This is a genomic window from Bacteroidota bacterium (genome assembly GCA_019637975.1).
Classification (GTDB): domain Bacteria; phylum Bacteroidota; class Ignavibacteria; order UBA10030; family UBA6906; genus CAADGV01.
The window spans coordinates 1-57671 of the sequence record JAHBUR010000003.1 but is presented as its reverse complement, the minus strand read 5'-3'; the positions used below and the strand labels follow the sequence as shown (position 1 = coordinate 57671).

Sequence of the window (57671 nt, the reverse complement as noted above, 5' to 3'; positions counted from 1 at the left end):
GAAACGCATGATCGTTGAAGCGAAGGAAATATAGAGAATGGGTTTCTGCATTGCAACTCAGACATGAAATCTCTAAGTTGAATTCCAACATTCGCAAAATCCCAACGAAGGAGTTCCCGTCGCTTGAAGAAAACCACATATCCGCCTGTCCCTGTGCGTGAAATCGCACAGTTCATCGCTATTGTGCGGCGACTGCGTGATGAATGTCCCTGGGACAGGCAACAGACCCACCAATCAATCCGGCACAGTTTGATTGAAGAGACTTATGAAGTGATTGAAGCACTTGACGAGAACAATCTCGACGAGTTGAAGATCGAATTAGGTGATTTGTTGCTGCACATTGTTATGCATGCAACCATTGCCGAGCAGGGGAAGGAATTCTCCCTGAAAGACGTGCTTGAGAAGATCAGCGACAAACTCGTTCGCCGACATCCCCACGTTTTTGGAACAAGACAGGCCCTCGACGCCCGTGAAGTTAAGCGAAACTGGGAGCGGCTGAAAATGGCCGAAGGAAGATCATCATTGCTTGATGGCGTCCCGAAAAGTCTCCCCGCACTGCAACGGGCACTTCGCGTGCAAGAACGGGCTGCAAAAGTAGGATTTGATTGGAAGAATGAACACGACGTATGGGCAAAGGTTCGGGAAGAGGGAGAAGAATTGCAGGAAGCGCTTAAGAGGAGAAAACGTAAGAAGCAGGAAGAAGAGTTTGGGGACTATCTCTTCGCTCTCGTCAACTATGCCCGCTTTGTCGGCATTGAGCCGGAGACTGCGTTGCGTCTCACGGTTGAGAAGTTTACAAAACGCTTTCAGTATATCGAGCGCGAGTTGAAACGTATGAAAAAGGACATCCATGACTCGACTCTTGAGGAGATGGATGGCCTTTGGAATGAAGCCAAAAGAAAAAAACTCAGCAGCCGAACCTCGTCTCGAAAAACCCGCTAACGTTACACCCGCTTCTCTCCATTCTGATATTTATCGTAGGCATCGATAATATCCTTGACGAGACGATGGCGGACGACATCATTTCTATCGAAGTACACGAACCCGATGCCCCCTACCCCTCGCAGAACCTCCTGAATCTGTACGAGCCCGGAGGCGGATTTTGCCGGAAGGTCAATCTGGGTCACGTCGCCGGTAATAATGGCGCGTGAATTCGGCCCGAGGCGCGTCAGGAACATTTTCATTTGCATCGCCGAGGCGTTTTGTGCTTCGTCGAGAATAACAAACGCATTGTTAAGTGTCCGGCCCCGCATGTACGCAAGCGGCGCAATTTCAATGACTCGCTTCTCAAGATAGGTCCTCAGCTTCTCGCCGGGGATCATGTCGTCAAGAGCATCGTACAACGGGCGGAGATACGGATCAATTTTCTCCTTAAGATCGCCGGGGAGAAAGCCAAGACTTTCACCCGCTTCAACCGCCGGTCTCGTCAAAACAATCTTGGTAATCTCATTATTCTTGAGGCTCGCCACGGCAAGCGCCACTCCGAGATAGGTCTTTCCTGTACCGGCCGGCCCTACCGCGAAGACAATATCGTTCTTTCTCATGGATTTGAGATAGTCGCGCTGGCCCGGTGTTTTTGCGCGGATGATCTGATTGTTTGTGTAGAGAACAACGGAATCAAGCTCTTCCCGACTGAAGGTCGACACAATATTCTTGGGCAGGGCGGGCTCTCCGTTCGCTGTAACAAGATCCACAACTGTTTCAACATCGCTTGTCGAAAGAGTGCTGTTTCGGTTCAGCAAGAAGATCAATTCCTTGAGCACTTTCTCGACTTGCTCGACTTCTTCCTGGCTTCCCCGGACAGTCACCGATTCACCTCGAATGTGAATCGCGGCATCGAACCGGTTTTCCAGAATTCGAAGATTTGCATCATGAAGGCCAAGCAGGCCCAGAGTATCAACGCCTTCAAGACGTATTTTCTTTTCTACCAAACTAATACCTCGGCAGTGTTCAACATCATGGCACTCTCATCAAATACAAAACCCCCTTCCCCGCTTGACGAGGGAAAGAGGGCTGAGTGTACATCCTTATGCAGGAATGTTCTTAAGCTCCCTCTTGCCGTTTCTTTGCATAGTACCGGTTTGCCGCTGCTTTCTCGTTTGCATCGAGGGCGCTGCCGCCAGGAACCGAGAATCTCTGGTTCGGATAAATCAGGTCGGGATTCTTGATTTTGTCGGTGTTTGCCTGCCAGATTTTCGGCCACAACCATGCATTGTTATAGATATCGCGCTTCTTCGCGATGTTCCACAGATTATCATTCCTGACAACTGTGTACTCACCGCGGCCATAGCCCGCAATCGTGCGTTGCAGACTTGCAATTGACTGATCCAGTGCATCAAGCCTATCGGAAAACTCGGGGATCAGCGAGAGCTTATTGGTGCGGAATTGTTTCGCCTGCGCGGCAAGGGCATCTACTTCGCTTTTTCGGGCAAAGAGATCCGCATCCGAGAGGCGCATCAATTCGGCAGCTTTTTGCTCCGCCGCTTCAATCTCTGCTCGATAGGCGGCAGCCTGCGTCGCGTTCGAGCCGACAAGTGCATACAATTCGTCCATACACTTGTTAATATCACCTGTCAATTTTGTTGATTGACTCTGCAAATCACCCACTTCATTTGTCAACTGTTGAAGTTTGGTCTGCAACTCATTGCGCAATTGCGTATACCTGTTGACTTCCTGTTCCCATTCGCTCTTGGAAAGTTCCTGTGCAAATGAAGCGCCTGCGAAGACGACAACGAGAACAAGGATTGCATACATTCTAATTGTTTTCATGGTCAGTTCTCCTTATTTCCAGTTCGCGAGACGTTGCTTGACGATCTCCTGATCGTCGTTGCATTTCTTCAGTTTTGCATTGGCATCGGCAATCTCCCGCTGGAGATTGGATTTCGTCTGTTCCTTGGATGCCACTTCCCGTTGCAGCGCAGCATACTCTTCTTTCAGACTATTCAGTTGCCTCATCTGTTCGGCATCGGCTTTCCCTGAGCAGCCGGCGACAAACAATGAGGAGGCAAAAAGGAAAGCAACCAACAGAGCAGAAAGACCGACTCTCTTTTCCTTCATGATATACCTCCAGTGTATTATTTAGGGATAAGGTGCAGCAGTTAAACTCTCGAACCAAAAATAACTAAATTGGCCAATGATGTCAACAGTATTCGGGAAGCGTAAGCCCTGTTTTTTCATCACAAAAGGCCGCGTTCTGCAAAGCTTGTGTACGCGATACCCGCAACAATAACGTGATCGTGAAGAGGAATGCCAACAATTTTGCCCGCCTCGGCCAACTGCCGGGTAATGCTCAAATCCTCCGGGCTTGGTTCACTGTTTCCGCTCGGATGATTGTGCACCACGATGACCGCCGCTGCCCGCCAATCAATCGCCAGCTTGAACACTTCACGCGGATGAACAAGGCTTGCGTTGAGCGTTCCAACTGTCAGTTCCTTATCATGCATCAATCCATTTTTTGAATCCAGAAGCAACACCCAGAATGATTCGTTCTTCCTGTCCCTGAGCCGGGGAATCATAAATCTGGCAACATCTTCGGGTGAATGAACAACAAGGCGTTCCGCTCCGTTCATGCCCTGCACTCTTCTTCCAATCTCAAACGCGGCAACCAATTCCACTGCCTTCGCTTCGCCGATTCCCTTCAATCGCATCAGTTCTTGCGGTGTTTTTCCTGCAATATTTTGCAGATTCTTCTCCTGAACGAGCATGGAACGGGCAAGATCGACTGCTGTAGCTTTCCCTGAGCCGACACGAATCAGAATGGCAAGCAGTTCTGCATCACTTAGCGCATGCGCTCCGCGCTGCAGGAGTTTCTCACGCGGCCTCTCGGCTTCAGGCCAGTCCTTGATTTTTGTGTGGTGAGGAGATGGTTCGTGGCCCATAAGTGCAGTCACTCGACTTCCAGTTCGGCAACCCGCTGGATTGTTTCATTTGTATACTGCAAGATATGCAGACAGGAATTCACGCGCCGAGGCGCGAGAGATATCTTCGCATGAAGAGCAGGATATGATCTGACCTGAGCAAGGGCATCGCGCAACTGCTCCCGCGTTGACGAACCCTCGTCCAGCGCCGAGAGCACGAGACGTGTCACATCATACCCGTAGAAGTCATTCCGGCCCGGCATTCTGCCAAACATGTTTGAGAATCTGTACGTGAAGTCCCGAACACGCATATCCCTTGTATCGGTATATGAATCGGACTCGAACAGGACACTTCTCACATACCGCTTGTTTGCATTGAGTTCGGCAATACTGTTCCACTCGCCCGAACCCAACAACGTTGTCTCAATACCGAAATACGCAAGCTGCGAGGAAATCACGCCGATTTCCACCGGTGAACCAATCGGACAGTACAGGCCCTCAATCGTCGTGACAATCCGTTGCAAGCTGTCGATTCTCGGATCGCTCACAACAAAATGGATCTCATTCTCAGCCAAGATCGAACGGGCTTCGGGCCCGAGCAGTGAAACGGCATTGGTGACGCTGCGTCGTACTATCAGGCTATCCAGTATTTTTGCAGATACGCCGAGTTTGCTCAACTTGCCAACATCCTTTTGTGTGAGCTTCTCAAAATTCAGATACGGCTCCTGGGCAAACGTGTTCGCTTTCCTTCGAACACCGAGTAGTTGCTGCGTCAGGTCGGCAGCGCCTCTGTCATACCATTCCGTGGTGATGATCGTGGCACCCAACTGTTCCGCTTCGCGGGCAAACGCTTCCGCCAGACTCTTGCTTGGCTGCTCTCTCGACGCCAATACTGCAAGTCGTTTGAACTGTAGCGTTTTCACTGCATACCGGGCCATTGCTTTGGCTCGAGTATCAAAATCGGGGTTCGCTTGAAAAACAAAGAAACCGGATTCGGCAATGCCATTAGCGTTTGCTGTTGGAGTGATGGTGGGAATCCGGAATTCGTTGGCCAATCTTCTCACCGCAATGGCTTCCGAGGAGAATGCCGGACCGATTACGCCAAGTAGAGAGCCGTCGGTGACCAGTTCTTTGAACAGCGCTGCCGCTGTTGCGGGGTCACTTTCGGTGTCGCGAACATCAAGCGTCACCTTCCGTGCATGATGTCCCCGTGCGTATTCCTGCATTGCAAAAGAAATGCCATCCAGCAATCCTGTTCCCACTTCCTTTTCCCGGGTTGACTGGGTACTTCTTTTCATGAGCGGGAGAAGAACTCCAATCCGGATTTCTCTCGGAGCTTCAAGCAATTGTCGAAGTTCGTTGAGGCGCGCCGGGAACACAGGAGGTTGGCCGGATTTTTCTATCTGAATCAGTGTAGCGGTTGCTTCCGCGTATCTGCGTTCATGAAGCTGTTTTTTCGCCAATCCCAGCAACAGAAACTCTCGCTCGCTGCCGCCGGGCGTTGCAGCGAGAACTTGCTGCAATTCTTGCAGGGAAATATATTCATCAATTGTTGAGTCAATCGTGGCCATCAACAATCTGTACAACTGAAGCTGACTCGGGCGAGTAGCAATTGTTCGCCAACACGCAACGAACTCCCTCAGCGCATTGGTGTACGATTGCTTTTTCAGTTGCACAAGTCCCATGGTGTATTCAGCGTCACCCTTATAGGAACTCGATGGAAATTGTGTGAGGAGTTTCTGCAGCGTTGCTTCCGCGTCATTGTATTGCCCGCCATACAGGTCAGCTTTTGCTTTCATTACAATGGCTGCGGTGGTACGATGATGAACAGGTGAACGGTCGGCAAGGCGCTCGAACGCGGCTGATGCTTGAACATATTCTCCGGTCGTAAAAAGGGCAAGCGCAGCCCTGAACTGTTGCTCCGCCTCCTGCGAACGCTCAATTGCTGGCTGACTTTCCGCGGAGGCACACAGCACAATGATCAGAATGAATATGTCCGGAATTCTGCGACGAAAGATGTTCAATCGGTATAAAACAGAAATCATGTGATTGATGTGTTTCAGATGACCCGGTGTGATTCTCGCGATTGTGACGGGATGTTTGCCTCAAGCGCTCGAGGGCCGGGCAAAGCAGCCTTGCCAATTAGTCGGGTTGGCCTGGATGGATCGGCGCATGAACCGCTTCATTGACTCGTCGCCGACCGATGATGCAAGATGCAATGATGACGCTTGCACACATGAAGTAACACAAAAAAGGATTCGGATTCAAACGGAAGCAGACACAAGGGCCAATGATCTATCCCCCGCGTTGCATTGCCTTCACCCCGATGAACGATGAAAGAAAGAAGATCGCCAGTGAAACAAGCCCGATCAGGATGAACGACCAGTGCATCCAATGTGGAGTGAGGATGCCGGCGAACTCCGGCCGATGAAAATACCTGTTGAAGGGAACTACGAGTAATGTCGACACGAATGTAAGATACACCATACTGCCGAGGAACGTAAGCGATGCACCCTGTGATGACGCAATGCGCATCGGATTCTTCTCCTTGAACACCGCGAAGTACCCCCCTGCGGCGACGTTGATGCCGACAAGTGTCAAGACCACGAAGAAGATCATGATTGCAGCAACAGTGGTAAGGTAGATGCTTTGCGAAAAAAGGAAAACCGAGCTGATCGTCAGCGTTTCCGCGAGCAACACTACAACGCCCATCGACCCCAGAACTTTGTACCAATAGAGTCTGTTCATAACAATCGGGGCCGATCTGACAACCCAGAAAGCATCGCCCTCCAAACTCACTAAGGGAAAAATGAACCTGAGACAAATCGAAGCCACCAGAAATCCATTAAACAGGAAGACAATAAGAAATGCGTTCGTCTCCATTCCGGGGCTGTCAAACCGGATGTTCATCGTTGCAACAGACACGACAAACATCAGCAGCAGAACGAACATCAGCACGAGATGCAGCCATTGACTTGGCTCCCGGAAGAACAGCCAGAAGTCCCTCCGCATCAAGGCGTCGAGCTTTGGAGAAAACAGGTTTTTGCTGTCAAGTTTGGACAGACCCGACGACCTTGTCGCGGAACTGTATTTTACCGCCTGCAAATTCGAAACTGCAAGCCAGCTTTCGTAGTAGAATTTTCTCGCCATTAATCCGGCAATAGCAATCAAACCCAGCATCGTCAGCACAAGGAGGGCGAGGTACGGCAAGGCCCGTGCCGGATCGCCGTTGATTGACCAATACAGAAACTCTGCAACCCAATGATTCGGCATGAACTTTACAAACGGCGGATCGAGATAGCCGAGATAGTCGTTTACATTCGGCCACAGCTTCATCACATCTTCAACCAACGCCATCGGGTTGGTGACACGAAAGTACGCGTACACGGAAGTCGCATATGCGCCAACAAGCAGCATGAGCAGCAGTCGAAACCCGATGCGCGCCCCGATTCGTATCAAAAGCATCAATGCGGTGACAGCGAGTATTCCCGATATCAACATGAACGGGAGCATGACAAGGAAGATCACAACAAAATAGAAATACCACGGCATGTCGAAATACGAGCCGTAGCCTAACAGAACGGCGAGCCCTATCAGCGTCAGTGTGCTTGAGCTGTAGAAGAAATTATCAACGAACTTGATAAGAAAGATTTTTGCATGAGAGATTGGCAAGGACATCAGAAATCCGACTTCTTGCGAGCGGTACAAGGTGCCGAACGAGACTATCATGTTTCCGACATTTACGGTCACGAAGAAGACATACAGCAGCATCGAAAGAAACCTGTGGAACAGAAACAGCCCGATATGTGCCTGCGACATCGCGTAGTCTGTTACACTCCGGGATATGAAAAAGACGGCAAGGGTGAAGCCGCCAAAGACGAGAAGGGATGCAAGGTTCTGAGCGAGACTTTGCCAACGGAACTCAAAGGCATGTTTCAGGAGGCTCTGCGCCCGTGTGTTCAAAACAACCAGAAGTTCCCGCATAACTACTTCGTCAACTCAAGAAACATTTCTTCGAGATCGCCGTTCCGTTGAGCCTGTGTTTCTTCATAAATGATCTTGCCGTTCTTTATGATGGCGATCTTGTCGCACAATTCCTCGACGACTTCAAGCAGATGAGTGGACATGAATACTGTCAGGCCTTCTTGCGTTTTCTGTTTCAAGACATCTTTTACCAATCGGGCGCTGCGCGGATCCAACCCGACAATCGGTTCGTCGATAATCAGGACAGGCGGATTGTGAATCAGTGCTGCCGAAAGCACAATACGTTGCTTCATTCCCTGCGAGTATTCTTCAGCCCGCTTGTCCATAAACGAGCCGATCTCGAAGTAGTCTTTCACCTCGTCAACTTTCGCCTTCACCGATTCGTGCGGCATCCCGAACAGCCCCCCGACAAAATGCAGGAACTCCCTTCCCGAAAGCTTGTCATACAGAAACGGCTGATCCGGTACGTACCCGAAACTTCGCTTCGCCTCGAGCGGAGTCCAGTGAACATCATGGCCATTGATAAAACAATGACCCGACGTCGGCTCATACAAACCTGTGAGCATCTTGATGGTAGTGGTTTTCCCAGCTCCGTTTGGACCGAGAAATCCGAACAGTTGTCCGGACTCAATGCTCAAGCTCAGATTATCGACCGCCGTGAAAGGCCCGAACTTTTTCGTGATGTGCTGAATCTCTATCATCGCCATAGATACTCGCGCCGACTCGCCGTTAGGAAATTTGTAGAAATTACATCAGGCTGCGGATGGACGTTCGACACTTTCTCCCGGCCATTACCCGTTGTAACAAGCACATTCGCGTATTCGGGCGAGATTCTGTAGCGAACTCGTTAAACATCAAACGCCGCCGACTTACAGGAGGCGAATAGTGTGCCGTAATACCTCTTCCTCATCCCTACTTCAACAAGCCGGCGTTGAGTTTTTTCTGTGTCGATTTTGCAAGATTGAAGATAGCCGAACAAATCTCACTCACGAATTTGGGGTCAAGCCCAAGTTCCGCCCCGGCAGCAAGCTGTTTGGCAAGAATCTCCTTTTCACGCGCAGCATCGTGAATGTGCCGCCCTCTCTTTTTTTTGAGAATTCCCACCTGTTCTACGAATCTCTGCCGCTCGGCAATCAACAGCAGGATGTTATGATCAAGCAGGTCGATGTCATCCCTTAATGCCTGCAGAGTGGTTTTGCTTCTCAAGATCTGTTGGCGGGTAAGATGGTCAAGCAACGTAAGGGCTACCATGGATTCGGCAACCGGTACTACGCGGGGACAGATGCACGGATCGTGGCGGCCTTCAACTGATATCGTTGCCGGTCTTCCCTTTAGCGTGACTGTTCGCTGTTTCTTGAGGATGGATGATGGAGGTTTGACGGCGATTCGCAGGATAATGTCTTCGCCGTTGGAGATGCCGCCGGAGATGCCGCCTGCGTTGTTTGTTCTCGTGCGTACACGACGCAGCTTCTTGTCGAAAAACATCGGGTCGTTGTTTTGACTTCCCTTCAATCGGGCCGCGGCAAAACCGTTTCCTACTTCGACGCCCTTGATCGCGCCAATGGACATAAGCGCTTTTGCGAGATCTGCTTCGAGCTTATCGAACACCGGCTCGCCAAGCCCGACGGGAACATTCTTCACAATAACTTCAACAACCCCGCCAACCGAGTCGCCTTCTTTTTTTGCCTGCAAGATTGTGCTCTCCATTTTTCTTGCGGCTTCAGGATCAGCGGCACGAAGCGGATTCCTCTCGATGAAATTGGGATTGACCTTTCGGCCGCTTATGCCCGCAACTTCCTTCGTGTATGCAAGAATGTGTATGCCGCGTTTCGCAAGCAGAGATTTGGCGACAGCTCCCGCAGCGACACGCGATGCTGTTTCTCTTCCTGATGAACGCCCGCCACCGCGATAGTCGCTGATTCCGTATTTGGCGAGATACGTGTATCCTGCGTGACCGGGACGAAACAACTCCTTGATCTTTTCATACGGCTTTGACTGCTGGTCTCTGTTCCAGATGATCATGCAGATCGGCATGCCGGTGGTTTTCCCCTCGAACACGCCGCTGAGAATCTCTACTGCATCAGGTTCATTACGCGCAGTTGTGACCTTGCTTTGTCCGGGACGGCGGCGGTCGAGTTCCTGCTGAATGAAATCCGTATCAATCGGTAACCCAGGCCGGACGCCATCCATAACAACCCCGATGGCACGGCCGTGACTTTCGCCGAAGGTTGTGATTCTGAACTGTAAGCCGAATGTATTTCCTGCCATGTTCTTCTATGCGTATAGCTTGTCGAATTCTGTCCAGAATTGCGGGAAGGATTTCTTCACGCAAGCCGGATTTTCTATTTTTACTCCATCTATTTTCAATCCGATAAGGGCAAATGCCATCACCAAACGATGGTCATCATATGTATCGAGCAAAGCACCGGACAATGTCGTCGGATTGATTTCCATCCAATCGTCATGCACAGCAATATCAGCACCGAGCTTTTTCAGTTCAGTCTCCATCGCCTGAAGCCTGTCGGATTCTTTGTGACGAAGATGGGAGATGTTTCTGATGCGCGTCGCCCCTTTGGCAAACAACGCCGTCACAACAACCGTGGGGACAGCATCGGGCATCGTATTCATACTAACATCAACACCCTGAAGCCGGCCGTTGCTTTTGAGTCGGATACCCCTTGCCTCGTGTTCGATTGTACACCCCATCTGCTGCAATATATCAGCAAATGTCGCATCCGCCTGCAATGAATCACGTCCAACGCCGTCTACGAATATTTCTCCCCCACACAGTGCGCCTGCCGCCAGGAAGTACGTTGCGCTCGAGGCATCCGCTTCGACTGTAAATGACGTCGGGAGATATCGCTGTCTTGCCCGGATTCGAAAAACCTTGCCAACGAGTTCCTCGACGTCGAGTCCGAACTCGCGCATAACCTGCATCGTGAGTTGGACATACGAAACAGAAGAAATCTCCCCCGCCACTTCGATTTCGACGTCGCGGGTAGCGTACGGCGCCACCATCAGCAGCGACGACAGAAACTGCGAACTTTTTGATGCGTCCAGCTTTGTTCTACCACCGACGAACGAGCCGCCACGCACTACGTAGCGTGCCTGATGGGCGGAGAACTCGACAACCGCGCCCAGTGTCGCAAGCGATTTTCTCAAATCATCTATCGGCCGTTCAGCCATCCGATCATTTGCTTGAAGAACTGTTTCCCCTTGTGCAAGGGCTGCCAACGAGAGCAGAAACCGGAGCGTCGTTCCCGCATTGCCGACAGGAATCGGGAATTTTGGAGAATACACCTTCCCCCCGGTACCTTCGACAATGAGTGCATCACTGTTCTTCCGAACAAGAACGCCAAGTTGATTCAGCCCGTTTTGCATCAGCGCTGTATCGTCGCTGTCCGATGCGTTGATGATTGCAGATTCGCCTTTCGCCAACGCAGCACAGATGAGCGCCCTGTTGGTCAGGCTTTTCGAGCCGGGCACGAGAATACTGGCATTCACCGGCTTGTTCAACGGATGGATTTCTCGAATCATCTACACAACGTAATCGACTACGGTTTTTCCAATCTGCACTTTGCGAAGAAACTCAACCACTTTGACATGCGACGGATGTGTTTGATATGCAACGAGCTCGTCCCTGTTTTGGAAAGACGAATTCAGCACCAAATCGTATGACGAGTCGGATTGCAGTATATCAATCCCGACTTCAAAATTTTCGATAGCAGGTATCTGTGCCGGCAGCGAGTCAAGAAGTTCCTTTGCCTTACGGAGATTCTCTTCTTTGCTCGCCCCTTCAGCAGTTTCCTTGAACTTCCACATGACAATATGTTTCAGCATTCTCTCTGCCTCATTCAAGAATTTGCCTCATGGTTGAGATCCCGGGCTTCACGCCCGCGTACAACTTAAACTGCAACGCCGCCTGGTTGAAGTACATCTCTGTCCCCTGAATAATCTTCGCGCCTGCACTTTTTGCATCCCGCAACAATTTCGTCATTGGAGGATTGTATACTGCATCGAACACAATTGTTTTCCTCAGAATGGTTTTCGGAAGAGGCGACACATTCACATACGGCGTCATACCCACCGGTGTGGCGTTGACAATGATGTCGTATTCCAGACCTTTTCGGCCAGCGCGAAGAAGTTCAGTTTTCGAAATGAAGTTGACGTTGAATTCTGAAGCAAGCCTCCGTCCTGTTGTTTCAGTTCTGTTGGTGAAGAACACTGTCGCACCGCGCTGTTTCGCTTCAAACGCAATCGCGCGAGCGGCTCCGCCGGCACCGGCAATCAGCATTGCCTTTCCTTTAACCTTCACGACTTTTTCTATGGCGTCAAGCGCACCCGGAGCGTCTGTGTTTGTTCCATACAACTTGCCTGATGTCCGAATAACGGTGTTCACGGCGCCGATGGCTGTCGCCGTCGGATCGGTTCGATCAAGGTACTTCATGATTGCTTGCTTGTGGGGAATCGTGACACTGAACCCGTTCAACTTCGGGGCTATGTGATTTATGAACGATTTCAGATTCTTCACCGGAAATCTGCAATACACCGCATCCTTCTTTTCAGCTTGAAATAGAGGATTGTGCAGGTAAACACCTTTGCTTTGCTTCAGCGGATTGCCGACTACACCGAAGACTTTTGTCTTGCCGGAAATACGCTCAGATCGATACAGGTTTTTCAACTCGGCAGCGGGAATTTGTCCGGAAGCAGCTTTCAGACCAACGCCGGCCGATGCGTACGTCGCCCACGCTCCGAATTTTTTGTAGAGAATTCTCGTTGGCTCGCCGAATTCTCCCATCGCAATTGCAACAGCTTTCTGTCTGTCTCGTTCAGCAAGTTGAAGAAATTCAATGGCATATCGCATATCAGCGGAATCTTCTGCTGTGTAGGCGAACTTCAACACCTGCGCGCGTGCCGACCTCATCCGTTTGTATAAACTTGCAATATCGAACTTGAATTTGCCGCTGGAATGATTGGATAGAATGAGACGGCGTCCGTCGCCGAGGAGCTTGCGAATAGCTGCCGCGCCTGCATGCAACTCAATATCAACATACGCCGCTCCAAGTTCGGCCGCCGCGTCAAGAAGTTCCATGCGTTCTGATTCCGTTCCGCGAAACTTGCCTCCCTCCCATTCAGGCCGGCACGCGATAATGACAGGCTTGTCGGTCGCTCCCATCAGCATTCCGAGAGGCGGCTCTTGGATCATATCCAGACGCAATTCAAACATGTCTGCATACGGAGACGAAGCGGCAATTTGAGCAAGTGCATCCTTCATACCGGGTCCGGTGATCGAAACGATAATCATGATCGAACCCGCGTGTGTTCCTTCAACAAGCTCCGAACAAGCGAAATCGGCACATCTACACCAATCGCACAGCGTCCGATTCGGGAGAGAAGCACGTACTTTGCACTATTGCCAACGGATTTCTTATCTGCGGACAATGCGGAGAAAAACTTCGGTGTGTTGCAAAGTGGCGGCATTCGTGTCGGCAAGCCAAGAGTTTTCAAAAGCGAGATGAGTCTGTCGAGTTCACGTGAGCGCAGTAATCCCACCCGGTGGGCGACAGTCGATTCGGCGACAAGGCCGAGAGCAACTGCTTCTCCATGATTGATGGAATAGCTTGTCGAAGATTCGATCGCGTGGCCAATTGTGTGGCCGAGATTGAGCGCCTTTCTCAATCCGGATTCGAACTCATCCGCCTCGACGACTGCTGCTTTCAGCGCAACACATCGCGAGATGATTGTTGTCAGAAGTTTGGGGTTTGATTTCGCCATGCGGGCGGCATTTCGTTCAAGAAACTCAAACAATCGTCTGTCAAGAGCCGCGGCTATCTTTACCACTTCCGCAAGTCCGCTGCGGAACTCGCGTTGCGGCAGCGTTTTCAACACATCGGGGTCAATGAAAACCGCCAACGGCTGATGAAATGCCCCGATCAGGTTCTTTCCGCGAGGATGATTAATGCCGACCTTCCCGCCCACGCTGCTGTCGACTTGTGCGAGCAGCGTCGTCGGTACGTGAATGTATGCCACACCTCTCAGCACGGTTGCCGCAACATAGCCCGCGACATCTCCAACCACGCCTCCGCCAAGTGCAACGACGAGGCTGTCCCGGCGAATATCAGCGGCAAGCAGTTGTGTGTGCAGAGCATGGACGGTACGCAGATGTTTTGACTTCTCCCCTGCAGGAAAACTCAGCAGCAGCGTCTCAAGCCCCGCCTCATATGACTTTCTCTGAATCGTTCTTCCCCATAACTTCTCAACATGGGAGTCAGTTATGAGAAAGACTTTCGACTCAGGACGTAGACGCAGAATGAACGCGGCGAGGCTCTCAAGCGCCCCGGGCTGCACTTCGATCCCGTACGAACGGTCGATGACAGGTGGGAGATGTACTTTCACAACCGGCATGATAACACTCTGATGAACTATTTGATAATATATCCAACGGGAAGGAGAATAGAAAACTCCGGCAAGTATGTTTGAACGAACCTGAAACTTCCTTATCTTTTGTCATTCAACAATCTGGAATTTCCCCTCATTGGAAAAACAGTACGTCCGTTCTCTTTTCGATTCTATTGCCTATCGCTACGATCTTCTCAACCACCTGTTAAGCGGCGGCATTGATTTTTATTGGCGGCGCAGAGCGGTAGAGTATCTCGCGGACATTCGGCCTAAAAGAATTCTCGACGTTGCCACGGGAACGGCCGATTTCGCCATTGCTGCGCTTCGACTGGAACCACGGGAAGTGATCGGTGTTGATATTGCTGAAGAGATGCTGAAGATCGGAAGGGCGAAGCTGCAGAAGCGAAAACTTGATTCGACGATCATGCTGCAAGCCGGCGAAGCGGAGAATCTTCAGTTTGAGACCAGTTCGTTTGATGCAGCCATTGTTGCATTCGGTGCACGCAACTTCGAACATCTTGAACAAGGCCTGGCAGAGATGAACCGCATCCTTAGGCCCGGAGGGAAGATCGTTGTGCTGGAGTTTTCACGACCGGGAATGTTTCCGTTCAAGCAACTCTATTTTTTCTATTTCAAGTCAGTTCTTCCGCTTGTTGGCAAGTTTGTATCCCGGCATCGAGACGCATACACCTATCTCCCCGACTCGGTGATGAAGTTCCCCGAAGGGGATGACTTTCTCAACATATTGAGGAATGTAGGATTTGCAGATCTGAAGGAGGAGAGACTGACATTCGGTATTGTGACGATTTATTGCGGTATGAAGAAATAGATCTATGAATTGAATAATATTTCAATCAACAACGTGACTTATGGCGGATAGAGTAATCAAAGTCGGACACAGTCCCGACCCCGACGATGCCTTCATGTTTTACGGACTTGCCAGCGGTAAAGTCAAACTTGACGGCATCGTCATCGAACATCTCCTCGAAGATATCCAATCGTTGAACGAACGGGCAATGAAAGCAGAGCTTGAAGTTACCGCGATCTCGGCTCATGCATTTCCTTACGTTGCCGACAAATACTGGATCATGAAAACCGGCGCCAGCATGGGCGAAGGATACGGCCCGGTGATCATCTCCCGTAAATACAAGTCCCTGCATGACTTAAAAGGGAAGACAGTCGGCACGCCCGGCCCGCTCACAACGGCCACGCTGTTGTTCAAAACATTCACGGAAGGAATCAACAATCTTGATATGCCGTTCGACAAGATCATGGAAGAAGTCGATAGCGGCAATGTTGACGCCGGCCTGCTCATTCACGAGGGGCAGATTACATACCAGTCGTTGGGCTACAACAAGGTTCTCGACTTTGGAGAGTTTTGGGAGAAAGAAACCAACGGACTTCCACTTCCCCTCGGACTTGATGTCGTGCGGAAGGATTTGGGTGAAGCGATGGCAAGGAAACTCTCTGAGGGATTGAAGGCCAGCATTGCGTACGGCTACAATCATCAGAACGAATCAATTCCCTACGCCATGCAATGGGGACGCGGGATTGACTACGCACTCGGGGAGAAGTTTGTGAAGATGTATGTGAGCGACGTGACGATTGATATGGGCGAGAAGGGGAAGCAAGCCCTTGAGTTGTTGTTCAAAAAGGGATTTGAGAGGGGTTTGATTCCGGATATGCCGGAGGTTGTGCTGTATTAGGGTTTCAACAACTCCCGCAGAAAAAAAATGATAGAGACATTCAATTGAACATCTCTACCGTTTTCATCAGGGTACGAACCCGTTACGCGGCCCCGCGGACGCCCATCTGTCGATCCATCATCAAAAGCATTGCTTTGTTGTCTCCGATCATCTTCAGCTGCTCGACAATCATCGATGCCGTTTGTTCTTCTTCCACCTGTTCCGTGATGAACCATTGCAGCTCGATCTGGCTGGCATAGTCGTTCTCCTTCAAAGCCGCCTCGTAGAGCTTGTGAATCAGTCCGGTAACCTTCTGTTCATGCTCGTAAACAACATCAAACACTTCGACAATATTCTTGAACATCGCTTTCGGTTCTGCAATTGCTTGCAGCGTTGCATTACTTCCGCGATGATGCACGTAGTCGAACAGCTTCATCCCGTGCCCCAGTTCCTCCTGCGCTTGGGCGCGAAGCCATTTGCCGAAGCCCGGAAAGTTCGACGCATTACAGTACGAGGACATTGATAGGTACAGGTATGCCGCCTCAAGTTCATTCTTGATCTGGGTATCGAACGCGTTGAGGATTGTCTTGCTGAGCATGATGCTTCTCCTGGGTTGATTGATGATATGAGTTGTCAATGAACTGAGTTTCTGTAACCGGCCTTTACACTTCCGCGAACTTCTTCAACTCTTCGGCTGATGCTTTTTCCACATCGGCATGCAGGCTGTTGCCGTGAGCGTCCATCGTAACGATCGCCGGAAAATCCTTCACAGTAATGTGCCACATCGCCTCGGGCACGCCGAATTCCTCAAGGAAGTCGACGCCCCGGACTTCGGTGATGCATTTCGTATAGAATTGCGCCGCCCCGCCGATGGCATTCAGATACACGGCGCCGAACTCCTTCATAGCCGCAAGCGTCTTCGCCCCCATTCCTCCCTTGCCGATCACAGCACGTATTCCGAATTTCTTTATGATATTGCCTTGATATGGCTCTTCGCGAATGCTTGTTGTAGGCCCGGCAGCTCCCATCACCCATTTGCCGTTTTCTTTCAGAGCCACAGGTCCGCAATGGTACAGCGCGGCTCCGTCAAGTTCTACCGGCGAGTCATGCGTCATCAAGTGATGATGAATCATGTCGCGGCCCATATGCATCTCGCCGTTCAGCAGCACAACATCACCGACCTTGAGCGAGCGTACTTGCGCTTCGGAGAGGGGGGTTGTCAGTGATACCTCACGCCCTGTGATAGGCAATCCCTCATGCTTGGCCATTTTGACGGAAGGTGTTTCGTCTTTGTACAGCCATCGCTTGATGGCGCCCGTGCTTCCGTCAAGCACAACACCGAGCCTGCGGAACGCCCAGCAATCGTACGCCACGCTGACGAAAAAGCTGGCCGGAAGCCTGTTGTATGCGCCTATCTTGCAGCCAATCAGCGTCGCTTGTCCGCCGAAACCCATCGTCCCGATGCCCAGTTTGTTGGCGTCTTCAAGGATTCTGGCCTCAAGCTTCGCCAAGTCAGGATTCGAATTCACATCATCCAGCGAACGGAAGAGTTGCTTCTTCGCCAGCGCATAGCCCGATGTTCTATCGCCTCCGATACCAACACCGATTGCGCCAACACTGCAACCCTGTCCTTGTGCCTGAAAGACTGCGTGCATAATGGCTTTGCGCACTCCTTCGAGACTCCGGTCTGCACGACCGAGATTCGGCAATTCTGCCGGGAGCGAATACTGGATATTCTTGTTCTCGCATCCGCCGCCTTTCAGCAGAAGACGAACATCGACTTCATCTCTCTCCCACTGCTCGAAGTGAACGACGGGCGTACCTTCACCGAGGTTGTTGCCGCTGTTTTTTCCAGTCAGCGAATTCACGGAATTGGGGCGGAGCTTGCCGTTCTTCGTTGCGTCGGCAATTGCTTCCAAAATCTTCCGCTTCATGGTAATCTGATTTGCGTCGACCGGGCAATGAATCTCAAATGTCAACATGCCCGTATCCTGGCAAATAGGGGCAACGTCTGAGCACGCCATATCAACGTTGATGGCAATAGTCTGCAACGCAAGACCAGATTGCGAGTCAGGTTTCTCGGTTTCCATCGTGCGCGCCAGCGCCCTACGGACATCCGGCGGCAGGTTGGTGGATGTCTCAATAATTAGTTTATAGATGCTATCCTTAAAGTGTTCCATAATTCACCTTGTCTGTCTTATTCGATTGAAAATGAGTGAGTATTTGTCAGGCGTATACCGGACGGTGTGCGTATGGAATCGGGTCGGGAATCCCGGCAAGTTGAAATCCCCGCAGCCGTAACGCACAACTGTCGCACACGCCGCAGGCAACCTCCTCGTTCAGATAACACGACCATGTCAGATGCAGCGGAGCACCTAATGCAATTCCCTGCAAGACAATTTCCATCTTGGAGAGATGAATAATCGGCGTACTGATCGTTATGTTGGTAGATGGCTTTGTGCCGGCCTCGATGACGTTTTCGAATGCGTCATAGAACTCCCGCCGGCAATCAGGATAACCCGAGGAATCCTCCTGCACAGCTCCGACAAAAATCGAAGGAGACCCCAACACTTCGGCCCAACTTACAGCAACGGCCAGCATGTTGGCATTTCGAAACGGCACGTATGACGTCGGGATTGACGTTTTGAGCAGATCCGCCTTCGACACAGGAACGGCAGCATCCGTAAGACTCGACCCCCCGATTTTGGAAAGATGATCCATGGAAACAACAAGTCTGTCGGCGGCACTAAAATGATCGGCGATCGCATTGAATGCCCGCATCTCACGACCTTCCGTTCGCTGCCCGTAGTTCAGGTGGAGGAACGCAAGGTCATATTCTTGCGAAGCAATTGCCGCTGTAACGCAACTGTCCATTCCCCCGCTTGCAAGAATTACGGCCAAGGGTCGCTTGCTCATACGCTTCTCGTCTCAGGCTCCCAAATATACTTGTGCATCTGCAACTGCAATCGAGCCGGAATTCCGCTTTCCAGAATCCAATCCGCCAATTCAATCGGTTGAACGTCGCCAAACACAGGTGACAGGAAAATCGGACATTTCTTCTCCAACTCGTAGCGTCGTATAACGTCAACAGTCCACTGGAAATCATCCTTGCTGCCGACAACGAACTTGACTTCGTCCTGCGCTGTTAGGAATTCGATATTCTCCCACAGATTTTCCTTCACCATTCCGCTGCCTGGACATTTGATATCGACAATCCTTCTTACCCGACTGTCAACGCCGGCAATACTGATGCTCCCGCTTGTTTCCAGCAACACTTCAAAACCCCGATCGCACAGAGTCGTCATCAAATCATGAACACCTTCCTGCACCAACGGCTCGCCCCCTGTGACTTCAACCAGCTTGCAGTTATATGATTCGACTTTTGCAAGTATCTCCTCCATCGACATTTGCCGGCCTTCGTAGAAGGCATACTCCGTGTCACACCACACGCAACGCAAATTGCAGCCCGTCAAACGTACAAACACGCATGGCATTCCGGCAAAACCGGATTCACCCTGGATGCTGAAGAAAATCTCGTTTACAATGAGTTTAGACATGGAAGAATTGTCATAAATGCTTGAAAAAGGTACGAAGACGAGCAGGGAAAAGCAAGAAAGCCGGTGGAACGGTTCCGCCGGCTTTCTGATTGAAATTTCTTTGTGATGCGTCAGGCGACTTTCTTTTTGCGCCGGGAGAGACAGTGCAGGATCGAAGCCATCACAACCTCTTCGTCAAGCGGCTTGACGATGAACTCATCAACACCCATTCGCCTTCCGGCGATGAGCATTTCACGCGTGACACGAGTGGCCAGATACAGAAACGGCGTTGCGCCGAGTTCCTCATTGTGCCTGATCCACAGATACAAATCATAGCCGATCGACCCGCTTTCGAAGTTCACTTCTGAAATGATCAAGCTCGGTTTGAACGTGGAGAGCGCATCAATTGCCTCTTCAAGACCGCCGGCGCCTATTGCCCCAAAACCGTACTTGTGAAGCGTGCCGGCAAGCGATATCAACACGCGTTCGTCCTGATCGACAACAAGCACAACTTCTCCGCGCCGGAATTGCTTTGCATGTCCGTTGCTGTGATTCGAGAAGTGGGAAGAAACCGAATGAAGGTTCGACAAGGCCGCAGAAATTGCCTTTTGCAGAGCCTGTCCAGAACGATCTTCCGGATCAAGTGCAAAAACCGATCCGAGCATTTTCTGCGCTTGCTTGTAGCGCGCCATCCGAAAGAGATCCTCCGCTCGCTCAAGGTAGTGTTCTATTTTTGCTTTGTGATATGGATTGTCGACAAATACTGTCGTGCTTGCTTCGGGCAGATGCATGAAGAAAAAGTCTCCGAGAAATTTTGTTTGCTGAAGGGGAGGAAGATCGGTGCGGTTTCATGATAGCAAAAACGAACCTGCATCCATGTGTTAGGCGTCACCCGCGCGTCGTCCTGCCAAAAAGGAATTGCCTTGTAAAGGCGCCTTTACCTGATGGACTTCAGGTTTTTTTTTTCTACCTTCTTTTCAGCGGGAGCGAACTGTAATTATGCAATTTCACCGGAGATTTCTTGAGAACCTCGACGCAAAGACAAAGCTGCTTGCGTTGTTCCTTCTCAGCGCACAAATTCTGTTTACAACAGATTATCGGATGCTTGCGGCATACGGATGCATTACGTTTTTGGCTCTGGGATTGTCACCCATCTCATTTCGCACAGCGGCAAAACAACTCAGGAAAATACTCTGGTTTGTGTTGTTCATAACCTGCATCAACGCGGTAACGGTAAGCGGCATTGTGTTGTATGAATTTGCAGGAGTGTATCTCACAAAGGAAGGAGTACTTGATGGCCTGGCACTCTCGGCACGGCTGGGGATTGTATTGCTGCTTTCGTTCGTCTTTACGCGCACGACGAGAGTTGCCGATATCGTTGACAGCATCGAAGAGTTTCTCTCACCTTTTCAAAGCAGATTGGGTTCCTTCATATCCGTTTTTGGGTTGACGATGAACTTCGTTCCGCTGCTCATTCAATCAGCGCAGAGAATCAAGGCGGCTCAGCGGGCGAGAGGTGCAGACGTTGATTCCTCGTTCACAAGCCAGGTACGATTTGCATCCGAGGCGGCGTTACCTCTGTTCGTTGCAGCTTTCCGGGCATCACAACATCTGGCAGATGCAATGGATGCGCGCTGCTACGATCCGGCTGCACGGCGCACGTCAATCAGGATAAGGAAGATGGGTTTAGCGGATTGGATGACTCTTCTGTTTCTCCTGTGTCTTCCGCTTCTGGTCATGTTACTGACAAGGATTCAGTAACACGATAATCCGATTTCAGATTGCCCTCCGCAAGCTTCGCTACCCGGGATGCGACTCGAGAAATCAGTTCTTTCTCGTGTGAAGCAAATACAATTGTCCGACCTCGTGATTTCAGCCTTGCAAACAAGGACATCACAATGTCCATCCCAAAACCATCCAATCCTGCGGTTGGTTCATCAAGCAAGAACACCTGAGGATCATGAACTAGCAGGCTTGCAAGAGCCACGCGGCGGGCTTCTCCCATACTCAAAGAAAAAGGGGAGCGGACCAGAACTCTCTCATCAAGCCCCAGTTGCCGCAGTACTTCGATGCAATCCTCTCTCGTCTTATCGCTTTTGTGCCCCATATTGCGAGATGTAAACAGGAGTTCATCGAACACGGTTTCGCAGAAGAATTGTTGCTCGGGAAACTGAAACGCAAATCCAACATTCTGTCGCATTTTACGTTGACGCCTTGGATTTGTCCAAATATCATCACCATCGACTGAGACAGTTCCAGAATCGGGCTTCAGCAGGCCGTTCATCAATTGCAGCAGCGTGCTTTTGCCGGCTCCCTCTTCTCCAACAATCGCAACGCATTCTCCCGATTGCACGGAAAGGTTAATGCAATCAAGCACTCGCCGAGGTGAGAACGCCTTCGACGAATACGAGAAGCTAATATCGACGAGAGAGAGATTCATACCGGCAAACGAAATTCTGCGGGGATGAAAATTCCCAGTGAGGCGAGCCATTCTTTCTTCCGGAGTGTATCGCCGGGAGTACCGTGGTAAGCAAGGTAACCCCGGTCGAGGATGGCAAGTCGGTCGGCCATCATCGCCTCTTCAAGGAATTGTGTTATGAGAACAATCCCCATACGCCGTGAGTTGTTCAACTCGATGAGCTTTGTCAAGAGTTGCTTGCGTGAGGCAGGAGAAAGAAATGAAGTGGTTTCATCAAGAACAAGATAGTCGGGTTGCAGCATGAGTACGGCCGATAGGATGAGGCGTAGCTTTTCACCTCCCGAAAGCATTGACGGCGGTGAATAGCGTCGCGACACGAGGTTCAGGGATTCCAGTTCGATCTCGACCCTCGAGCGGATTTCATCAGGCGGAATCCCGAGGTTCTGCAAACCGAAGGCGAGTTCCCGCTCAACGGTCGGGGAGGTCATTTGCAGGTTCGGATCTTGAAAGACCAAACCCACCTTTCTCCTGATTGCAGATAGCGAGCCTGAGTCGGCTGTTGACATACCATCGACAATGATGTTGCCGGTAGCGGGAATGAGCAGGCCATTGAGCATCCGGGCGAGCGTGCTTTTCCCTGAGCCATTGGCGCCCATGATGGCCGCGAACGATGCCGACTGAAACGCTGCACTGACATCATTCAACGAATCGCAATCGCTGCCGGGATACCGGTAGGTGACAGAATCGACACTAATCATCGGCACGCGTGAATTTTCCCTGCAATCCTGGAGAGAGTTCGTAATAAAGATCGCCTTCTTCCTCCCATACAATTATCCCCTCAACATCTTCACGATGCTTGATGAAGTCCATCCCCTTCTCCCGTCCCAACACGAACACGAGGGTTGAGAGAGCGTCGGCATTGAGTGCATCGCCGGCAATAATGGTAACGCTTACAACATCACGCGCCGGATGGCCCGTTGCAGGATCGATGATATGATGATACCGAACGCCATCATGGAAGAAAGATCTCTGATAGTCACCCGATGTCGAAACGCCTGCGGTACCCACTTTCAACGAGCCGAAGTACTTTCCCTCTTTCCGCGGATGTCGGACAAGGATTTCGGCAACGGTGGAGTCGACACTCGTTGTTCCTTCCCACCAGACTCCGAGGTTCCCTCCAATATCTACAATGGCATGCTTCACTCCGTTGCGTTTCAGAATTTCGACAGCCCTGTCAACGGCATATCCTTTTGCAATACCGCCAAGGTCAAGACGCATGCCTTTCTGTGACAAGAATACTCTGCTGCCATCAACCATCACGTTTTTGAATCCCGTCAGCCGCAACAGCATCCTGATTTTCGATCGTGAAGGAACTTCCGGTTCGGAGGAAAGAAAATCCCATGCTCTGACGATTGCGCCGATAGAAACATCAAACGCTCCGGCAGATTGCTGAGAAAGAGAAAGAGATGTCCGAAGCAGAGACGCGACCTCATCGGAAACTTCCACCGTATCTTTGCCGGCCAGGCGGTTGATTGTTCCGATATCGCTTGATTCGGAGTAGTCCGTCATGAGGTACTCAATACGGTGGATCTCCGCAAAAGCGGAATCGATAAGCGCATACGCATCGTGCTGCGATAGGTTGCCATCATAGGTTGTGACCGAAATATACGTCTCCATTGCCGTTGATTGACGTGAATGCGGACGGATTTCATCACGTGTGCATGAGGAGAAACTTACTGCTACAGTTACGGCGAGCAACAATGGCTTCATCCAGTTATCCCCCGAATGTGTTTTGTTTGCGCTCCAACAATCCGAATAAGAACGCGGTTCGGAACACAGATAATGGCATCCCCCGCCAGCGAACGCCACCCTGTCCGCACGCAGACTTTGTTGGGACAATCTGCATGAACTACCGCTACCCTGCCTTCGTTGACTTGAATCCTGACATCACCATAGTCACCACGGACTGTGATCTTTCGGTTTTCTGCGAGACTACTTTTGTACACGACGAGATCTTTCAATTCAACAATCACTGTCGATCCCGGGTGGCTGATATATTGCAATCCGAAGAAACTTCCGAGTGTACACAACGCCAACCCGATGGCTAATACCTTATCTCCCCACGTAATTCTTCCCTTCATAGCCGAACCTCTTTCAGCGATGTAATGAGTCGAAGCGATATCAACCCGACCACGAATCCGCCAATAAGGGCAGTCAGCAGAAGCAGCGGAATCAGATTAAAGACGGCCGCATTCTGCACATACACGAATCGAACAATCACCAATTGAACAACAACATGCACCACCGACCCGATAAGGCTGAGGCCAAGCGCGCTGAAGAGAGTTTTCGTGGTACCTTTGGTGAGTGCCATCGCCCCTGCGGATATCATCCCGGCTGCAGAAGCGAGAACAAAGGCGGGACTGAGAAACGTTCCGACGAGCAACGACCCGACAGTGACGCGGAGAGCGACGACGCCGAGCGCAGCGGATGGTCCGAGCATCAGCAAAGCGAGCACACTCGAGATATTCGCAAGCCCTATCTTCAGGAAAGGCAGGGGCATGGGAATGTAGGACTCAACAACAAAGAGGGCTATACCCACTGCACCGAGCAGAGCCGTAATTGTAATCCGACGGGTTGACATACCGCCACTCATGCTGACTCGTCAATAGTTACTGCATATGACCGGTGAGAAGGAGAATTAGCACCACCGAACCCAAGGCTATTCTATACCATCCAAAAACCTTGAAACCGTGCTTCTTGAGATACCCGATAAACAACTCAATAGCCAGCAGGGCCACCAAGTAGGAGATTACGGCTCCGATTCCAAGGGTTATGTAATTTTCTCTGACGAGAACATCCGGATGTTCGTTGTACACATCGAGGAAACTTTTCACGGAAGCGGCAAACATCGTCGGCACGGCAAGAAAGAACGAGAACTCGGCTGCGAGGCTTCGGGAGAGCCGCTGGCTCATTCCGCCGATGATCGTCGCGGCGCTTCTACTCAAGCCCGGAAACACAATACTCAGCACCTGAAAGCAACCAATAATAAATGCGCGGGTATACGTAATTTCTTTTTCCTCGTGGATTGCACCTTCGGAATAGAAACGATCCACAAACACCAAGGCTATGCCCCCGGCAATCATCACACACGCAATGAACATCAGGTTATTCAACGCCAACCCGATGTAGGTCTTCAGGAAGTAGCCGCCAATCAATGCCGGTATTACTGCAACGATGAGTTTTCCGTAAAACGTCATACGGTTGATATCGAAGAATTTCCGCCAGTAGATTGTCACCACCGACAACATCGCCGCGAGTTGTATCACAACCTGAAACATGTCGATGAATGCATCGGGATGAACGCCAATCAGCGGATTCGCGAAACGCATGTGTGCCGTGCTGGAAACAGGAAGAAACTCGGTAAGGCCTTCGATAATGGCAAGAAGAATAGTCTGTAACAGGCTCATGGTGAAAGAGTTGGTTCAGAGTTAGTTTGGCGTTTCAGAATGTGGCGGCGTCACTAACAGACTTCACTTCCAACGATGCCGGATGGATCGCAGGCGGGGACGATTACACTCCGCGTTTTCTGTGAGTTTGGCGCGGGAAAAGAAGGAGAACGCAACCGCTGACTTGGCTTGCCCGGCAGAAATCCGGGGCTGCACGCGGCTGGATTAGAACAATCCCCTTGCAAATTCGTCATTCTCCCAGTGATATTCTTGTCACGCCGGCTACGGAACAATGCCGCGGCTGAATTCAATTTCTTTTGAATCTACTTGAATAATGTCACAGATACAATTTCGCTGAAATTTTTCTACTTGCGATAGTCGCAAATCTTTTTCGTTGAATGCCTGTCTGTCAATACCTATTTTCCTTCGGAGGCGTTTCAGTCTCACAACATATCACGCTCATGCCGAAAACTGTTCTACTCGTTGACGATGACCCGCTGTTCATTGAAGTGGTGAGGGATCTGCTTGAGGTTCATCAGTACCGGGTATTGATGGCTCAAAACGGCTTCGATGCACTTCATCTTCTCACTGAACACAATGTCGATATCATCGTCTCCGATATCGAAATGCCTGTCATGAATGGCATTGCCTTCCATGCCCGGTTTTCTGAAAGTGATTCCTATCGCAACATCCCCTTTGTGTTCCTCACATCAACCGACGACGGGGATAAGATCAACTATGTTCGCAAACACGCTCACGTTGCGCTGATTCGCAAGTCCAGCATGGTTGATGAACTCATTAAAACTGTCGGCTATCTGACAACAATCCCATAAACCTGCCGTCACTTCACCAGCAACATCTTCCTCGCCTTTATGTAGCCCTTGTTGTGCACCACGGCGGTGGGAATAACTGCAAGGCGGTACAGATACACTCCGCTTGAAAGGTGTTTGGTTGCGTCCTGACCGAACACTGCTTCGTATGTCCCTGAACTTTTCCGCTCGTCTACCAGAGTACTTACCTGCCTGCCGGCTGCATCAAACACTTTCAACTCGACTTTGGCTTCAACGGGGATTTCATACCGGATTGTTGTTGAAGGATTGAATGGATTCGGGTAGTTTTGCAGAAGCATGAACCCGCGCGGCACACCCGGATTGCCCACAGAACTTGCCCCCACAACCCTGACGAGAAACTTCTGCCCGAAATTCCAACCGTCGCCGTCGGGGGTGAAGTCGAGATCAACTGAATTCCCCGCAGAATAGAGTGTGTCGACCACGCCTGCAGTAAACGGAGCAGTATAAGAAAAAGCCCATGAAATAGTATCTCTGCCGTTGGCCGGACGCGGCGGCGCCTTGTGCGTAAGTTCGAGGCTGTCGATTCCCGGCGATTCCGTCATGAGCTGCGTACCAACTGTATCAACGACACCCAGCGCGCCAAAATATGAAGCAACGTTGAATCCTGCGGCAATGTTCTGCCTGCGTGCAACATGTACCTCGTACAGGCCCTCTTGTCCTGCAACGAGTGAGTCGGGCCCCGAAATCCACACCTTTACCGAATCGTCAGGCGTGAAGCCGTGGCAGATACATCCGAATCCGTTCTTCTGCGTCGCGTGTACCATCCCGAGTTGATGGTAGAGTTCAAATCCACAAAATAGTGCAAGCATCACAATGGACGCGATGCCAATCATCTTTTGCATTTTTCTTCTCCTGGGAAACAAAAAAAAGTAGTCCCAACACTATTTCGGGACTACTTTGTTGTATGTTCTGAATATTTTACTTGAGCAACATCATTTTTCTGATCTCAATAACACTTCCGGCAGTGAATCTGTAGAAGTACATACCGCTCGCCGTGGAACCTGTGAGTTTCTGCGCATCGAACGTGGCAACGTAGCGACCCGCCGATTGACGTTCATTCACAAGAGTTGCAACTTCCTGCCCGATCATATTATACACTTTCAGACTCACAAATGCTTCCTCCGGAACTCCGTATTCAATAGTCGTTGCGGGATTGAAAGGATTCGGATAGTTCTGGCTCAATTCAAACTCTGTCGGTACCCCTCCCGTGGCAACCGAGGTCGGGCCAAAAATTGTGAAGAACCCGTCGCTGGAATCCACCAACGTTCCGCTCGATCGGTCAACAATCATCACACGTGCTTGCGTAGAGGGCGCGTTCGGAACAAGCCACTCAAAGCTCCCGAGCGCGGCGGTGACATTCTGCGCTATTCGTATCCAACTACCGGTTGGCGATGCTTTGTAGGAAATCTCAACTCTATCCAAATTTGTCGCTGACCATGTGATCGTCTGTGTCGAGTTAACATTCCAGACTTCCCCGCCGTTCGGTGAAAGCAGGGCGAGTGTCGCATTCGAAAGCCCCGTTCCCGATACCGGAATTTCGTACGGGCTCCCCGGCACATTGCAGCCGATTGTGAGTTGAGCGGCAAATGCCTGTGCCGAACCTGGCGAGAAAAGAACCGACAGCGTATCCGATTGGCCTGCCGGAATTGTGAACGACGTTCTTCCCGCAATAAACGCAGGATCGGTGGCCGTTACGCTCGACACGATTAGTGCAGCAGTTCCATTATTGGTAAGTGTGAGAATTTGTGAGCCGGTTGAACCGACTACGACAGACCCGAAATCGAGTGAACCCGGCTGGGCCGAAATTGCGGCAACCGTAATCGAGAAAACACCCTGGCTGCTGTCAATCGGGGTGTTGTCGCCGACGTCTGAAATCCTCACGCGGGCTTGTGTTGTCGGGGTGGCAGGGATTTGCCACGCATAAGTGCCCATTGCCCCGGGCGTGTTTGCCACCACGGTTTGCCAGGCCGATGCCGGGGCCGTTTTGTACTCGATCTTTACATTTGCGATGTTACTTGAATTCCAGGCAATATTCCGCGTTGTGCCGTAAGCCCAAATCTCTCCACCGCTCGGAGCTGTCAGAGCCAACGTCTGCAGGTTGCTGCTCGGAACAACATACGTGAAGTTGTACTTGTAGATTCCACCGCTTTGCTGTGCCAGAAAGGTTCCACGATCGTAGGCGAAAATTGCATAATTCGAGCCTGTGAGAGGGGATGTCAAGAACGAGGAGGCGGCGTTCGACGAGAGATACGACGTAGAGCCGCCATACACGCCAAACATCATCACGTTCGGGTCGTCTTTGGCAATATCTACGCCCCATGCCGATCCGGTTGTTGCCACCGAATTCCACGACAACCCCATATCTGCAGTCTTGTTGACACCGCCGGAACCCCATGCTGTTGCATATCCTACCTTGTTGTCGAGCGAACTCCCGACGGTTGTCGGAATTTCCGATCCGGTTGTTGTGTAGATGAGTTGGAATGTTCGCCCTCCGTCGCGTGACCTGAACATCTGGCCCTGACCGCTGCCGGTAACGCCATCTCCAACCCAAATAACATCAGGCTCATCGCGAACAACCACAATGTCGCACGGGCTCCTGAAGCCGGGATTGCTCCAATCGGTCCAGGTTGCACCGAAATCTGTTGAGCGCCAGATATGCCCGTCTTCCGGCCCGAAAATGAGTGTGTCGGGATGCGAGCCATCCATCTCAAGCGGCATTCCGTATTCGGAGAAGTTCATTGTAGGTGTGGTTGCAGTCCAGGTCACTCCGCGGTCAGTTGTGCGAACTATCCTGTCGGGAGCACCGTACGCGGCAACCCAGAGATTGGAGTCTTTGGGAGAAACATAGAACGAGTTGACTTTGGAACCTCCGGCCGGCATTGTCGCAATTTGTACCCATGTTTCGCCTCGGTCATAGCTTGCATAGACTCGAGTTCCGAGAGCGCAGTAAATAATATTCTTGTCGGAAGGATGCATGCTGAATGCATTTCCGCGAACCGTTGCACTGATACTCAACTTCTGCACCCAATTCATGCTGACTGTTGTGCCTGTCGGAAGACTCCAGTTCGCGCCACCATCGGTCGTTCGGAGAACTACGTTGTTCTTGTCTGAACACGCCCAGCCGTTCATGGCATCATAAAAGAAGACAGAATTCAATGTGCCGTGCAACGTGTGCCGGCCCCACGTGAATGTCGTTCCCCCGTTATTCGTCAAGCGAACGTAGCCTCCCCCGCCGACAAAAACAGCTTCGTTGTCACTCTTGGCAAATACAGCGTTTACATCCGAATAGGAATCCGTCATGAAATTCAGTGCCGACCATGAAGCGCCGGAGTTGACACTCTTTACGCAGAAGCCGTTGACGCCAGTGACATATACTGTCGAGCCGCTGACTGAAACACCGGTCAGGTCATTCGTCCATCCGGCATTCCCGATACTGCTCCATGACTCTCCTGCGTCGACTGTTTTCAGAACGACCCCTGCGTTGCCGACTGCATATCCTATTTGCGGTGTTGAGAACGCTACGGCATTGAGCTTCTGTGACGTGGTGGAGGTCTTCGACTCCCATATCGCCCCGCCGTTGATAGTCTTGAAGATGACTCCGCTGTTCCCGACGATAAACCCTGTTTGATTGTCAATCAACACAATATCATTCAGCGTAGCGGCGCCGTTCAGCGTTTGTTCCGACCACGTTGACCCGCTGTTTGAGGAAAAGAAATGCTTGCCGTTGTCGCCGACAATCCACACACTACTGCCGAGCGCGTGCACACCCCGCAACGTTCCGGTTCCTTGCGTGTGGTTGCTCCAGGTTGCGCCGCCATCAACCGACTGAAACACACGCCCGTTGAATCCGACTGCCCACACGTGCAGACCGTTAGGCGAGTGAACGCGCAGAAATCCGTCAGCGTAGCCGAACACACTGACATAGACCGTCACCAAGAGAACGCAGAAGAGTCTCTTCATGATACTCCTATACTGTATAGGTTATTGTTGATGTGATGTTAGAAGAAAAAGTCTTGCAATCGTTTCTACTTCTGCCAAACCGGCAAGCGATCTGCGTTGAATCGCTCCCCTGTAATCAGTGATAATTATCCTTGCGGCGTCGATCTTGGTAGGTGGAAATGAAACAGCAGCCCCTTCTGTGCTGAGACCGCCGGTATGATATAGTGTTCTGACTTCATTCCCGTCATAATATAGCAGAATTTTACAATGATGCACCAAAATTGTTGTCCCCTCAGAAGAATTTTTCGGGATGTTGTACAAAACAAGCTGCCTGGCTTCAATTGGAATATCCCAATGCAATTCAACCCATGACCCTTTCCCCTCATCTGCAACCCAAATAACCGAATCACCCCCTACCCTGGCCTGGCGGTCAACAACGTTGCGGGCCGGAAATAATGTACCGCTATTATTGCGGAATTCTGAGCTTGCCGTCACACGAGCGGAGGGGGAAGCATTAAACCACTCGGCATCTTCACCATTCTTGGGAACTTCGAGTATCGAGTGACCGATGTGACAACCCACGCATTTCGTGCCTGAGCCTAACCGCTCGAAGTTGAATCCGGCAACATGAGCAAACTTGCCGTCAGTTGTTTCCAGGACTTTTCCTTCTTTGTCAACAATCTGTTCGAACAAAGGAACCTCCGCCGGAACGTCATGCTCATGCACGCCTCCCATATAAAAAACAGGAGCAGTTTTGAGCAAGATTGATGGATCGGGACGCAATCCGCTCTGTCGCTGGGAGTTCATGAAAAACTGGATCGTCAAATCCTGGGCAATTCTCGGAGCGTCGGGCATGGGCTCGTCCACTTTTCCGTTTGTGAAGATGTTCATGCAATCAAAGCGGAAGAAGTCGTTGCGTGCGTAGGTTTCCGGATCTTCTGTTGGAGGGAGGTCGGAGACGGGAGTTGTGAATTGCTCAGGAACGATTGGCGGAACCCGACGTGTAACGACAAGCTGGGGTTCCAATTCGAGCGTGCCGGGAAAATCAACGACTTTGCTCAAATTCCGGCCCTGAAGGTCGCAAGAATAAATCCCGTATTCAATCCCATCTACAGAATAGGAAAAGAGAATAGATGTTGGCGAGAGTTCGACGGGGTCAGTCGCATACGGTGGCGAAACCTCCGCAAGCCCGCGCAGCGACTCGTCGGATTTAACGCCGACAACATGCCGCTCATAATCAGCGCCGGGCTTGAACCAACGAATCCCCCATCCCCCGGAACTTCCGACCAACGATGTTCGGGGTGAGAACGTACTGAGAAGTCGCCCGTCGCGCATCACTTCCGGTTTGTATGTTTGCGTGCCGTAGCGTGTCCGCAGAAATCCGGCATACAGCTTCAGCATATCCCCGTCCGGGTTGATGGCAACAGCATGCCAGATGTTGCCGATGTCATCTGTTAGCGAATGATCATCTTCACGGGAGACATTGTTTCGTGTACTGTTACTGGGCCGGTCGATGTTGCCCCACCAACGCGCATACACAATCCTTCCGGTCACCGGATCGATTGTCGGCTCTTCTGCGCCGTTGCGCTCGCTCGTTATGCGCCGCAATTCCCGCCCTTCATTCTCGATCACGTACAAATTGCTGGCACGGACTTGCGCCATCATCGACATCGAAGGATACCGGGTACTGGCAAACACGATCTTTCCGTTGGGAAGATAGCATGGATCAAAATCATCATACCCGACAAACAACGAAGCCGCTGCCCCGAATTGCGACAAATCGATCTCCCTGTCGGAGAACGTCAGTTGCCGTAATCCGGAACCGTTAACGCCGATCTCAAAAATTCTCCAGCTGCTGTCGGCATGTTGCACGCCGGAAAATACGATCTTCTTTGCATCCCACGAAACACACGGGTCGGCAACGTCGATAAGCTTGGCAGAGTCGACCAGCGTTCGGATCGTTCCGTTCTTCTCCCGTATCAGCATTTTGCCGCCAACAATGGCAGTTCGGAATGTCGGACCGCTGCCGGGAACATCGCCAGCACTGTTGCCGGGAAGCGGGTTGCGGCTCAGAAAGACAATCGGAGGAATCCGCAGTCCGGCACTTGCGCTCGAAGGCTGATTCGAAGGAGCCAACAGCAATGCAAGCAGAATCGGCAATACGTAAATGCTAAGCGATGACATTTTCTTTCTCTTTCATCGTCGGAATGGTAACGCCCTATTGTGAACTTTGCATGGAACGAAATCCTTGTGTTGCCCGTTGCAGTGCAGCAAGGCGCTGAATCCTAACTTCCATCGGGGGGTGGGATTTGAAGAGACTGAGAACAGGTATCGAGCGGACGGGGCTAACCACAAACAGGTGCCCCACCGCAGGGGGTAAGAGTGTCGGAAAGAGATGTTTCTTTTTCTCCATCGTTCGAATGACATTTGCCATGTCGTGAGGGTTGCCCGCACGGGAAGCCGCCGTATCGATTGCATAGAAGCGCTTCATGTTCAAAACAACTCTCGTCGAGTAGGCGGCAAGCGGAGCCAGAAAAACCATTGCTCCGCGAAATCCAAACCGGAGGAAACCCCCTTTTCGTGATCCGGAATCGTTTGCCGCCGCTTTCTCCCGCGCAAATCGGGAGGTCATTCCCATCATCATTGCCAACACTGCGACCACCATTCCGACCGCCGTATCGCCGCGACGCAATTGAATAATCTGGTGGGCAACTGTGCAGCGAAGCTCGTCGTTGTTCAGGAGTTTCGCAGCGCCGTCCGTGAACAGCAATCCAGCTTTCTTCGCCTTGAATCCCACCGAACCGGCGTTGGGCGCATCTTCAGGCGTCATGTAAATCTTGGGCATCGGGAGATTCGTTTGCGTGAATACTTCACCCACGATCTTGAACAAAACAGGATTGTGATATACGGTCAGCAATTCGGCCCTGCACATCTTCACGACCATCTTGTCGGCCAACCCGTATAGTGCCGCGACAAGCGAACCCCAGACTATGACAGCAAGCCACGCCCCCTCCTGGGCTGCAACCGCATACCCGATAGCGTAGAAAATGAGGAGGGAAATACCGCCGAGCAAGACGAGCTTCGCGGTATTGAGAATGTAGTTCACGACAGGCGGATGTGGTTTCTTGTAGAACGATGAGTGAGACAACGCGATGCCCCCCTTCCAACCGCCCCTACCTCAGCTTGATGCCTGAAAATCTATGAAAAAATATCTCCTAACGCACCATCTAATTTTGGAAAGATAAATGAGTACCCGTGTTGTAGAAGCTTAGAGGGAACAACCTTTTGTCCCGTCAGAATCATACTTGACATTTCGCCGAGAGCGATCTTCAGAATAAACCCCGGCACCGGCGCCCAGGATGGCCGCTGCATTGCTTTGCCAAGCGCCCGACAGAACTGCTTCATTGTTGAAGGTTCGGGGGCCGCAAGATTAAGAGGGCCGGAGATGGACTCGGATTCAATTGCAAACTGTATGGCACGCATGACATCGTTCACATGAATCCACGGAAACCATTGTCTTCCCGAGCCGATCGGCCCGCCAACATACAGTTTGAAGGGCAGTGAGAGTTTTTCGAGGGCAACGCTGCCTCCTCCGATGACAACAGCAGTTCGCAACAGTACAACCCGCGTACCGTATTGTTGCGCTGACAGTGCCACGCGTTCCCACGCTTCGCATACATCGGCGAGGAAGCCATTACCGCGAGCGTGCGATTCGGTCACGTCATCACTCTCAACAGGCCCGTAGTAACCAACTGCCGAGCCGTTAATGAGAACAGGAGGTTTCTTTTTTGCGCGGTTGACTGATTCGATGAGGGCACGCGTTGCATTGATGCGACTTTCGAGAATCTTCTGCTTTTGATTTGATGTCCAACGTTTTCCGCCAATGGACTCGCCCGCAAGATTGACGATTGCGTCAGCACCCTCGATTTCCGAGTACCATGCTCCAGCTGTTCTGCCGTCCCATTTCACTACATGAACATTGGGCCATTGAGGCACCTTGACTGCAGCCGGATTCCGACTTAGCAAGACAACCGAATGGCTGGACGCTGCAAAATGCTCCATCACATTCCTGCCTATGAATCCCGTACCGCCAGCTATCACTATCTTCATAAAACCTCCTCCTGCTCCGAATGAACATACTGCCTGACTATCTTGGGCTCCGCAAACTGCCGACGTACGGCCCTCTCTCTGTAATCAAAAATCTCCTCAAGCTGACGCCGAACAATCAATCGGTGAACCGCCTCTCCGAAAATACCAAAAGGAAGAACGTATCGAACCTCATCACGCATATCCGTCTTACCGTTCTGTTCGAGAAATGTATGAGTATGATGCCAAAAAGAATAGGGTCCGCTGATTTGCAGATCGACGAAGTGGTGAGGCGGATTGAACTCCACAATGTTTGTTGTCCAACGAACCGGCATTCCTAACCAGTTCACGGTATAGTCAATCAATGTCCCCCGATGCATTTCCAGTGGCAGCGGCGTGAGAATTCTGAAATTCAGCCACGGCGGTGTGATGCGTGCAAGATTCTCCGGCGAGCGGAAGAATTCAAATACTTCATCAATCGGATAGTCGAGAGTCTGAACCCGCGTCAACGTGTGGACGTTCATGTATATTCACTCATCTTATTACTCAACTCGTTGTTTGATCCTCCAGTATTCCCACAACACTACGGATAGTGTAATCAGACTGAAGCCGTAGAGATAATCCTCAACCGGAATCGTAAACAACCGCACACCCAGATAGAATTCGTCACCGTACATGACAATCGGCCTCCAGGTCAGGTATCCGTTTACTACCGTCTTGAATCCATACATGACACAAAGGAACATCCAAAAGACCTTAGTCCCGAGAATTTTTGTTCTGAGAATGAATACATCAAGCACAATAACAACAAGACCCGAACCTATGGCAAGAAGTGTGTATTCCTTCACGTCCTCCTCATAAAATACTTTGTCGATTCCCAAACAAACACGGAGACGAACGCAACCACCATAAAAAACAGCCACTCTTCCAGCGGAAGACCCAGAAAATCAATACCGAGCGTAAAGGCTTGATTGAACGACCAATGCCCTCGAGCTGTTGCCGCAACATCCCAAATCCAAAACGGAATCGAGACTGCGAGAATCACTTTGAGTAACACAAGCTTGTGCTTGCTCAAGTTGAGATTTTTATCCCGACTGAGAATCAACGGGACGAATACCGTAGCACATAATACTGTCAGGTACTCCCACTTCATCCTTCCTCCGCACTCTTACGCGCCGGATGCCATCGGTGCCGGTAACCGGAAATAATTGCCACAGCCACAAAAAGAAGCGAAAATCCAACTGCCGATGCAAACCCGTGTACCAGATCAGTGATGACAAAAAGTACCAACTGCAACGCATAGACCGTTAACGCAACAATCTGCATCGGGAGACTCCGGGCGACAGGAATACGTTCCCCCGTTGCCCGGATTGCGGCTACACAGACAAATCCGATCAGGAACCAGCTCATGTAATTCTGTACAGGAACTTCGCCGTCGTTCCACAGCCAGTAGCGGTTGATGGCCGATGCCATCGGTTCGAGCGCGATATCAAGCGCAAGCGTCAGCAACGAGGCAGTAAAGGCAATTTGCAGAAGAGGGACGGTTCCATGAATCCATTCCGCAATTCTCCGGGTATTCATGATGGTTGCGTACCAGGCAAAACCAATTGCTACGGGAACGTCAAACAGCAGCGGAGCGAGGGTAGTGGTATAGGTGTACGCGCCGAACGGATATCCCGTTGTCACTCCAACATATTCTACTGCAAATGTACCGCCTGCTAACACAAAGAAAATCAAGGCATTGCGGGCGAATGATCGTGCCCGCAGTTCCGAGACAAACGTAACAGTTCCGTGGAGTATGATAATCACTGAAGCCGACCACGCAAACTCATCCGGCAAAAGCCCTCCGGCAACGAACACAAGGCCGCACACGGAAAGAAAACCGGTAAGAAGAAATACCTGCTTGAAAACCTCTTCCTCCCGCCTTCGCGAAAAGCCAGCTGAGAATGCAAGAAACCGGCGCTGAAGGAATACGCTCATCTGCGTTGCGACGTTTGATTGGAGAGATGACTGTAGAGTTCCTTGTTCGAGCTTGCAATAAATGTCGCTAACATACTCTCCATATCAGCACGCATTCGTGATTCAATGAACGCCTCGCCAAGAACCGGAGCCAGCCAGTGGATTTCCGACCCGGCGTTTCTGCTCAGCCGGAGCCGCAACCGGATATGAATCTGCGTCGAGTTCTCTGTTTCCGGTTTGATTGTGACGGCACAAGACATGTAATTCGGATCGTCGATGCTGACTGACCGGTAGAGTGTCATCGAATCCCCAACAACGGATTTCGCAATCAGGAAATCCGTGCTCATTTTTCCCGCGAGAGGAATCTGCTTTTCCGTTTGATACAGAAAGGTGTTTTCGCCTACCGGTTTCACGGAAACCACACCCGGCATGTGGCGGGCAAACAACCCGATGTCGTCCACATAACCCCGTAACGCTTCGCGGGAAAGGTCAACTGTGTAGGAAGTTGTTGTCGTAACATCAACAACAAAAGAACTGTTATTGAACAGAATCAAGAAAATCAGTACTCCCACGCTACTCCTTGTACGCTTAATACATGAAAGAATCCAACTGATTACGACACTGCATTCCCGCTCCGGAAATTGTATGTTCTCCCCTTCCATCGCAATCCGCCGCTCCACAATGCCCATCGGACCGAGTTGATTGCTATGCCTGCTACCACTGCCATCCCCACGGGATGCAAGAGTGTTGCCGGAAGATTCATCTTGAACCTCTGAGCCATCAACAGCCGAATCGCCAGGATGAGACTTACCTGGCTGATAACAATCGGGGTCCATTCAAAAGTTTCAGACGAGAAGAACAACATAACGAGAAAGCCGAACGGGGCAATTGAGGTGACGACGTTGAAGAAAATTACGGCAGCTATCGCCGGAAGCGAGTATTTGAAACCGGGAAAGAAATTTTTTGAGAATCCCTGCCAAATCTGATTGAACGATCGGTACATACGTGATGAAACAATCCTGACGCCATCCATTATCCGGAGTTGGTAGCCGCGCTGTTTGACAAGCCGCGACAGCCACACATCTTCAACAAGCGCATCCTTGACCGCTTCATGTCCCCCGATTGCATCGTACACGCTTCGCTTGAACAGCATGAACTGTCCGTTCGCCATCGCAAATTTCGGATTCCGGGATGCGCTGACGAGAGGAAACGGCAGAAAGCAAAACGTTGTGAAATGAAGCATCGGCATCACCGTCTTTTCCCAGAATGTTTTCAGCTTGAGAAACGGAATCACCGTCAGCAAATCCGCTCGTGAGCGCTCCATTGCCGCAACCGCTGCCGATATGCTGAAGCGTGAATGTTCCGTATCGGCGTCTGTGAACAACAGCAGTTCACCCCGGGCTTGTTGCGCAAGCTGATGGCATGCGAAACACTTTCCCACCCAACCCGGAGGTAACGGAGCACCGCGAACAAGCCTGACGCGAGAATCCGTGCGTTCCCACTGTTGAACAATTGCCGCCGTTCCGTCGTGTGAATTATCATCAAGCACGATGATCTCATATTCGGGATAGTCCTGACCGGCAAGTCCGGAAAGACACACCCCGATGTTCTGCGCTTCGTTTCGGGCAGGAATCAGAACTGAAACCATCCGGCGGTGTTGCGGTTTTTGGGATGGCCGGATCCTGCCGAAGGTATAGATGTTGAGAACTGCAACTGCCCCCATGCACAGAAGCAAGCACAAGATGAGTATGTGATAATCGGACAAGGTCATTTCATTCTCACAGCGTCATACTTGTTATTTGTGGAAGCGCTGCCTTTCAGAACTGTCTTAAAGCCACTCATGTCTGAGTCCGCAATTTTGCAGCGCAGCGTATCCAGCAACCCTGTCACGGCATGCTCGAATTGTTCAGTCGTCTCCCTGAAATCCTGTGCGGGATCGACGAGCATCGGTTTTCCGAAGAGGGTAAATGCTTCGGGGCGTTGTTCCATCAGAAATTCGTAGCGACGGGCAAACGGAACGACCTGGACAGGACGTCCCACCATTTGAATAATACGGGCAGCTCCGGGAAAGAAACCCAACGGACGAACATCATTCGGCTTCATCTCCCCTTGCGGATACATCCAGAGAAAGCGGTTCGGTGTGTCGAATAATGAGGCTGCGTATTGCATTGACTCGACGGACGATCGGGGGGACTCGCGCCGCACGGAAAACGCCCCCAACCACCGGAAGAATCTGTAGCGGACCATCTGCCGTTCTTCCATCATGAGATAAATGTCAGCATCCAGCACTTCTGTTGCGAGATGATACTCGATCAATCCATCCCACCAACAACAATGGTTCCCGATGAAAAGAACCGGTCGCGTTCGATCCAGTTGCCGGATATGTTCCAATCCTCCGAGATGAACCCTGAAGAAATGCCTGCGGAGAAGCCGGGTATTGTACAAACTGAATACCGTTTTGAACGCAACGTTTTTGTTTGCTTCGATCATCCCAACACCTCTGCAATCGCCCGCCTGCGATACATAAACAACAACCGGACTGCCGGGAAGGCAAAGGGCGCAAACCACCACACAGGCCGGCACTCGACAACATCGGTCAAGCGGGTACCCGTACCTTCAGACTCGTACTTGTGCGTATGCTTCCAGAACCGGAACACGCTTCCGCGGAACGTGTCGACAAAATACTCGCCCGGTACAACACGCTCAATTGCGGAGTTCCAGTGGAAACTGAATACCAGGAAGTCAAGCGTAATCCGGAACTCTCTTCCTTGAACTACACGCGTGTCATCGGCCTCAATGTGAAGACGCGGGAACGGCGGGGAAATCCGTTTCAAATTCTTGACATCATCATAGAACTCTCGTACGGATTCATGCGGTGCCTTCACGAATTGCGTTACGCTGATTGTCATGTCATGCCGGGCCATGCTGTTGTTGAATCATGTCCGCCACGATTTTACCGGAAAGCAGAACCAGCGGAATTCCCCCTCCCGGATGCGAACTCCCGCCTGCAAAGTACAGGTTTTCCACTTCCGCAGATTTGTTGGGAGGACGCAGGAAAGCGGCCATTCTGCTATTCGATGATGTGCCATAGATTGAACCGCGATACGCATTGTAGCGTCTCTCAAAATCAAGCGGTGTGATGATCTCTTCGTACTCGATATGTTTCTCAATATCACCGAGTCCGAGTGCCGACAGTTTTCGAAGTATCAGATTGCGATACTCGTGCTTCTCCTTCTCCCAATCAAACAGATACTCCCGTGAACTGTCCGCTCCGGCACAACGGAGCGGGGGGGCATTCACCAATACAAATATGTTCGAGCATCCCGCAGGGGCGTGCGAACTGTCACTCAGAGATGTCTGACAGATATAAATCGTCGGGTCGGGAGAAGGCTTGAGGTGATTGAACATCACATCGAATTCGTCTTTGTAATCGGCTGAGAAAAATACATTGTGATGCTTCAACTGGGGGAATATCTTCCTGATTCCCAGCAACAGCACAAACCCGCTGAGAGACGGTTCTACGCTTTCGAATTTCCCCCGACTTCCATTCAGTAATTCTTTGTGCGTGTACAACGCGTCAGCATTGCTGATCACAATGTCAGCAGGTATCATCCCGCCCGATTTCGACAGAATCCCCTTTGCTCTCTTGCCTTCTGCAACGATGTTACTCACTTCAAATGATCTCTGAATCCGTACGCCTTTTCTCTTTGCCAAGCCTTCGAGCGCCGCTGCCAGTTTGTACATTCCGCCTTCCACATACCAGCCGCCGAATGCAAATTCGATGTACGGGATGATTGCCAGTGTTGCCGGAGCGTGATACGGCGAGGAGCCGTTGTACGTGGCAAAACGGTTGAAGAGTTGCCGCAACCGCGAATCGGCAAAAAATGATTCGACCGCATCGTCCAGCGTCCTGAACGCGTCCAGCTTTGCGACAGCCGGCAAACGCTTGATGTTACCGAGAATACACTTGACGTCAAGGGAACCGAACGGCTGAAAGAGAAATGTGTCCGCTGATGCCTTGTAGATTCTCTCCCCGTGCGCAATGAATTTTCGAAACCCTTCAACATCCGAGGGGCTTAGCCGGGCTATTTCTTCTTCTGTTGTCTTGAGATTACCCGACGCATCCAACGTTGCTCCGTCCGAGAACCAATAGCGGCAAATCGGATCTACAGGAACCAACGTGATGTGATCCTCCATTGCTTCGCCGACTGAAGTGAACAATTCCTTGATGATAGACGGCATTGTCAGCAAGGATGGTCCGGTATCAAACGTATAGCCGTTGCGACGGACGATATCCATTTTGCCGCCAACCCGCTCGTTCTTCTCGACGATCGTCACGCTGTAGCCGTACTGCGCCAACCGGATGGCTGCCGCCAACCCGCCGAGCCCTGCACCTATGATGACGACCTTCTTCACACGACCTCGTCTTCGTCAACATGTTCCTTCTGCACTCTTTCAGCATTGAAGAACATCAATAAGCCGTAAGGCTCGCCGCCATACCGGTGATGAATGGCGTGTGCCTGTTTGAGTTTGAGGAGAAAGGGAATGCGCAGCCGCATCCATTTTGCCCGGCGATGAACATACAGATCGTGAATGAAGAAATACACAAGCCCGTACAAGGTAATGCCGATGCTCAGTGCAACAATGTCGCTTCGGCTCGGATCTGCAAGGCCGAACATCATCAGACTTATTGTGATGGCAGCAAAGATCATCGGGAAGATGTCGTTCCATTCAAAGATGCCGTGGCGCGGTTCGTGGTGACTCTTGTGGAAAATCCAGCCGAACCCGTGATATACAAACCGGTGCGCAAGGTAGGAGACGAACTCCATGACGATGAACGAGCTTACCAAGATGAGAGTGAACCGAATCATGCTATACATTCAGAAGTTGTGTCAGATTACTTGCGTGACGCTGCATTTTTGTAGATGTCAATTGTGACATCCCGTTCCGCCGCATGATCAACAATCGGCGCGGGGTATATTTTGCCGATACCGAAGCCATTTGCAGTCTTGGCATCCATCGTCCAGGGCGAGTGAATCAACTCCGAGGGAATGTTCTTTAATTCCGGAACATATTTCCTGACGTAGTCGCCGGTCGGGTCGAATCGTTTTCCTTGCGAAACCGGATTGAAGATGCGGAACCACGGCGAAGCGTCCGTTCCTGTTCCCGCCGCCCATTGCCACCCGCCGTTATTCACAGCAATATCAGCATCACAGAGGTGATCGAGGAAAAACTTCTCGCCCCATTGCCAGCTGATGTGAAGGTCTTTCGTGAGAAACGATGCAACGATCATGCGAACCCGGTTGTGCATCCATCCTTCCTGAACAAGTTGCCGCATTCCCGCATCAACAATCGGGTACCCCGTACGGCCTTCACACCATGCTGTAAAATGCTTCTGATTCTCCCTCCACTCCAACTTTTCAAACTCATCCCTGAATGAACGCTCGGCAGCATGAGGATAGTTTGCAAGTATTTGATAGTAGAACTCCCGCCAGATCAACTCGCTGATGAACGTGTCGATATGTTCTTTGCCACGCTTGTCGGCATTTTTTTTCTGTTCGATTGCCTCCCGATATACCTGCCGTATGGAAACAACTCCAAGCGAAAGAGCTGCCGAAAGTTTTGATGTTGCATCGATCGCCGGATAATCCCTTTTGTCCTTGTAGGAGAGGATCTTCTCCTTGACAAATTGCCGGAGCTGCCTGAGGGCGACTGTTTCAGTATCCCGATGAGCGGAGGCAAACGTTCTTTGCCTGCTGAGTGAGAAACGGCCATCGGCATCCGGAGGCGAAGAAATAGTCCTGATCTCCGGAAGCAGAGGGGGAATTGAGTCGCTGAACGCAAGCCACGCTTTTTTGTACGGGGTGAAGACTTTGAACGGTTGCTTTGATTGATTGAGGATTTCCTTCTTCTCAAACATCACCCGGTCTTTCAGCAATACCAGTTCGACCCCCACCTGAAAAAGACTTCGTCGAAGTTGCTGATCACGATAGAGAGAAAAGGGATCGTACACATCCACTCCATACACCATCTCGGCACCGACCTCCCGTACAAATCGTGGAAGCTCGTCCACAATATCGCCGGAGAGGACGAACAATTGTGAGCGTCGTGATCGAAGCTCGGAGTCCAGCGAAGCGATTGCTGATCGGACATAACGTCTTCTGGGTGTTTCGGATTCGTAGCGCTTCTCCGTGTTCAAACACAAGACAGGGACTATCTCGTTGGCATCCTGCATTGCCGCATAGAGGGCAGTATTGTCGCTGACACGCATCGCCCGACGCATCCAGACAACTACCCGATTGTACCGCTTGTTTGCCGGCACTTGCCTAAGCCTCCCGACTCATCAGTGATCTTGCCAACGTCCGGAGCATTTCATTTGCTTCACATGGCGGCAGCCGGTCGAGCGACGAACATGCTTCATGCGTGTACTTCTGAACAAGGTACTTCGTCGCATGAATTGCATCAGCACGATTGTCAGAAACTGCTATCGTGAATGCGTCCGAAGTCACATACGTGCTTCTCCCGTTCTTCACATCTATCAGAACGGGTTTGCCCATCCGTTCTTCATCGCCGGTTGCATCGAGTAAATCATCCTGTGCTTGAAACGCCACTCCAAGATTGTATCCGTAGTATGAAAGGGCTTGAATATGTTCTTGATCGGATGTCCCGATCATTGCCCCGATCTCGGTTGCCGATTGCATGAGTTTTGCTGTCTTCTTCTCCACCATAAGTGAGTGAGCATCATCTTCTGCACAGTTGACGAGCGACAAGCAGAGGTCGTAGCCCTGACCTTCACACACATGACGGAATGAATCCGCAAATACATTCAGAATGCGCTCCCTGTTCACTCCATTGTGCATCTGCATCAACTGAAAAGCGAGGGCGATGTATGCGTCTCCTGCGAGAATCGCCATCGGTACGCCATGCGTCGTGTGGATTGTCGGCACGCCCCTCCGCAACGGCGAATCATCCATAATATCATCATGAATGAGGGATGATGTATGGAGCAATTCGATTGCAGTTGCTGCATCAACTGCTTCATGCTCGCTTCCCCCGACTGCAGAACAGGATAGCATTACGAGGATTGGACGAATCATCTTGCCGCCATACACGGATTCTTCCATTGCACGTTGCAATGTTCGCGGCTTTACCTCTGCCAGTATAGAGGATATCCTCTCACGGATGATCGATTTGAAGAACTCGTATCTGCCGGTTCCGGCGTGGCGCTCGTGAACTTTCATCGCTGCATTCACATTTGCTCCGCGGGTATAGGGCTGAAGGGTTCAAGGTTCGTACGGCCCGCTGATTGATGTTTTCTTGAGAAGCCTGCCGCCGCGAACAGAGCAATGCCGAGTTTCTGTGCGAACGGGACACTGGCACGCAGCGTGAAGACGTTGAACGAGTTCTTCTCTATCTTCGGTAGAATCGTCGCATACGTCGTGCTCATAAGCCGGACGCAGAAGCGCGAACCGTCATTTGTGAGCAGCGGGATGCCCTGTTCAGCAGATTCATAGTATCGTCGGGCCCGGTCAATCTGGAATTCCATCAATCGTTTGAAATTCCGATTAACGACACCGTCCTTCAGCTCACGTTCCGAATATCCGAACGTCGCCAACTCATCTTGGGGCAGATAAATCCTTCCACGCCGGTAATCTTCTCCAACATCCCGCAGGATGTTGGTCAGTTGCATTGCAGTCCCCAAGTCGGCCGCGTGTCGCAGCGCTGAATCATCGGACACTCCGAAAATCTTCGTCATCATCAGCCCGACAACAGAGGCAACACAATAGCAGTAATCGTTGAGCTCTGAGAAATCCGCAAACCGCTTCTTCTCCAAATCCATTTCAACACCGCGAAGCAGGTCCATGAAGTAGTCCTGCGGAATTGCATAGCGAAACACCGTATCCCGGAATGCGAGCAGTTTCGCGTCCATCGCCGGTGAGTTGTTGTACACATACTTCAACTGATTTCTCAAATCATCAAGTCGTCGCCGGGCCCGGACATGGTTCCCCATTGCCGCTCCATGGTCTGCTATCTCATCGGCGTAGCGGCAGAACGAATACACTGCATACGCTGCAAGGCGTTTCTCACGTGGCAACATGTGTGAAGCAAAATAGAATGTCTTTGCATAGTGCCGCGTGTACAACCGGCATTGCCGATAGTTTTCGTGAAGTTCCTGGATGTCAAGAAAACCAATCATCGTTCCTTTGTTGAAAAGAAATGCGTGTTATTCAGTTTGACACTGGCCCGATTTTCATTTCGAGGTTTTGAATAGCTGCCATCAAATCAAAAGAATTGCGATACAGTGAGGCATATTCAAGCAGCGCGTGACCATTTTGTTGAACCGCTCTCCCCCCGATCAGAATGTTGGGTTGAAGATCATGCAGCTCTTTCAACATACTGTGCAGTTGTTGGATTTCCCTCTTGTCATCCGACTCCGTCGTGATGGAAAGGCACACGGCTGTCGGCTTGAGGGTCCGTACGCCGTTGAGAATGGACTCATAGGGAGTCCGGGCGCCAAAATAGTGTGTCATCCAACCTTCTGATTCAAAAACATACGACGAGCATCGAAGGCCGATTTCATGCTGTTCTTCACCGGGGCAAGCACAGATTACGCGGAAGCCGGTTTTTCGTTGCTTTGTGTTGATTTGCGTTTGCAGCTTCGCCAGCGCTTCCAGCGTTTCGTACGACGCCCGGTGTTCGGCATTCACATCAAGTTCGCCGCTTGCCCATCGGGCACCGATTTCCGTCATGCCCGGGCCGATCACCAGATCGAACAACTCCCACAAATGAATGCGATGTTGATACAAATAGGAGAAGTAGGAAAACAGATCCTTCTTCCCCGTTCCGAGCGCCTTTTCAACAAACGCGTTTTTTAGGATTGCAAAGTCACGCGAGAGTACGCCAACCTGAATTCTCTCGGCAAGCGTATCTTCCTGCGTCAGACTGAGCGTACCGGCCGGCTCGAAGTTCAGTGATTGGGCGAATTCCACGACATGTTTCATCTCGAATTTGCGGTGTCCGCCGGGTGTTTTCATGCACTTGAGTGTGCCTTCATTGGCCCACCTTTTCACGGTTGTTTCCGTGACATTGAACAGGCGTGCAACATCTGCCGTTGAGAGAATTGTCTTCTTCATGTTTTGCCATCCCCTGATAAGAGTCTCAAAGTGTTCATTGCTATGCGGCTTCCTGTTGTTGAGGTACGACATCCCGTTGCGGCGTCACATACTCAGCCAGATCCTGCAGCACACATTTCTCGGTCGCCTCGGCCGAAAGCAGGACACCCGGCACTCCGCCGCCCGGATGCGTTCCGGCTCCGACAAAATAGAGCCGCTCGATATCCTCGCTGCGGTTATGCGGACGGAACAACGCACTCTGCGTCAAGCGCGGCTCAATGGCAAATGCGTTTCCTAAATGCGAATTCAGTTGTGCTTCGAAGTCAAGCGGCGTGAACATCTCCAGTACCTCGATGTTCGCCCGAAGGTCAGTCATCCCGAAATCGTTTTCGAGGAAATTCAGAATGCGTTCCTTGAACGGACCGGCTTGCTTATGCCAGTCAACCCCGCTGCCGAGATGCGGTACCGGAACCAGCAAATACATGCTTTCGCAGCCGAGCGGTGCCATTGATGCGTCCGAACGGCTGGGCACATGAAGGTAGATCGAAAAATCATCCGCAAGAATCTTTCTTTCAAAAATATCCCTGACGAGTTCCTTGTAACGCTGACTTAAAATGAGTGTGTGATGCTTCAATTGCGGATACTGTTTTTTCGTGCCGATGTACAGCAGGAAGCAACTCATCGTGATATGCAACCTGTCAACAGATGCGTCCGACCATTTCTTTCGATGTTGCGGTTTGATGAGATTCTTGTACGTGAAGGGAACATCGCCGTTGGCAATGACGGCATCAGCCGCATGAAATTCGCCGTTAGCAACAACGCCTGTAGTACTGCCATTGTCGACAACTATCTCGCTGACTTCGGCGTTGGTTCGGATGGTCCCGCCCGATTCGAGGAAGACTTGCTCGAAAGCCTTGACAAGACTGTACATTCCGCCTTTTGCGTACCACACGCCGGCTGTTTTTTCCAGATACGGAATCATAATGTAAATGCTCGGAGCACGAAACGGCGATCCACCGATAAACAACGGATGAAAAGAAAACGCAAACCTGTTCCGCTCGTCTTTGAAGTATTTTGAAGCAAACGAATACACCGGGGTCAGCCCTCCGAGCGATAACGCCCGGGGGACGAAGTTCAGAAACGACTTCCACGTAAGAAATGGCGTTGAACCAAGCCCTTCGGTTATTACTGCATCGTAGATAGGTTTGACGTCTTCGAAAAACCTGTCGTAGTTGGCAGCGTCAGCCGGATTGAACTTTGCCATTTCCTTTTTCATTATTTCCGCATCGCCCGAATAGTCCATGTAAGACTTATCGTGGAAATAGATGCGATAGAACGGGTCGAGCGACTGAAGCTCGATGTAATCCTCCATCCGCTTGCCCGCCGCTTCAAACACCCGCTCGATGATGAACGGCGCCGTAATCAGCGACGGCCCCATGTCGAATGTGTAGCCGTTCTTTACAAGCTGGTATGCGCGCCCTCCAACTTTCTCACGTTTTTCAAAAATCGTTACATCGTAGCCGCGGCTTTGCAGACGGATTGCTTCTGCCAAACCTCCGAAGCCTGATCCTATAATTGCTATTTTTTTCATCAATCCAGAGTTGTCGATATGTGAGCGCATTTCCAACAACCTATTCGGGGATGAAGTTCCGATTTGTTCGTTTTTTTTGAGAGGGTGTAAGAATCCACTATTTCCTGCAAAATAGCAAGAAATTCAGGCTATTTACTTCTTTTTGAGGTACAATGCCCCGAGGGGTGGAAGGTTGAGTAGTACGGAATGATCGCGGCCGTTCCATGGGATCGGCTCGGAAAGAACTTCTCCCGAATTCCCGACATTGCTTCCGCCATAAACGGAAGCATCGGTATTCAGAAGTTCACGGTATGCTCCCTCGTGCCTGACTCCGACACGGAATCCGTTGCGCGGCACAGGGGTGAAGTTGAATGCCGCTATCACTGTTTCGCGGGCCTCTTGTGATTTGCGCTCGAACGAAATAATGCTGTTCGCCCTGTCTGAAAAATCAATCCACTCAAAACCGGTATGAGCGAAATCCTCCTCGTACAAAGCAGCCTGTTGTTTGTAGATCGAGTTCAAATCCTGCACAAGCCGGAACACGCCTTGATGGTATTCAAAATCGTGCAATGCCCAATCCAACTGTCTTTCGAAATTCCACTCCGTCCATTGGGCAAATTCTCCCCCCATGAACAGGAGTTTCTTGCCCGGAAAGGCATACATCAGCGAGTAGAGCAGGCGTAGATTGGCAAATTTCTGCCACACGTCGCCGGGCATTTTGTCGAGAAGGGAACGCTTGCCATGCACTACTTCATCGTGTGAGAGGGGAAGAAGGAACCGTTCACTCCACGCATACCATGCGGCAAACGTGAGCTTATCGTGATGGTGGGAGCGATAAATCGGATCCTTCGAAAAGTACTCGAGCATGTCGTGCATCCAGCCCATATTCCATTTCAGATCGAAACCGAGGCCGTGCTGATCGAGCGGGTGCGTAACTCCCGGAAATGACGTCGATTCTTCCGCTATTGTGAGCACACCGGGATGATAGTGATGAACAACGCCGTTGAGATGTTTGAGAAACTCAATTGCCTCGATGTTTTCCCTGCCCCCGTACTGGTTGGGAATCCATTCTCCTTCCTTGCGGGAATAATCGAGATACAGCATCGAAGCAACGGCATCAATACGCAGTCCGTCAATGTGATACTTCTCGAGCCAGAACAGCGCATTGCCGGTCAAAAAGTTCTTCACTTCACTCCGGCCGTAGTTGAAGATGTACGTTCCCCAGTCCATATGCTCGCCTTTGCGAGGGTCTGCGTGTTCGTACACATGCGTTCCGTCGAACAAGGCAAGCGCATGAATATCCTTCGGAAAATGTGCCGGAACCCAGTCGAGCAAGACGCCTATCCCGTTCTGATGGCAATAGTCGACAAAATGCATGAACTCCTGCGGCGTTCCGAAACGGCTTGTCGGCGCATAGTACCCAGTAACCTGATAACCCCACGATCCGTCGTACGGATATTCACTGACAGGCATGAGTTCAATGTGCGTATAGCCGCATTTTTTGACATACTCGACAAGCTGCTCGGCGAGTTCATGGTACGTAAGCCAGTCATTATTTTCGCCGAGTTTCCACGAGGCAAGGTGAACCTCATAAATCGAAACAGGTTTCGAGGAAATGTCTTCCTTTGAGCGTTTCTCCATCCAATCCTGATCATTCCACTGATATCCCTGAAGGAAGTTCACTTTTGCGGCGGTTCGGGGGCGGAGTTCCATTTCGGTGCCGTAGGGATCTGTTTTGTCGAGTACAAAACCCTGCTGCGTCTTTACGTGGAACTTGTACAACGAACCCTCGGGAAGTCCCGGAATGAAGATCTCCCATATCCCCGACGAGCCTAACACACGCATCGCGTGAAACCGACGGTCCCACCTGTTGAAATCACCGATAACGCTGACGCTTCGTGCTGCCGGCGCCCACACCGCAAACTGGACTCCGCCAACTCCGTTCACCTCGGCGTAGTGCGCGCCTAACTTCTCGTATATCTTATGATTATCGCCAGCATTGAAGAGATAGATGTCGAAATCGGTAAGCGTCGGCATGAATGAATAGGAATCATGAAACGTCTCAATACTCCCCGAAAGAGTGGTTTTGCGCAACTGGTATTGAAAAACGTCCTTCTGGTTTTGAATCACAACTTCGAAAAAGCCGTTGGGATGGAGTTTCACCATCGGGTATTCTTCTTCCTGCGGGATGGCCGTTCTTGTGGATGTGCTCCCCTTTCTTCCTACAGGCGATTTTTTTCGGGCAGGAAAGACAACGGAAACACCCTCAGCATCCGGAAGAAACGCCCGAATGACGAGACATGGTTTCCCGTCTAATTGCATTGTATGCGGACCCAGCACTTGGAACGGGTCATGATGGTCGTTGTACATCACACGATAAACGTCATCAAGCGGAGCTGTTGTGTTCATTGCCGGTCAAGATCGAAAAGAGTTGGGGATGTGTGAGATAGTGTTTGAAAGATAACTGAATTTGAGGGAAATTCCATCAGCAGAACCTTCATTACCGTTTGAAGAAACTACATGCCTTCAGGACATTCCGCCCCCGTAATGTGCCCCGATGGGGGATTCTGAGCAGGATTTCAAGTGGTATTGATCTTGCATCACTTTTTGCAGAATACAACCACGCCGCTACAAATAAAGGAAATTGTGAAGTGAAGATTCTGCTTGTTGACAACGACCCCGTGTACATCAATCTGATGGCCGAAGTATTGCGCCTGCATTCGTATGATATCGTTATTGCCACGGATGGTGAGGCAGCACTTGATGTGCTTGACAGGGAAGCCATCGACCTTGTTATTTCGGATATCAGCATGCCGAGAATGAACGGCATTAATCTGTACAAGAGCGTCCGGGCAAACGAGCGGCTGAAAAACATCCTCTTTGCCTGGAACTCAGGCTATCGCGAGTTGCGCGACATTGTTGAAGTCGAGAATCCCTCGATCGACTTCAAGCTGGATAAAGCGATGCCGATGCCCGGCTTTCTCTACTTCATCGGCAGCCTCCAGAAGCGTGTCGAGCAGCAGAAAGAGGCGCACGGGTTCGCTATCAACTAACGGACATCATCCACGATAACAAACGACGTCCGTCCGGACCGGACACTCACCGAAAGATCCCGAACCGCAAATAGCCCGTCACTTGATTTTACCCGGAGTGTATACTCTCCGGGTTTTGATTGTATGCGGGCAAGATGAATTTGTGCCGGAAGAGTCTGCCACGAACGCGTATCCGCCTGTTCCGTAGCGCCGATCAGCAAATCAATAGCGACGCTCCCGAAAATGTTGGCGAGTTTGCTTTCGTTTTTCTTCAACTCTGACTTAGCCTTCTCAGCGGCCAGAAACTTCAGCACGGCTCTGCCTCCGCTTTTCAGGTAAATCATCGCGAGACGTTCGTCAAGCGCCTTGCTTGCTATTGCAGTTATGTCCTGTGCAACCTCCGGCACTGCGGAAAGCGAATCTGTCGCCGACACAGCTTCAACACTGTATTCCCTCCCGCCAAAATACCGCGGAACAAACTTCGGCAACGCAATTTGAAATGTGTGGATAATTCCCGCCGTATCAGGGATGGATACGGAGGGCCGGACTTGTTCTTTCTTCGGCGCGTGACCCACATAAGCAATAACGAGGATTGACCCCTCCTCACGTCTCTTCGTCCGGTCGTAGGGCTTGCCGCCAAGCTGCTCGAACTCTTCACGTTCTTCGACAAAGTCCATCAGGGTCGCGGTTCGCACAATGTCATCAAGCACAAAACCGGGGGCATGTACTCCGTAATGCTGCCGGTACTGTTCGAAAGCTCGATAGGCGTTGCGGTAGGCAATGAAGGCGTCGTTCACTTCGCCTGATGATTCGTACAGCGCCCCCGTGATGTAGCGGATGAACGCATCTTCCTGATACGTATTCTTCCCGTCATACTGCCGGGCATACTCGCGCAGTTTGATATCGACCTTGCGGGCTTCCACAAGAGCCGCGTCAAGATCCCCCTTTTGGGCAAAGTTGAGGGCGAGAAAGACGTTCACCATCACCTTCTCAAAATCTTCGCCGTCATACGGAATGATATTATCGTTCAGGATAAACGATAACACTTGCTGGGATATGCTTTTTGTGAAGAGTTCGTCAATTTTCTGTTCCGCACGAAAGAAATACGTGTTGCTTGAATCCGGCTCGCCGAGATAGTGATACAACAAGCCGAGATCGAGATTGTACATAACCTCGTTCTTTTCACCGTAGAGATTTTCATTCTTCTGGATGAGTTGAGCCGCCTGCTTGTAGTTACCGCGGGCGATGTTGGCGTCAACTTCACGGCGAAGCGCTTCAGTTCCTGAACATCCGCCCAGAAAAAAAGAAAGCGCCGTGACCAGCCACAGCGCTTGTTGTCGGTACAATCGTACTCTCAAGCAAACTCTCATGAGGCAGGTCAGAATTTGCTTCCGCTTTGAGAGACAAGCTTCTTAATCTTCTTTTCTCCGATCCACACTTTTTGGTTGGTTTCGATGTTCACGAGTTCGAGATTCACCTGGTAGAACTTCACCGACTCGCCTCCCTCCCTGTCAATAATGCTGGTAATGTCCCCCCGCAACATGAAGTCGGCACCCGTCTCCTGCTGGAATCTCTTCATCGATTCGGCGGTGGAGAACTCTTGCTGATCCGAGCGCTCGTCGCGTATTTCCTGCCGCTCCTCCTTGTTGGCGACAAAACTCACTCTGCCGGAGTTGAGCAATTCCCGCTCCAAGTTCTTGATGAACGCCGTTGTTGCTATATGTTCGCTCGTGCGGTTTTTTACCGTACCGACAATGACGTTCGGCTCCTTCTGTTTTCCAGTCTGGAAGTTGGTGAGCCACGGCCGGGTCAGAGCATCTTTGATCATTTCTTCCGCCACGAGGCGCGAATCCGTGTCGTTCCAATCGCCGCTCAGGTCAATTGCCTTGTCAGGTTCAACACGCGTGACAGTCTTGCCTGAGCCGCCGCAACCGGCAAGCACCAGAGTCGAGAATGAAAGGGCGAGAGTAAGAATAGTTCGTTTCACAGTTCCTCCAAAAAAGATTGAAAACCCTAAGGCAAAGATAGAGAAAAGTGATGCAAGCTTCAACTCTCCGGTTCATCCGGCTGGCCGATTTCTGGAAGCAACGCAGCGGAATCAGTGGGCGGCAGTTGTTGAACATCCTTCAGCTTCCGCTCGATGGCGCGTGATTGGCGCGAAGCTGCATCAATCGTGTTGCTTACTTCGTGAAGCTTTTTCTGAGTCTTCTCCAGAATCTCTCCGAAGCGTGAGAATTCAGTCTTCACGGTGCCAAGCAATGACCAGACTTCGCTTGAGCGCCGCTCAATCGCCAGTGTCCGGAATCCCATCTGTAAGCTGTTGAGAAATGCCGCCACTGTTGTCGGGCCCATAACAGTGACTCTGCTTTCACGCTGCAACGTTTCCAGCAAGCCGGCCCTGCGTGTTACTTCAGCATACAGGCCTTCGGTGGGGAGAAAGAGGATTGCGAAATCCGTTGTGTGCGGCGGTGCGAGATATTTTTCTTTGATGGTGTTCGCTTCTTTCTTGATACGGGCTTCGAGCAATTTGCCGGATTCATCAACGAGCGCTGCGTTTGCCTGCTCCGCCGCATCTACAAGTCGGTGGTAATCCTCCTGGGGGAATTTTGCATCGAGGGGGAGCCAAACGGGTTCATCCTCCTTTTCCCTGCCGGGCAGTTTCACGGCAAACTCAACACGGTCATTGCTGCCGGGTTTGGTGGCAACGTTTTTGGCGTATTGGTCGGGTGTGAGGAGTTGTTCGAGGAGATTTCCCAACTGAATCTCGCCCCACGTCCCTCGTGTCTTCACGTTCGTCAACACTTTGCGCAAATCACCAACCCCCGAGGCGAGGGTCTGCATCTCCCCCAATCCTTTATGAACAAGCTCCAACCGCTCGCTGACGTGTCTGAATGATTCGCCTAATCGTTGCTCGAGTGTTTTGTGCAACTTATCGTCGACCGTGGCGCGCATCAGCTCCAGACGCCCTTCAACAGTCTCCCGAATCTTATCCAATTCACTCCGCACGCCTTCGGAAACGGATGAAAGAGTTGTTGTCAGTTCCTGCCGTTGTTGTGAGAGATTGCCGGATGTCTCGTTCCTGCTACGCGAGAATTCCTCCCGCAATGAACGTTCAAGCCGCTCGGCGTTTTCCTGAAGAAGGGCAAGCTCCTTTTCAAGCTCGACGAAAACCTCATCCTTCGGTTTTCTCAGCAACACGACGAGAACCAGAACAAGGACGAGAATCAGCAGTACCGTCGAAACAATCAGCAAGGTTTCAACCATTCATCTCTCCAACAAAAAGACAAAGCCGACCACAAGCTGGCCGGCTTTGAGAATATTCTTAGTATCCACTGTGTGATCTATCTTCGTTTCCCCATCACTCTGAGCAGCAACAGGAACAGGTTGATGAAATCGAGATACAACTTCAACGCTCCCATAATCGCCCCCTTTTGCTCGGCCTCGGAGCCCATCGTTGCGGAAAGCCCCATTGCCTTGATCTTCTGCGTGTCGTAGGCAGTCAAACCGACGAAAATCAGAATACCGATGTACGTCGTAATCCAGTAGACGGTCGAGTTGCCGAGAAAGATATTGACAACCGAAGCGAGAATCATCCCGATCAACCCCATCATCAGGAAGCTGCCGAGTCCGCTGAGGTCGCGTTTCGTGAAGTAGCCATATGCACTCATCACGCCGAACGTCCCTGCCGTAACCATGAACGTGCCGGCAAGCGACTCCGCGGTGTACATGAGGAATATGATGGAGAGGGTCAAACCGGTAAGGGCGGCGTAACCAACGAAGATTGTTGTTGCGGTTGCGGCGCTCATTTTTTCGAGTCGCACGGAAAGCCACCCCACAAGCCCGATTTGTACGAGAAACAAACCGAGCACAACCCAGCGGCTCGAGAACAACAGTTCAAGCAAACCGGGCGTGTTTAGAGTCAACATGCTGGCTGCACCCGTAATCAGCAATCCGGCCATCATCCAGCCGTACACTTTTACGAGAAATGCGCGCTGCAATTCCTCGGCCTCAGCGGTGCTGATGACGCGTTGCTGAATCATATTCTCGTTCATGGTGTTCCCTTCAGTTGTTCGTTACGGGCTCAATATACGGGAACTTCTGTTCCCGTTCAATTCTCCGAAACGGCAGGAGCCATAAGAACGGTGTTGATTGCCTCAACAAACGCCTCTTTCGGCAATGCGCCCATTGCCATTTGCGGCTTTCCTTCCTTCGGAACAAAAAGAATGGAAGGAATGCTTCGAATACCAAACACCGACGCAAGTTCCTGTTCCTTTTCCGTATTGACTTTGTAAATGTTGACCTTCCCGGCATATTCCTTCGAAAGACCCTCAAGCACGGGCGCTACCATTTTGCAAGGACCGCACCAATCGGCGTAGAAGTCGATGATTGCAGGTAGTTCACCCGAAAATTTCCATTCCTTGTTGTTTTCGTAGTCGAAGACTTTCTTGAGGAAGGTTTCTTTGGTTAGATGTTCCATTGTTGTGTTCTTGCTCCTTTCGTGGATATTAAGATTCTGCTGATAAGATGCTAAAAGGGCAAGAAAGGGTCAGGGATCAGGGTCTTTGCATATCGGCTGGGTTTCGGCGGCTATCCCAGATGTGGATAATCCTAATTCCGCCTTCGATTATGGAGTAGAAAATGAAGAAATGCTTCCAGATAATACACCGTTCGCTTCTCCCCGCCACACGTTTTCCAATTGTTGGAAGCAACGAAACATTGTGAACGAGTCTGTACACTGCATCCCTGATCTGTTGCTGTAGGTGTCACTTCCGTTCCTTTCAATCCAGTAGCTCAGTATACTGTTTAGATCATCTTCCGCTCTTCTTGTCCAGACTATTTCCTGAGCCATTTGTCGATTGATTTGAATACTTCCTCGTGCGTCTTGAACTCTCCGCGAGCCACTTGTTCCTCGCTCTCATCTAATATCCTTTTTTGCCAATCGGGAATGACAATTTCATCATCATTCTTGCTTGCCTCAATGATCTGACGCAGCCCTTCCAACAATTCAACATCGTCAATCGTGTCAATGCTCTCATGCAACAAGGTCTTCAGTTCATCTGTACTCATCGAAACCTCCGTGGGTAATTAAGGTCTGGATGCAATATACTATTCCTGAACGCGGCAGTCAAACGAAAGGGCAATCCCCCACCGGATTGCCCACGCTTGTGCGCGAAAGACAATTACGCCTGGACCGCCGCAGCCGACGCCTCTTCGATGGCCTTGCGGAACTGCTCCATCGTTTCGCCGAACACACGAACAGTGTTGCGCTTCTTCTCTTCGCCATCCATCCGGGTCTCGGAAATCGAAAGATACTTGTTCCCGTTCTTCGCCTCCTTCAGGTCGATGAAGTAAGTCGTCTTTCCGGACTTGACCATCGTCGAGTAGATTGCGTTTGTGTTTGTCATGGCATACCTCCAAGCGGTTGTTGTTTTTTGTTTTGTTTGAGATTGGCTTTCGGCCCTCTACTCATATAAACGAAAACAGGTAACAATCCCTCAAAACGACCGGATTTCACCGGTTTCGTCAGCGAGGGTATTCGACGAGCGTTTTGAGCCTGAGAATCATCGCCTCTTCGCTTACGTCAAACAGGCGTGAGAGGGTTGAAGGCGAGTATGTCCGGGAGGCAAGGAGTGGTTTCAGAAGTTGAGTCGGAACGAGAAGCTCGGACGCGAATGCATCCGCCTCGCGGTTGAGTTCGGCGATCTCGTGAAGTGAGCAACGGCTTTCGGGAGGATGGTTGAGAATGATGTGTCCGAGTTCGTGCGCAAGCGTGAAGCGCTGACGCCGATGATGATGATTGGCATTTACTCCAATGATCTTGTGCTTCGGGCTGACGAGCCCGGAGAGTTCATCCCGAACCGACTGTATCGTGACAATCTGAAATCCGAGCATGCTGGCGAGCCGTTCGACATCAATCGGAGGATGCAGATCGCGAGCGAGCCTTGAAAGCAACGCCTGTGCTGCAGCGGCGCTTTTCCTCGTTGATGAGGGAGAGGGCATTTGCCGGAAGTTAATAAATCACAATTACTTACGAGGTAACTTGTCTTGTTCTCTGATTGCCGTCAACAGGTTACTTAACTTCTCGTTTTCCTCTGGTGGAATTTCGAGCTTTGCCTTGGCAAACATTTCAGATAAACCTTGTTCGAGCGAAACGGATTTTCCGGTTTTTCGCTTACCTGTTTTGTACCGGGCAAGAACGTGTCTGACGGAAGGACGAAAGAAAACAAGCTGATGCGTTCTCCGGATCATCTGTTCCAACTCATCAGCCGAAATCTCGAGAAGCGTCATCACCCTTTTCCACACTTCGACAGGAATCTTGAGCGGCGAAATTGCGTCATGCTCCATCAGGCGATAGACATTCAGCGTTAAGCCGATCCTGGAAAAAATTTCTCCGGACTTTAGAGAGTGTTCGGCTCGCAGACTTTGCAGCATTGTGCCGATAGTCAACGGGACTGGCTTCGGAGTTGCCGTAAGTGCCGATTCAAGCCTCGCTATAAGCGCGTTGCGAGCCTGCGGGGAAACGGATTCTGACGCCTGCCTGTGAACTACCGTTTTCTCGTATGCTCCGTGCGTTGTTATCCACCCTTCCAGCCAAGCCAACCGGATCAGGCGGTCAATCTTGTCATGTTTCATGATGTTCCAGTTCAGGATAGTACTCCGCAAGGAGTTTGATAAACTTCTTTTTCACGCGTGCGTGGTACACCTTCAAATGCGCCACGGGCTTTCTCGTGTAACCGGCAATTTCTTCATACGAAATATCAAGCGCCCTGCATCGGAGCAAAACCCGCTCCCACGATTCCAGCCGGTCGAGCGCATCGGCTATTGCCATGAGCTTTGATGAAATACCTCCGTTGCAACCGTCAACTGCATCCCTGTTTGCATGCTCATATTGGCGGACGATATAGTTGGCCAGTTCCTTCTCTTGAGGCGAACAGCCCTCTCCATTAGTGAGCGGGTCATCAATAAACTCAACGAAACTCTCCGCCGCCGCCGCACGCTGCCGCACATAATCCCTCACTCTGTTCCGGAAAATCCTGATCACCCAGCCGTTGAAATCCGAATCATGCCGCTTGAATTCGAACGAATGAATTTTAGTCACAACCGAAACCAACACATCGCTGACCAATTCCTCGGAATCTTGAACATTCAATCCGAAAACGTTCACGGCCTCATGTAGAAGCTTGTTCTGGAACGCATCGGCAAGCAAGGCGCACGCATCCCTTCGGCCGGTTTTCAGCCCATCTACAATGATCTTGTTGGAGGCGGCGCTATTCCTTGTTTTCCGCGGAGTCGTAACACACCCTCCTATTATATTAAACGAAATCAGGTAACAGCTAATGGTCGGCTGCTAAAAAAACGAAAAAAGGGGGCGTGGAGCCCCCCGAACCAAAATCTGTGCAAGAATTGCTGAAAGATGCCGCCTTAGGGTTGCGGCTTCTCCTCCTGACCTTTGCTGTGATGAAGGTCGATCATCGTCAGGTCACGCGCATAGGGCACGGAAACAACCGTCTCAATTGACTGCGCTTTGCGGACGAGAGATTCGATACGTTGCAGTTGTTTGCCGATGAGTTCAAGATCCTCTTTTACGGTCTGATTCTCCCGCACAATCGAATTCTTGGCAAGCCGCTGTTGTAGCAAAAACGCCGTCGCAAGCGGATTGGCGATTTCGTGTGCCACGGCAACTGCCATTTCAATAACGGTTTTCTGGCGGGCTTGTTCTGCAACACTTTTCTGCAGGTTGATGGTTCGCAACCCGACGTTCAACCGGGCGAGCAGTTCTTTCCTGTCAAAAGGC

General features: G+C 51.0%; 61 protein-coding genes. 6 read left to right on the top strand and 55 right to left on the bottom strand.

What is annotated here, in order from left to right; all coding sequences use genetic code 11:
* The first annotated feature begins 153 nt into the window (after window positions 1-153).
* Window positions 154-942, top strand: a complete 789-nt coding sequence (gene mazG, locus KF749_02160) for a nucleoside triphosphate pyrophosphohydrolase (protein MBX2989952.1) — start codon at window positions 154-156, stop codon at window positions 940-942.
* Between the two features lie 2 nt (window positions 943-944).
* Here mazG and KF749_02155 read toward each other — a convergent pair whose 3' ends face one another.
* The 12 genes from KF749_02155 to aroB all read right to left on the bottom strand — a co-directional run bounded on the left by KF749_02155 (window position 945) and on the right by aroB (window position 14246).
* On the bottom strand, window positions 945-1931 hold the full coding sequence (locus KF749_02155) for a PhoH family protein (GenBank protein ID MBX2989951.1): 987 nt from the start codon (window positions 1929-1931) through the stop codon (window positions 945-947).
* A gap of 112 nt (window positions 1932-2043) precedes the next feature.
* The gene (locus KF749_02150) at window positions 2044-2769 is read right to left on the bottom strand and encodes a LysM peptidoglycan-binding domain-containing protein (protein ID MBX2989950.1); all 726 of its coding nucleotides are present in this window, start codon (window positions 2767-2769) and stop codon (window positions 2044-2046) included.
* A gap of 12 nt (window positions 2770-2781) precedes the next feature.
* Entirely contained in the window at window positions 2782-3057 is a 276-nt protein-coding gene (locus KF749_02145; GenBank protein ID MBX2989949.1) for a hypothetical protein, read from the bottom strand.
* Between the two features lie 119 nt (window positions 3058-3176).
* Window positions 3177-3890: a DNA repair protein RadC gene (radC, locus tag KF749_02140; GenBank protein ID MBX2989948.1), complete on the bottom strand. Its 714-nt coding sequence runs from the start codon at window positions 3888-3890 to the stop codon at window positions 3177-3179.
* Entirely contained in the window at window positions 3887-5902 is a 2016-nt protein-coding gene (locus KF749_02135; protein MBX2989947.1) for an ABC transporter substrate-binding protein, read from the bottom strand. Before KF749_02135 ends, radC begins: the two co-directional genes overlap by 4 nt.
* A 250-nt stretch (window positions 5903-6152) precedes the next feature.
* On the bottom strand, window positions 6153-7841 hold the full coding sequence (locus KF749_02130) for a hypothetical protein (GenBank protein MBX2989946.1): 1689 nt from the start codon (window positions 7839-7841) through the stop codon (window positions 6153-6155).
* A 2-nt stretch (window positions 7842-7843) separates the two neighbouring features.
* Complete coding sequence (locus tag KF749_02125; GenBank protein ID MBX2989945.1) at window positions 7844-8542, bottom strand: ABC transporter ATP-binding protein; 699 nt, start codon at window positions 8540-8542, stop codon at window positions 7844-7846.
* A 211-nt stretch (window positions 8543-8753) separates the two neighbouring features.
* Complete coding sequence (aroC, locus tag KF749_02120) at window positions 8754-10109, bottom strand: chorismate synthase (protein MBX2989944.1); 1356 nt, start codon at window positions 10107-10109, stop codon at window positions 8754-8756.
* A 6-nt stretch (window positions 10110-10115) separates the two neighbouring features.
* The gene (gene aroA, locus KF749_02115) at window positions 10116-11378 is read right to left on the bottom strand and encodes a 3-phosphoshikimate 1-carboxyvinyltransferase (protein ID MBX2989943.1); all 1263 of its coding nucleotides are present in this window, start codon (window positions 11376-11378) and stop codon (window positions 10116-10118) included.
* A complete protein-coding gene (locus KF749_02110; GenBank protein ID MBX2989942.1) occupies window positions 11379-11681 on the bottom strand; it encodes a Dabb family protein in 303 nt (100 codons plus the stop codon).
* A gap of 10 nt (window positions 11682-11691) precedes the next feature.
* Window positions 11692-13146: a shikimate dehydrogenase gene (aroE, locus tag KF749_02105; GenBank protein ID MBX2989941.1), complete on the bottom strand. Its 1455-nt coding sequence runs from the start codon at window positions 13144-13146 to the stop codon at window positions 11692-11694.
* The gene (aroB, locus tag KF749_02100; protein ID MBX2989940.1) at window positions 13143-14246 is read right to left on the bottom strand and encodes a 3-dehydroquinate synthase; all 1104 of its coding nucleotides are present in this window, start codon (window positions 14244-14246) and stop codon (window positions 13143-13145) included. The genes aroE and aroB overlap by 4 nt, the downstream gene beginning before the upstream one ends.
* Before the next feature lie 112 nt (window positions 14247-14358).
* On the opposite strand from aroB, the gene ubiE reads away from it, so the two are divergent.
* Together ubiE and KF749_02090 are read left to right on the top strand one after the other, a co-directional pair.
* Window positions 14359-15069 carry a bifunctional demethylmenaquinone methyltransferase/2-methoxy-6-polyprenyl-1,4-benzoquinol methylase UbiE gene (gene ubiE, locus KF749_02095; GenBank protein MBX2989939.1) on the top strand — a complete coding sequence of 237 codons (711 nt, stop codon included), beginning with the start codon at window positions 14359-14361 and terminating at the stop codon, window positions 15067-15069.
* Window positions 15070-15109: 40 nt separating this feature from the next.
* Window positions 15110-15946, top strand: coding sequence for an ABC transporter substrate-binding protein (locus tag KF749_02090; protein ID MBX2989938.1), 837 nt, complete (start codon window positions 15110-15112; stop codon window positions 15944-15946).
* An 82-nt stretch (window positions 15947-16028) separates the two neighbouring features.
* Here the strand turns inward: KF749_02090 and KF749_02085 are convergent, their stop codons facing one another.
* The 5 genes from KF749_02085 to KF749_02065 form a co-directional block, all read right to left on the bottom strand.
* Window positions 16029-16523, bottom strand: coding sequence for a ferritin (locus KF749_02085; protein MBX2989937.1), 495 nt, complete (start codon window positions 16521-16523; stop codon window positions 16029-16031).
* Window positions 16524-16587: 64 nt separating this feature from the next.
* Window positions 16588-18105, bottom strand: a complete 1518-nt coding sequence (locus tag KF749_02080; protein MBX2989936.1) for a fumarate hydratase — start codon at window positions 18103-18105, stop codon at window positions 16588-16590.
* Window positions 18106-18151: 46 nt separating this feature from the next.
* Window positions 18152-18841: a 7-cyano-7-deazaguanine synthase QueC gene (queC, locus tag KF749_02075; protein MBX2989935.1), complete on the bottom strand. Its 690-nt coding sequence runs from the start codon at window positions 18839-18841 to the stop codon at window positions 18152-18154.
* A complete protein-coding gene (locus tag KF749_02070; protein MBX2989934.1) occupies window positions 18838-19482 on the bottom strand; it encodes a radical SAM protein in 645 nt (214 codons plus the stop codon). Before KF749_02070 ends, queC begins: the two co-directional genes overlap by 4 nt.
* Before the next feature lie 110 nt (window positions 19483-19592).
* A complete protein-coding gene (locus KF749_02065) occupies window positions 19593-20252 on the bottom strand; it encodes a response regulator (protein MBX2989933.1) in 660 nt (219 codons plus the stop codon).
* A gap of 208 nt (window positions 20253-20460) precedes the next feature.
* On the opposite strand from KF749_02065, the gene KF749_02060 reads away from it, so the two are divergent.
* Window positions 20461-21222, top strand: a complete 762-nt coding sequence (locus KF749_02060) for an energy-coupling factor transporter transmembrane protein EcfT (protein ID MBX2989932.1) — start codon at window positions 20461-20463, stop codon at window positions 21220-21222.
* Here KF749_02060 and KF749_02055 read toward each other — a convergent pair.
* The 6 genes from KF749_02055 to KF749_02030 are packed head-to-tail and all read right to left on the bottom strand — an operon-like array spanning window position 21197 to window position 25347.
* A complete protein-coding gene (locus KF749_02055) occupies window positions 21197-21952 on the bottom strand; it encodes an ATP-binding cassette domain-containing protein (GenBank protein ID MBX2989931.1) in 756 nt (251 codons plus the stop codon). The two genes, KF749_02060 and KF749_02055, sit on opposite strands and share 26 nt — an antisense overlap.
* Entirely contained in the window at window positions 21898-22644 is a 747-nt protein-coding gene (locus tag KF749_02050) for an ATP-binding cassette domain-containing protein (protein MBX2989930.1), read from the bottom strand. Before KF749_02050 ends, KF749_02055 begins: the two co-directional genes overlap by 55 nt.
* Window positions 22631-23650, bottom strand: coding sequence for an FAD:protein FMN transferase (locus KF749_02045; GenBank protein MBX2989929.1), 1020 nt, complete (start codon window positions 23648-23650; stop codon window positions 22631-22633). The genes KF749_02050 and KF749_02045 overlap by 14 nt, the downstream gene beginning before the upstream one ends.
* Entirely contained in the window at window positions 23647-24021 is a 375-nt protein-coding gene (locus tag KF749_02040) for a NusG domain II-containing protein (protein MBX2989928.1), read from the bottom strand. The genes KF749_02045 and KF749_02040 overlap by 4 nt, the downstream gene beginning before the upstream one ends.
* On the bottom strand, window positions 24018-24521 hold the full coding sequence (locus KF749_02035; protein MBX2989927.1) for a Gx transporter family protein: 504 nt from the start codon (window positions 24519-24521) through the stop codon (window positions 24018-24020). Before KF749_02035 ends, KF749_02040 begins: the two co-directional genes overlap by 4 nt.
* A gap of 28 nt (window positions 24522-24549) precedes the next feature.
* Complete coding sequence (locus tag KF749_02030; protein MBX2989926.1) at window positions 24550-25347, bottom strand: undecaprenyl-diphosphate phosphatase; 798 nt, start codon at window positions 25345-25347, stop codon at window positions 24550-24552.
* Window positions 25348-25787: 440 nt separating this feature from the next.
* Between KF749_02030 and KF749_02025 the strand changes: the two genes are divergently transcribed.
* The gene (locus KF749_02025; GenBank protein MBX2989925.1) at window positions 25788-26159 is read left to right on the top strand and encodes a response regulator; all 372 of its coding nucleotides are present in this window, start codon (window positions 25788-25790) and stop codon (window positions 26157-26159) included.
* 8 nt (window positions 26160-26167) lie between these two features.
* Here KF749_02025 and KF749_02020 read toward each other — a convergent pair whose 3' ends face one another.
* The 21 genes from KF749_02020 to glgB all read right to left on the bottom strand — a co-directional run bounded on the left by KF749_02020 (window position 26168) and on the right by glgB (window position 49253).
* On the bottom strand, window positions 26168-27019 hold the full coding sequence (locus tag KF749_02020) for a T9SS type A sorting domain-containing protein (GenBank protein MBX2989924.1): 852 nt from the start codon (window positions 27017-27019) through the stop codon (window positions 26168-26170).
* Between the two features lie 76 nt (window positions 27020-27095).
* Window positions 27096-30137, bottom strand: coding sequence for a choice-of-anchor D domain-containing protein (locus tag KF749_02015; protein MBX2989923.1), 3042 nt, complete (start codon window positions 30135-30137; stop codon window positions 27096-27098).
* Between the two features lie 21 nt (window positions 30138-30158).
* Window positions 30159-32300: a hypothetical protein gene (locus KF749_02010; protein MBX2989922.1), complete on the bottom strand. Its 2142-nt coding sequence runs from the start codon at window positions 32298-32300 to the stop codon at window positions 30159-30161.
* Between the two features lie 34 nt (window positions 32301-32334).
* The gene (locus KF749_02005; GenBank protein ID MBX2989921.1) at window positions 32335-33264 is read right to left on the bottom strand and encodes a M48 family metalloprotease; all 930 of its coding nucleotides are present in this window, start codon (window positions 33262-33264) and stop codon (window positions 32335-32337) included.
* 50 nt (window positions 33265-33314) lie between these two features.
* Complete coding sequence (locus tag KF749_02000) at window positions 33315-34226, bottom strand: TIGR01777 family oxidoreductase (protein MBX2989920.1); 912 nt, start codon at window positions 34224-34226, stop codon at window positions 33315-33317.
* Window positions 34223-34726, bottom strand: coding sequence for an SRPBCC family protein (locus KF749_01995; GenBank protein ID MBX2989919.1), 504 nt, complete (start codon window positions 34724-34726; stop codon window positions 34223-34225). Before KF749_01995 ends, KF749_02000 begins: the two co-directional genes overlap by 4 nt.
* A gap of 18 nt (window positions 34727-34744) precedes the next feature.
* Window positions 34745-35050 carry a lycopene cyclase domain-containing protein gene (locus KF749_01990; GenBank protein ID MBX2989918.1) on the bottom strand — a complete coding sequence of 102 codons (306 nt, stop codon included), beginning with the start codon at window positions 35048-35050 and terminating at the stop codon, window positions 34745-34747.
* A complete protein-coding gene (locus tag KF749_01985; GenBank protein ID MBX2989917.1) occupies window positions 35047-35355 on the bottom strand; it encodes a lycopene cyclase domain-containing protein in 309 nt (102 codons plus the stop codon). The genes KF749_01990 and KF749_01985 overlap by 4 nt, the downstream gene beginning before the upstream one ends.
* A complete protein-coding gene (locus KF749_01980; GenBank protein MBX2989916.1) occupies window positions 35352-36182 on the bottom strand; it encodes a carotenoid biosynthesis protein in 831 nt (276 codons plus the stop codon). Before KF749_01980 ends, KF749_01985 begins: the two co-directional genes overlap by 4 nt.
* On the bottom strand, window positions 36179-36733 hold the full coding sequence (locus tag KF749_01975) for a hypothetical protein (protein MBX2989915.1): 555 nt from the start codon (window positions 36731-36733) through the stop codon (window positions 36179-36181). Before KF749_01975 ends, KF749_01980 begins: the two co-directional genes overlap by 4 nt.
* Window positions 36734-36774: 41 nt before the next feature.
* Window positions 36775-37932, bottom strand: coding sequence for a glycosyltransferase (locus tag KF749_01970; GenBank protein ID MBX2989914.1), 1158 nt, complete (start codon window positions 37930-37932; stop codon window positions 36775-36777).
* Window positions 37929-38651 (bottom strand): lysophospholipid acyltransferase family protein, encoded by a 723-nt coding sequence (locus KF749_01965; protein MBX2989913.1) that lies wholly within the window; start codon window positions 38649-38651, stop codon window positions 37929-37931. Before KF749_01965 ends, KF749_01970 begins: the two co-directional genes overlap by 4 nt.
* The gene (locus KF749_01960) at window positions 38648-39070 is read right to left on the bottom strand and encodes a hypothetical protein (GenBank protein MBX2989912.1); all 423 of its coding nucleotides are present in this window, start codon (window positions 39068-39070) and stop codon (window positions 38648-38650) included. The genes KF749_01965 and KF749_01960 overlap by 4 nt, the downstream gene beginning before the upstream one ends.
* A gap of 1 nt (window position 39071) precedes the next feature.
* Window positions 39072-40577 carry a phytoene desaturase gene (crtI, locus tag KF749_01955; GenBank protein ID MBX2989911.1) on the bottom strand — a complete coding sequence of 502 codons (1506 nt, stop codon included), beginning with the start codon at window positions 40575-40577 and terminating at the stop codon, window positions 39072-39074.
* Window positions 40574-41032 carry a sterol desaturase family protein gene (locus KF749_01950; protein ID MBX2989910.1) on the bottom strand — a complete coding sequence of 153 codons (459 nt, stop codon included), beginning with the start codon at window positions 41030-41032 and terminating at the stop codon, window positions 40574-40576. The genes crtI (KF749_01955) and KF749_01950 overlap by 4 nt, the downstream gene beginning before the upstream one ends.
* 26 nt (window positions 41033-41058) lie before the next feature.
* Entirely contained in the window at window positions 41059-42483 is a 1425-nt protein-coding gene (locus KF749_01945; GenBank protein MBX2989909.1) for a deoxyribodipyrimidine photo-lyase, read from the bottom strand.
* A gap of 4 nt (window positions 42484-42487) precedes the next feature.
* The gene (locus KF749_01940) at window positions 42488-43402 is read right to left on the bottom strand and encodes a polyprenyl synthetase family protein (GenBank protein ID MBX2989908.1); all 915 of its coding nucleotides are present in this window, start codon (window positions 43400-43402) and stop codon (window positions 42488-42490) included.
* Between the two features lie 8 nt (window positions 43403-43410).
* Complete coding sequence (locus KF749_01935) at window positions 43411-44358, bottom strand: phytoene/squalene synthase family protein (protein ID MBX2989907.1); 948 nt, start codon at window positions 44356-44358, stop codon at window positions 43411-43413.
* Between the two features lie 31 nt (window positions 44359-44389).
* Window positions 44390-45295: a helix-turn-helix domain-containing protein gene (locus KF749_01930; GenBank protein MBX2989906.1), complete on the bottom strand. Its 906-nt coding sequence runs from the start codon at window positions 45293-45295 to the stop codon at window positions 44390-44392.
* A gap of 40 nt (window positions 45296-45335) precedes the next feature.
* A complete protein-coding gene (gene crtI / locus KF749_01925; GenBank protein ID MBX2989905.1) occupies window positions 45336-46868 on the bottom strand; it encodes a phytoene desaturase in 1533 nt (510 codons plus the stop codon).
* Window positions 46869-46997: 129 nt separating this feature from the next.
* Entirely contained in the window at window positions 46998-49253 is a 2256-nt protein-coding gene (glgB, locus tag KF749_01920; protein ID MBX2989904.1) for a 1,4-alpha-glucan branching protein GlgB, read from the bottom strand.
* A 98-nt stretch (window positions 49254-49351) separates the two neighbouring features.
* Between glgB and KF749_01915 the strand changes: the two genes are divergently transcribed.
* Window positions 49352-49897 carry a response regulator gene (locus KF749_01915; GenBank protein ID MBX2989903.1) on the top strand — a complete coding sequence of 182 codons (546 nt, stop codon included), beginning with the start codon at window positions 49352-49354 and terminating at the stop codon, window positions 49895-49897.
* On the opposite strand, the gene KF749_01910 is transcribed toward KF749_01915, so the two are convergent.
* From KF749_01910 to KF749_01860, 11 genes are all read right to left on the bottom strand, one after another.
* Window positions 49894-51234, bottom strand: a complete 1341-nt coding sequence (locus tag KF749_01910; GenBank protein ID MBX2989902.1) for a hypothetical protein — start codon at window positions 51232-51234, stop codon at window positions 49894-49896. The two genes, KF749_01915 and KF749_01910, sit on opposite strands and share 4 nt — an antisense overlap.
* A 20-nt stretch (window positions 51235-51254) precedes the next feature.
* The gene (locus KF749_01905) at window positions 51255-51863 is read right to left on the bottom strand and encodes a penicillin-binding protein activator LpoB (protein ID MBX2989901.1); all 609 of its coding nucleotides are present in this window, start codon (window positions 51861-51863) and stop codon (window positions 51255-51257) included.
* A 59-nt stretch (window positions 51864-51922) separates the two neighbouring features.
* Entirely contained in the window at window positions 51923-53140 is a 1218-nt protein-coding gene (gene rmuC / locus KF749_01900) for a DNA recombination protein RmuC (GenBank protein ID MBX2989900.1), read from the bottom strand.
* Between the two features lie 77 nt (window positions 53141-53217).
* Entirely contained in the window at window positions 53218-53928 is a 711-nt protein-coding gene (locus KF749_01895) for a Bax inhibitor-1/YccA family protein (protein MBX2989899.1), read from the bottom strand.
* Window positions 53929-53984: 56 nt separating this feature from the next.
* A complete protein-coding gene (gene trxA, locus KF749_01890) occupies window positions 53985-54353 on the bottom strand; it encodes a thioredoxin (GenBank protein ID MBX2989898.1) in 369 nt (122 codons plus the stop codon).
* A gap of 356 nt (window positions 54354-54709) precedes the next feature.
* On the bottom strand, window positions 54710-54943 hold the full coding sequence (locus tag KF749_01885; protein ID MBX2989897.1) for a hypothetical protein: 234 nt from the start codon (window positions 54941-54943) through the stop codon (window positions 54710-54712).
* A 113-nt stretch (window positions 54944-55056) separates the two neighbouring features.
* Window positions 55057-55281 (bottom strand): DUF3276 family protein, encoded by a 225-nt coding sequence (locus KF749_01880; protein MBX2989896.1) that lies wholly within the window; start codon window positions 55279-55281, stop codon window positions 55057-55059.
* A gap of 118 nt (window positions 55282-55399) precedes the next feature.
* Window positions 55400-55876 (bottom strand): ImmA/IrrE family metallo-endopeptidase, encoded by a 477-nt coding sequence (locus tag KF749_01875; GenBank protein ID MBX2989895.1) that lies wholly within the window; start codon window positions 55874-55876, stop codon window positions 55400-55402.
* A gap of 24 nt (window positions 55877-55900) precedes the next feature.
* Window positions 55901-56509 carry a hypothetical protein gene (locus KF749_01870; GenBank protein ID MBX2989894.1) on the bottom strand — a complete coding sequence of 203 codons (609 nt, stop codon included), beginning with the start codon at window positions 56507-56509 and terminating at the stop codon, window positions 55901-55903.
* Window positions 56499-57083, bottom strand: coding sequence for a sigma-70 family RNA polymerase sigma factor (locus KF749_01865; GenBank protein MBX2989893.1), 585 nt, complete (start codon window positions 57081-57083; stop codon window positions 56499-56501). Before KF749_01865 ends, KF749_01870 begins: the two co-directional genes overlap by 11 nt.
* A 215-nt stretch (window positions 57084-57298) precedes the next feature.
* Window positions 57299-57671 (bottom strand): hypothetical protein (locus tag KF749_01860; GenBank protein ID MBX2989892.1); only part of this gene is annotated, 373 nt, incomplete at its 5' end.

What these genes read in the sequence shown, in the direction of transcription:
- KF749_02150 (MBX2989950.1), bottom strand. Translation starts at nt 2,769, where the DNA reads ATGAAAACAATTAGAATGTATGCAATCCTTGTTCTCGTTGTCGTCTTC.
- KF749_02145 (MBX2989949.1), bottom strand. Translation starts at nt 3,057, where the DNA reads ATGAAGGAAAAGAGAGTCGGTCTTTCTGCTCTGTTGGTTGCTTTCCTT.
- KF749_02135 (MBX2989947.1), bottom strand. Translation starts at nt 5,902, where the DNA reads ATGATTTCTGTTTTATACCGATTGAACATCTTTCGTCGCAGAATTCCG.
- KF749_02130 (MBX2989946.1), bottom strand. Translation starts at nt 7,841, where the DNA reads ATGCGGGAACTTCTGGTTGTTTTGAACACACGGGCGCAGAGCCTCCTG.
- KF749_02125 (MBX2989945.1), bottom strand. Translation starts at nt 8,542, where the DNA reads ATGATAGAGATTCAGCACATCACGAAAAAGTTCGGGCCTTTCACGGCG.
- aroC (MBX2989944.1), bottom strand. Translation starts at nt 10,109, where the DNA reads ATGGCAGGAAATACATTCGGCTTACAGTTCAGAATCACAACCTTCGGC.
- aroA (MBX2989943.1), bottom strand. Translation starts at nt 11,378, where the DNA reads ATGATTCGAGAAATCCATCCGTTGAACAAGCCGGTGAATGCCAGTATT.
- KF749_02110 (MBX2989942.1), bottom strand. Translation starts at nt 11,681, where the DNA reads ATGCTGAAACATATTGTCATGTGGAAGTTCAAGGAAACTGCTGAAGGG.
- aroE (MBX2989941.1), bottom strand. Translation starts at nt 13,146, where the DNA reads ATGATTATCGTTTCGATCACCGGACCCGGTATGAAGGATGCACTTGCT.
- aroB (MBX2989940.1), bottom strand. Translation starts at nt 14,246, where the DNA reads ATGCCGGTTGTGAAAGTACATCTCCCACCTGTCATCGACCGTTCGTAC.
- KF749_02090 (MBX2989938.1), top strand. Translation starts at nt 15,110, where the DNA reads ATGGCGGATAGAGTAATCAAAGTCGGACACAGTCCCGACCCCGACGAT.
- KF749_02085 (MBX2989937.1), bottom strand. Translation starts at nt 16,523, where the DNA reads ATGCTCAGCAAGACAATCCTCAACGCGTTCGATACCCAGATCAAGAAT.
- KF749_02080 (MBX2989936.1), bottom strand. Translation starts at nt 18,105, where the DNA reads ATGGAACACTTTAAGGATAGCATCTATAAACTAATTATTGAGACATCC.
- queC (MBX2989935.1), bottom strand. Translation starts at nt 18,841, where the DNA reads ATGAGCAAGCGACCCTTGGCCGTAATTCTTGCAAGCGGGGGAATGGAC.
- KF749_02070 (MBX2989934.1), bottom strand. Translation starts at nt 19,482, where the DNA reads ATGTCTAAACTCATTGTAAACGAGATTTTCTTCAGCATCCAGGGTGAA.
- KF749_02065 (MBX2989933.1), bottom strand. Translation starts at nt 20,252, where the DNA reads ATGCATCTGCCCGAAGCAAGCACGACAGTATTTGTCGACAATCCATAT.
- KF749_02060 (MBX2989932.1), top strand. Translation starts at nt 20,461, where the DNA reads ATGCAATTTCACCGGAGATTTCTTGAGAACCTCGACGCAAAGACAAAG.
- KF749_02055 (MBX2989931.1), bottom strand. Translation starts at nt 21,952, where the DNA reads ATGGCTCGCCTCACTGGGAATTTTCATCCCCGCAGAATTTCGTTTGCC.
- KF749_02045 (MBX2989929.1), bottom strand. Translation starts at nt 23,650, where the DNA reads ATGAAGCCATTGTTGCTCGCCGTAACTGTAGCAGTAAGTTTCTCCTCA.
- KF749_02040 (MBX2989928.1), bottom strand. Translation starts at nt 24,021, where the DNA reads ATGAAGGGAAGAATTACGTGGGGAGATAAGGTATTAGCCATCGGGTTG.
- KF749_02035 (MBX2989927.1), bottom strand. Translation starts at nt 24,521, where the DNA reads ATGTCAACCCGTCGGATTACAATTACGGCTCTGCTCGGTGCAGTGGGT.
- KF749_02030 (MBX2989926.1), bottom strand. Translation starts at nt 25,347, where the DNA reads ATGAGCCTGTTACAGACTATTCTTCTTGCCATTATCGAAGGCCTTACC.
- KF749_02025 (MBX2989925.1), top strand. Translation starts at nt 25,788, where the DNA reads ATGCCGAAAACTGTTCTACTCGTTGACGATGACCCGCTGTTCATTGAA.
- KF749_02020 (MBX2989924.1), bottom strand. Translation starts at nt 27,019, where the DNA reads ATGCAAAAGATGATTGGCATCGCGTCCATTGTGATGCTTGCACTATTT.
- KF749_02015 (MBX2989923.1), bottom strand. Translation starts at nt 30,137, where the DNA reads ATGAAGAGACTCTTCTGCGTTCTCTTGGTGACGGTCTATGTCAGTGTG.
- KF749_02010 (MBX2989922.1), bottom strand. Translation starts at nt 32,300, where the DNA reads ATGTCATCGCTTAGCATTTACGTATTGCCGATTCTGCTTGCATTGCTG.
- KF749_02000 (MBX2989920.1), bottom strand. Translation starts at nt 34,226, where the DNA reads ATGAAGATAGTGATAGCTGGCGGTACGGGATTCATAGGCAGGAATGTG.
- KF749_01995 (MBX2989919.1), bottom strand. Translation starts at nt 34,726, where the DNA reads ATGAACGTCCACACGTTGACGCGGGTTCAGACTCTCGACTATCCGATT.
- KF749_01985 (MBX2989917.1), bottom strand. Translation starts at nt 35,355, where the DNA reads ATGAAGTGGGAGTACCTGACAGTATTATGTGCTACGGTATTCGTCCCG.
- KF749_01980 (MBX2989916.1), bottom strand. Translation starts at nt 36,182, where the DNA reads ATGAGCGTATTCCTTCAGCGCCGGTTTCTTGCATTCTCAGCTGGCTTT.
- KF749_01970 (MBX2989914.1), bottom strand. Translation starts at nt 37,932, where the DNA reads ATGACCTTGTCCGATTATCACATACTCATCTTGTGCTTGCTTCTGTGC.
- KF749_01965 (MBX2989913.1), bottom strand. Translation starts at nt 38,651, where the DNA reads ATGATCGAAGCAAACAAAAACGTTGCGTTCAAAACGGTATTCAGTTTG.
- KF749_01960 (MBX2989912.1), bottom strand. Translation starts at nt 39,070, where the DNA reads ATGACAATCAGCGTAACGCAATTCGTGAAGGCACCGCATGAATCCGTA.
- KF749_01950 (MBX2989910.1), bottom strand. Translation starts at nt 41,032, where the DNA reads ATGATTCGGTTCACTCTCATCTTGGTAAGCTCGTTCATCGTCATGGAG.
- KF749_01940 (MBX2989908.1), bottom strand. Translation starts at nt 43,402, where the DNA reads ATGAAAGTTCACGAGCGCCACGCCGGAACCGGCAGATACGAGTTCTTC.
- KF749_01935 (MBX2989907.1), bottom strand. Translation starts at nt 44,358, where the DNA reads ATGATTGGTTTTCTTGACATCCAGGAACTTCACGAAAACTATCGGCAA.
- KF749_01930 (MBX2989906.1), bottom strand. Translation starts at nt 45,295, where the DNA reads ATGAAGAAGACAATTCTCTCAACGGCAGATGTTGCACGCCTGTTCAAT.
- glgB (MBX2989904.1), bottom strand. Translation starts at nt 49,253, where the DNA reads ATGAACACAACAGCTCCGCTTGATGACGTTTATCGTGTGATGTACAAC.
- rmuC (MBX2989900.1), bottom strand. Translation starts at nt 53,140, where the DNA reads ATGGTTGAAACCTTGCTGATTGTTTCGACGGTACTGCTGATTCTCGTC.
- KF749_01895 (MBX2989899.1), bottom strand. Translation starts at nt 53,928, where the DNA reads ATGAACGAGAATATGATTCAGCAACGCGTCATCAGCACCGCTGAGGCC.
- trxA (MBX2989898.1), bottom strand. Translation starts at nt 54,353, where the DNA reads ATGGAACATCTAACCAAAGAAACCTTCCTCAAGAAAGTCTTCGACTAC.
- KF749_01885 (MBX2989897.1), bottom strand. Translation starts at nt 54,943, where the DNA reads ATGAGTACAGATGAACTGAAGACCTTGTTGCATGAGAGCATTGACACG.
- KF749_01880 (MBX2989896.1), bottom strand. Translation starts at nt 55,281, where the DNA reads ATGACAAACACAAACGCAATCTACTCGACGATGGTCAAGTCCGGAAAG.
- KF749_01875 (MBX2989895.1), bottom strand. Translation starts at nt 55,876, where the DNA reads ATGCCCTCTCCCTCATCAACGAGGAAAAGCGCCGCTGCAGCACAGGCG.
- KF749_01870 (MBX2989894.1), bottom strand. Translation starts at nt 56,509, where the DNA reads ATGAAACATGACAAGATTGACCGCCTGATCCGGTTGGCTTGGCTGGAA.